The following is a 57,671-nucleotide window of genomic DNA, read 5'->3' as shown; positions in this document are numbered from 1 at the left end:
GGCGCAGAAGAAGTGCTTGCGGTGGAAACCGTGCTTTCGCTGTTCCGCCGGCTCTTTGCCGTCGGACACGTGCCCTTCAGTCTTGCGCCGGTCCATGAGGGAAAACCGCTTCGTTTCAAGCGGCATAGCGGGCTGGAAGCAGAAGGTTATCGCCTTACTTTTTCAAAAGAAGCGGTGGTCGTGGAATATTCGGCCGCTGCCGGTCTGCAATATGGCCTGACGGTTCTGGCGCAGCTGCTGCATGGCGCGCGCATCGATCCTCAATTCCGCTTCCCGGCCTCCGGCACCATCAGCGATGCGCCGCGGTATAGCTGGCGCGGCTGCCATCTCGATGTCTCCCGGCAATTCTATCCGACAGGCGACGTCCTGCGGCTTATCGATATTCTCGCATGGCTGCGCATGAACCGCTTCCATTGGCACCTGACGGATGACGAGGCATGGCGGCTCGAAATCAAGGCCTATCCGTTGCTGACCACTGTTGGCGCCACGCGCGGCCCGGATGCGCCGCTTCTGCCGCAGCTCGGTAACGGGGCTGAGCCGGTGTCGGGCTACTACACGCAGGATGAGGTGCGCATGGTCGTCGCGCATGCGGCGGCATTGAACGTCGAAATCGTGCCGGAAGTCGATATTCCCGGCCATAGCACGGCGGCTCTCGTGGCCTATCCGGAGCTGACGGACGGGCAGGAGGCGCCGGACAGCTACCGCTCTGTGCAGGGATATCCGAACAATGCGCTCAACCCGGCCATCGAGCCGACCTATGAATTCCTCGGCAAGATATTCGACGAGATGGTGGAGCTTTTCCCGTCGCGGCTGATCCATATTGGCGGCGATGAGGTTGCGGATGGGTCGTGGCTGGCCTCGCCGCTTGCCAAGGCGCTGATGGAAAAGGAAGGGCTCGACGGCACCTTTGGCATCCAGTCCTATTTCATGAAGCGCATTCAGGGGATGCTGCATGAGCGCGGCCGCCAGCTTGCCGGCTGGGACGAGGTTTCCCATGGCGGCGGCGTCGATCCCGCTGGAACGTTGCTGATGGCGTGGCAGAAGCCGGAAGTCGGGCTTGAGCTTGCAAAGCAGGGCTATGACGTGGTGATGACGCCGGGTCAGGCCTATTATCTCGACATGGTGCAGGATGAAGCATGGCAGGAGCCGGGCGCAAGCTGGGCCGGCACCGTTCCGCCTTCGCATACTTATGCCTATGAGGCTGTCGGCGAATTTCCCGATGAGTTGAAGGAGCGGATGAAGGGCGTTCAGGCCTGCATCTGGTCCGAACATTTCCTCAATCGCGCCTATTTCAACCATCTGGTTTTCCCCCGTCTGCCGGCGATTGCCGAGGCGGCGTGGACGCCAAAGGCGCAAAAGGACTGGCTGCGTTTTGCGGCCATCGTCCCCTTGAACCCGGTTTATTGAGGGGAAACCGACATGCGTATTGCCGTGGGTGGAATTCATACCGAATGCAGCACCTATTCGCCGGTGCTGATGGGCGAGCAGGACTTCCGCGTCTTTCGCGGCGCGGAACTGCTGGAGGCCGAGTATTTCAATTTCCTCGGCGAGGGCGGGGCGGACGTGTTGCCGCTTCTGCATGCGCGGGCGGTGCCGGGCGGCCCGGTGTCGCGCGTGGCCTATGAGGCGTTCAAGGCGGAGTTTCTCGAACGCCTTAAGGCCTGCCTGCCGCTGGACGGGCTTTATCTCGCCATGCACGGCGCGATGAATGTCGAAGGTATGGACGACGCGGAAGGTGACTGGATTTCAAGCGCCCGCGCCGTCGTCGGGCCGGATGTCGTGGTCTCTGCGAGCTATGATCTGCATGGCAATGTCAGCCAGACGATCATCGATCAGCTCGACATATTTGCCGGCTATCGAACTGCACCGCATATCGATGTGCGCGAGACGATGGTGCGGGCGTGGACGATGCTACTGAAGGCCCTGAAGACGGGCGAAAAGCCCGGCGTCGCTTGGGTGAAAATTCCGGTTCTGCTGCCGGGTGAGAAGACCTCCACGGAAGACGAACCCACCAAAAGCCTTTATGCCGTTCTGCCGGATCACGATGCGCGGCCCGGCATTTGGGATGCGAATTTCATGATCGGCTACGTCTGGGCGGACGAACCCCGGGCGACGGCCTGCGCCGTGGTGACGGGAACGGACAAAGCGGCCGCACAGGCGGTCGCGACCGAGATCGCGCAATCCTACTGGAATGCCCGGCAGGATTTTCGTTTCGGGCCCGTGACCGAGCCGCTCGAGGTCATTCTGGATATCGCCGAAAACACGGCAACGCGGCCGATCATCTTGGCCGACTCCGGCGATAACCCGACCGGCGGCGGGGTTGGCGATCGTGCCGATGTTCTGGCTGCGCTGATTGCCCGTAACTGGCAGGGTACGCTGCTGGGCGGCATCACCGACAGGCCGGCGGTCGAAGCCTGTTTTGCGGTCGGCGAAGGTGCCGCGCTTTCCCTGAAGATCGGCGGCAGCCTCGATCCGCAGAGCCCGTCCGTCACCGTCGAAGCCCGTGTTGTGAAACTGGACGATCCAGGTGCTGCTGACCAGCGGCAGGCGGTGGTCGCCATCGGCGGCATCACGGTCATTCTGGCGGCGCGGCGCAGGCCCTATCACATGATTTCCGATTTCACCCGTCTCGGCTTTAATCCAAAGGAGGTGCGGCTGCTGGTCGTCAAGTCCGGTTATCTTTCACCGGAGCTTGCGCCTATCGCCAATCCCAACCTCATGGCGCTGACGGAAGGGGTCATCAATCAGGATATCGAAAATCTTCCCAATCGCCGCCGGGACGGCGATTTTTACCCATGGAAGCCGCATTTCGATTATACCCCTCAGCCCATCCTTTCGGCCCGCTGGCGATGACAGCGGTTCGGTAGCTTTTACCCAGCGATCCGGCGGTGCCGGATCATCTCAGGCGAATATCCATGCCGTCGGCTCTTTCCATCGTCATCAACAATCCGTCGATCCGCATCGGGGCGCTCGCCATCCTGTTCTTCGGGTTTTCGAATGCGGCGACCGCCCCCTATCAGGCGGTCATCGGCATTCGCGAAATCGGGCTGAGCAACAGCGTCTATTCGCTGTTGATGCTATTTGCCGCCGTCATCAATGTGAGCGCCAGCGTGTTGATGGGCATTGTCGCAGACAGGCTGGGCGAATATCGCAAGCCAATGCTCTATATCGCGCTCTTTGGCGTCAGCGGTTATCTGCTGGTCTATCTGGCCGGCAACGCTACCGCCTTCGTTGCCGCGAAGCTTGTGCTTCTGCCGATTTTCGGAGCGATGAATTCATTGATCTTCGCCCATGTGCGCGCCGACGCGCGCAACCTTTCGACGGGTGAGATGATCGCGGTGAATTCGATCATGCGGGCAACCATCTCGCTTTCCTGGGTGCTGGTGCCGGGCATTGTCGGTGTTTTTCTGGTGAATTCCGGCAATATGCTGATGGCATTCCTGTTTTCGGGCATCTGCGCGCTTGTCTGCTTTCTGCTCGTCGCCTTCTGCCTGCCGCGGGCCGCCACGCCGGCATCGGCAAATACCGAAGCGCGGTTCGGCCTGCGCGCCTCGCTTGCGGAAATCGGATCGCGGCGGGTGCTGCTCCGGATCATCGCCATCGCGCTCATCTGCTCAATGCTGCATCTCAACGATTCCGTGCGCTCGCTCATCATAACCGGACAGGCGAGGGGCACGGTGGCGGATATCGGCATTGTCGCGGGTATCGTCGCTGCGCTGGAAATCGTCTTCATTCTCCTGTGGGGCTGGATCGAGAAGAAGGTTCCGCAGACGCTGACACTTGCGGCGGGAGCGGGGCTTTACGCCATCTATCTCATTTTGCAGGGGCTTGCTTCAGCGCCGTGGCATATCTACGCCCAAACGGTCATCAGTGCGCTGGGCGCCGCCGCGATCATCAGCATTCCAATTACCTACTTGCAGGAACTGATCGCGGACCGGCCGGGACTCGGAAGCTCGCTGATTGCGGTCAATATCTTCCTCGGCGCTGGTCTGGGTGCGTTGATTTTTGCCGTTGGAACCCTGGTCTCCAGCTATTCGGGAACCTCCATATTGGGGGCGATCGTAGGGCTCGGCGGCGTTTATATGCTTTACGCGCTTGATGGAAAGGGCCGCCGCAGGTAACGGCCACTCAAATGAAAGAGGTTACGATGATTCTCGAAATTTGCGTGGACGATGTCGCCGGTCTGGAAGCGGCGGTCAGCGGCGGGGCCGATCGGATCGAGCTCTGCGCGGCGCTGTCGGGCGGCGGTGTAACGCCATCGGCGGGTTTCATGCAGCGTGCTGCGTCCTGTGGGTTACCAGTGAGCGTCATGATCAGGCCGCGCGCCGGTGATTTCGTCTTCACACGCGACGAAGCGGACGTGATGAAACGCGATATCGACGCGGCGCGTGCCGCCGGCCTTTCCGGCGTGGTGCTCGGCGCATCGCGTGGCGACGGTTCGCTCGATATCGGCTTGCTTGAAGAACTGCGCAGTCATGCCGACGGGCTGGATGTCACGCTGCACCGGGCTTTCGATGTCGTGCCTGACATGGAAGAGGCGCTGGAAGCCGCCATCGCATTGGGGTTCCCAAGAATTCTCACCTCAGGCGGGGCGCGTTCGGCGCTTGAAGGGATTGAGGCTCTGGCCAACCTGTCCGAGATGGCCGCAGGCCGGATCGTCATCATGCCTGGCGCCGGGGTACGTCCTCAGAGCGTCCAGACCTTGCTGGATCGCTTTCCGATCACGGAAATCCACGCATCCTGTTCCGCGGTTCCATCCTATAATCCGGAAAGCAGGGTGGCGAAGCTCGGTTTCACCGGCGCAGGGCGCAAGGTTACCGATGAGGCGGCGGTTCGCGAGTTGAAGACGATCCTCACCGCTCATCGTAGAGACGGCGTAGCGCTCTAGCCGTTCCGGTCGCGCCATCGAGATCGAGTGTGATCGTGCCGGGCGCCGGCAGGGACAATGCGGCCTTGATGGCATCGGCCATCGCTTGCGCCGAAATATCCTTCTCCTCCAGCACATGCGCCAGCCCCAGCCGCGCCAGCCGTTCGGCGCGGGCGCTCTGTTCGGTTTCGCCTCCGGCTGCGAAGGGGATCAGAAGCGAGCGGCATTTTGCCTGAAGAATATCGCAGACGGTGTTGTAACCGGCCTGTGAAATCGAAAGCCGTGCGCCGGCGAGCAAACTTGCGAAATCCTTGCGGAAACGGAAGACGGACACATTGCCCGCCGCCCGCGCTGAGATCGCATCGAAATCCGCCTGCGGCATGTTGGGACCGGTCACGAGGCACCAACTCTTGATGCTACCCAAGAGGGGGGCAGCCTCGAGAGCAGCCCGTATGAGTGCGGCCCCAACGGCGCCGCCGCCTGCGGAAACCACGATATCGAATTTTTCCGCCGGTTCCGGCGGTGGAAGGGGGGCGACGAGGCCGGTATAGACGATGCGCTGGCTGATCTCGCCGGCAAGCGGAAAGGTGTCTTCCAGTCGGGCGAAATCCGGATCGCCATGGACGAGCACCGCATCGAAATGTTTCTTCACCAGTGAAACGGTCTCTTCGTCCCGGCCCGGTTTGGTCTTTTCCTGCAAGATGTCGCGCAGCGACGCCATGACGAGCGGGCGCGGTTCGCTGTCTTCTATCTCATCGAGAAGCGGCAACAATTCGAAACGCACCTGCCTGCGACCGAAGGGGAACGCCTCGATGATAACGATATCGGGTTTTGCGCCGTGATAGGCGCCGATCAGCATGTCGGTTCTCAGCCTCTTGAAGTCGTCATCCACCGGTTTGCCGGAGCTGTCGACCAGGCCGGCAAAGCTGCCGTCGCTGACGGCGATGGGCGGCAATTCGACATGGCGGATGCCCTCGCCCGGAAAGCCCGGAACCGGCGTGCCGCCCGTGACCAGCACGACATCGAAACGGTTCGCCTGAAGGGCGTTGGCAATGCGGCTGGCGCGGGCGATATGGCCGATGCCGAGAAGGTGCTGGACGTAGAAGAAGACGCAGGGGCGTTTTTCCGTATCGGTCATGGCGTTTTTTCCCACTCGGTCTCGAATAGCGCCTTCAGCTCGACAATGCTGGTGCGATGGTCGAACGCGGTGCGCACACGGTTTTCGGCGGCACTGCCAAGACGCTGGCGCAATTGCGGATCGGTGATGGCCGTGCGCAGGGCCTCTGCGAAGGCGGCCGGATTTTCCGGTTCCGTCAGCAGGCCGTTTTCACCGCTGACGAAGAACTCCGGAATGCCGGAAATATTGGTGGAGATGCAGGTCAGCGCCTGGCTCGCGGCCTCGACCAGCACATTTGGCAGGCCGTCGCGGTCGCCATCGCTGGTGATGCGGCAGGCAAGGGCGAAGAGGTCCGCTTCCCGGTAGTTCTCCAGCACCTGCTTCTGGTCCATGGCGCCAGTCCAGACGATCCTGTCGGCGACGCCGAGTTCGTCAGCGAGTTTCTTCAGGGAGGCCAGTTCATCGCCGCCGCCGATATGGGTGAAGCGCCAGTGGATATCCTGCGGCAGCGAGGCGAGCGCACGCAGGAGAATATCGATGCCCTTTTTCTTGACCGCCCGGCCGACGCTCAAAATCCTTACCGGATCATCGGCATCTGAACCGTCTCTTGCCGGTCGTGGCGTGTCGAAATGCGGGAAACGGGTGAGATCGAGGCCATGATAACTCAGATGCACATTCTGCCTGGCCCCGGAAAGGGTCTGCAGATGCTGGAAGCCGCCGGCAGTGCAGGTCACCGCCCAGCGGGCGCTTTGCAGCTTGGCGGCAAGGTCGCGGTCGTTCGAGGTCCAGATGTCCTTGGCGTGGGCCGAAATCGTCCAGGGCGTGCCGGTAATGAGGTGGGTATAGGCGGCGACCGAGGCGGGCGTGTGGATGAAATGGACATGCAGCCATTCGGCATCCGCTGGCCATTCATGCGAAAGGACGGCGGCCTGCCCGAAACGGCGGAAGCGGTTGCGGCTGAGATCATGCGGCAGATCGCTGAAAAAGCGGCGGAGTGCCTTGGTGAAGCCCGGCTTTTTTCGGCACGCCCACAATGCCTTTAGAACGCGCAGCGGTTCTTCATGCAGATATTCCGGCAGGTAGGTGACGGGTGCTCGAATTTCATCGTGAACAGGGTGGCGTTTTTTATCCGTCGGTCGGCGCATGGACATGAGTTCGAGTTGCAGTCCGGCTTTCTCCAGCCCCAGAAGTTCCTGGGCGATGAAAGTCTCCGACAGGCGCGGATAGCCCTTGAGGAGCACCACGATTTTTTTTGTATCGGTCACGTTGCGCGTGTCTCTTTTAAAGTGGTGGTTATCGGGGAGCAGGTCACGCGGTCAGCGGGATTGGCGCCTTTTCGCCCTCGGGCGGCAGCCATTCGGCTATCCGGCGCGATATGTTTTCCAGACCGTCCAGCTTCAGTCCGCGTGCATTGACGGAAGGCGGTGCGCGGTTCGGCAGCGCTTTGAGAGCCGCCGCCATCTTGGCGGGGTTCTCGGCATCTTCCGGCAGAAGCATGTCGAAAAGGCCAAGTTCCGAGGCGCGGCTGGCGCGGATAAGCTGCTCTTCCCTCGGCACCGTGCGCGGCACGACGAGGGCGGGCTTGTCGAAGGACAATATCTCGCAGACGGTATTATAGCCGCCCATCGACACGACGGCCTGTGCGCCGGCGACGAGGTCTTCCATGCGGTTGTCGAATTCGATGATCTCGATATGCGGAATATCGGCAACGCTGCTCATGAAGCGCTGGCGCTGATCTGCCGGCATATAGGGGCCGAGCACCACAAGCGCCTTGTGAGTCAATTCGCTGTCATGGCGATAGGCGTTGATGACGTCGTCGATCAATTCGCTGCCATCGCCGCCGCCGCCGGTGGTGATGAGAAGGTAATCGCCGTCCGGCCGATGCGATACGGTTTCGGCCTGCGTCTTGGACCGTTGCAGGAAACCGACGAAATCCATCTTGTCGCGAACGGTGTGCGGAACGTCGAGCCCCGTCAGCGGATCGTGGAAATCGGGTGGGCCATAAATCCAGACGTGGTCATAGAACTGGCCGATCTTGGTCATGACATTGTTGCGCTTCCACTCCGCTTCGAGCAGTTGCGGCGCATCCATGACATCGCGCAGGCCGATGACCAGCTTGGTTCCCTGACCCTTGAGATAGGCAAGCGTTTCCTCCACCTCACCGCGAAGGCCCATGGGCTCCTTGTCGACGATGAAGATATCCGGCTGGAAGCTTTCGGCGGTGTGGAAGATAATGGAGCGGCGCATCTTCAGCGTTTCCTGAAGATCGATATGCCTGTCCATGGACGTATATTCGCCGTTACGCAGCTTGATGACGCTCGGGATTTTCACGAAATCGACGCGGGCGCGGTAATCGAAGGCGCCGGCAATCGTCGCGCCTGAAATGATGAGGACGTTGAGGCCGCGATAATCCTCCACCAGAGCATGCGCGATGGTGCGACACCGCCGCAGATGCCCGAGCCCGAAGGAATCGTGGCTGTACATCAGGATACGCGCGTCGTTCAAACGAGAGGTCATGGGCCACACCTCTTTTTGCCTTTCACAAAAAAGGCGATGGCTGAAGGGCAGTTTATCAAAGGGTGTTCCATTTTATCTGAAGGGATCCGCAGCATCACGTAGTCCGTCGCCGAAGAAATTAAAGGCCAGAATGACGAGAACGACCGGGATCGTCGGGATGAGAAGCCATGGATATAGCGCAATGACGCTGACGCTGCGCGCTTCCGTGAGCAGAATTCCCCAACTTGTGATCGGTGGCCTGAGACCGAGGCCGAGGAAGCTCAGCGCGGTTTCGCCGAGAATCATGCCGGGGATCGTCAGCGTGGCCGATGCGATCAAGTGTGACATGAAGCCGGGAATAAGGTGTCTGCCGATGATGCGCGGCGTGCTGGCACCCATTAATTGTGCAGACAAAACATAGTCTTCTTCGCGAAGCGCCAGAAGTTTCGAGCGCACGGCGCGCGCAAGGCCCGTCCAGTCCAGCATGCCGAGAATGATGGTGATGCCAAGATAGACGAGGATGGGGCTCCAGGTCACCGGCATGATCGCCGCAAGCGCCAGCCACAGCGGAATGCTCGGGATGGATTGCAGGACCTCGATGATGCGCTGCACGATCAGATCGAATGTGCCGCCGCGATAACCCGCCAGACCGCCGATCACAATGCCGAGAACGAAGCTCATGGCGACGCCGAGAAGGCCGATGGTCAGCGAAATGCGTGCGCCATAGATGATGCGGGACAGCACGTCACGGCCGAGACGATCCGTGCCGAGCAGGAACAATTCACCACCCTCCGCCGGGCAGACGAGATGGGTTCTGCCCTCGAACATGCCCCAGAAGCGATAGGTATCGCCCTTGCAGAAGAAACGCAGCGGCTGGATATCCGTCGGCACATCCCGGTAGACCCGTCTCAGATTGTCCATGTCGAGCGTCATTTCCCGGCCATAAACGAAGGGGCCGACAAATTTTCCGTCATTGAACAGGTGAATGGCCTGCGGCGGGGCGTAGATATGTTCGATATTGCGGGTGTGGAGATTATAGGGTGCGAGGAACTCGCAGATCAGGATCGAAAGATAAAGCACCACCAGAAAGGCGCCGGACCACACCGCGATCTTGTGCTGACGGAACTGCCACCACATGAGGCGGAGCTGTGAGGCCTTGCTGAAGGCCGCCATTCCTGACGTGTTGGGTTCGATCAGCGACGGGTCGAAGGGCGCGGTCGAGACATAATGGGGCAGCGCTTCGCCGGGGTTCGGAATGGATGAAGTCATTTGACGTTACCACCTCCGAAGCGGATTCGCGGATCGAGTATGGCAAGGGCGATATCCGACACCAGAACGCCGATCACCGTCAGGAATGCGAGGAACATCAGGAACGAACCGGCGAGATACATATCCTGGCTCTGCAACGCCCTGATGAGCATGGGACCGGTGGTTTCGAGCGACAGCACGACGGCGGTGATTTCCGCGCCGGAGATGATGGCGGGCAGGATCGAGCCGATGTCCGAGATGAAGAAATTCAGCGCCATGCGCAGCGGATATTTGGTGAGCACCTTGAAGGGGTGCAGCCCCTTGGCGCGGGCGGTGACCACATATTGTTTCTGCAATTCATCAAGCAGGTTGGCGCGCAGGCGGCGGATCATGCCGGCCGTGCCCGCCGTTCCGATGATGAGGACGGGAATCCAGATATGTTCGAGGATCGACTTGAACTTCGCCCAGCTCATCGCCTGGTTCAGATATTCCCGATCCATCAAATGGCCGATGGAGATGCCGAACCAGATATTGGCGAAATACATCAGGATCAGCGCCAGCATGAAGTTGGGAATGGCGATGCCGAGCAGGCCGAGAAAGGTGAGCCCGTAATCGCCCCAGCTGTATTTATGCGTGGCGGAGTAGATGCCGATCGGGAAGGCGATAAGCCAGGTGACGATGATGGTGACGAAGGAGACCAGAACCGTCAGCCACAGGCGGTCTCCCACCACATCGCTGACCGGCAGCTGATATTCGAAGGAATAACCGAAATCGCCAACCAGCATACCGGTCGCCCAGCGGAAATAGCGGATCGGGGCTGGCTGGTCGAAACCGTAGCGGACACGCAGCTCCTCGATTTCGGCAAGGTTCGCCGTCTCGCCCATGGCGCGCAGCTCGGCGACATAGCTTTCGAAATAATCGCCCGGCGGCAATTCGATGATGGTGAAGACCAGCATCGAGATCAGGATCAGTGTCGGGATCATGACGAGGATGCGCTTTAGAATATACCGCAGCATATCAGGCGTCTCCGTCATACCAGAAGCTATCCGGCATATAGACGCCGAGATAGGATGTGGGCTCGTAACCGAAAAGCGCCTTGTCCGGCACGTTTCGCATGCGTTTGACATGGACGACGGGTTGCAGCGCGCCGTTGACGATGCCGATGGAAAACACCTGCTGGGTATAGATGCCCAGCATTTCCAGCCAGATGGCTTCGCGCTCCTGTTCGGTGACGCTTCTGCGCCATTTTTTCAGGAGATCGAGCAGATGCGCCGCCTCCGGCAGATCGGGCTCCTTGCCCTCGCGGCCGCCCGAAAGATAGTGCACGCCCCAGACCGGCCATTGCAGTTGGTCATCGCCGGTGGGCGCGAGGCCGGAAGGCAGCATGTCCGGCGTCGGCACACCGTTATCCATGCCCATCCATACCGACATCAGCACCTCGCCGCCCATGGCGCGCTTGCGGAAGACATCGCGCTGGGTGGGGCGGACGGAAACGGCAATGCCGATATGTCGCCAGTGATCCGTCACCAGCTCCATCACGTCGGTTTCGAGCGTGCTTTCGCCTGTCGTTTCGACGATGATATAGGCCGGGCGGCCATCCGGCAGGAGCCGAAGGCCGGCATTGTCGCGCTTGTCGAGACCGGCTTCGTCAAGCAGCCTGTTGGCCGCCGCCCGGTCGAAAGCGCTCCAGGCGTCCGCAAATTCCTGCCGGTAAAGCGGGCTTTCCGGCAGAACGGTATCGGCACTTTCCTTTGCCAGCCCGTAAAAGCAGACCATGTTGATTTCGTGCCGGTTTATCGCGAGTGACAGCGCCCGACGCACGCGCACATCCTGAAAAGCGCTGCGCCAGATCGGGTCGGCACAATTCAGATTGGGCAGCAGTGCGATGCGCGAGCCCTGAGAGCGCTTGTAGAGGTTCACCTTCAGGGGAAAGCGCTTTTCGGCATCCTTCAGAAAGGTGTAATCGGCGAAATCGAGGCCGAAATATTGCAGATCGCTGTCGCCGGACGCCGTCTTGGCCGAGATGATGTCGGACGAAGTGACGTTGAGCAGGAAACGATCGAGATAGGGCAGTTGCAGGCCGTTTTCGTCGACCCGGTGATAATAGGGGTTACGCTCGAAGACGAATTGTTCGGCCGGCGGCGCGGTGGTGTTGCGCCAGGCATCCAGCGTCGGCAGATCGGGATTTTCGGGCCGCACCTGCCGCGACATCTTGATATGCAGCCCGCTCCAGTCATCCGTCTTGTTTTTCTTGATCAGCTTGGCGAGCTTTTCCGCCGTCTGATATTTGACGTGGAACTGTTTCATATAGGCGGCGGGCAGGAACAGCCGGGCCGGTGAGGCCGCTGCGAGCTTCGCCAGAAAATCCGGGTTCGGACCGTCCCAGGTGTAGCGCACCGTCAGCCGGTCGATGACTTCGATAAGCGGCGGCTTGCTGTTGACCAGAAGTTCGATCGGCGGGCCGCCCTTGTGGATTTCCCTGTTGAGGGCAACGTCCTCCCAGAAATAACGGAAATCCTCGGAGGTGAAGTCGCTGCCGTCGGACCATTTGTGGCCTTCGCGCAGCTTGAAGGTGAAGATGCGTTCTTCCTGAACGTCGTAGCTTTCGAGAATATCCGGATGAAGCTCGAACTTTTCGTCATAACCGACAAGGCGGGCATAGCTGCTGATCGGCATCAGGCGAATGTCGCGCTGGCCGCCAATGAGCATACGCACCGAGCCGCCATGTTTTCCCGGCTCGCGGCCAAGCGCTTTCATGTCGATGACGCGCGGGTTTTTCGGCAGGCGTTCGGCCACGTCGGGCAATTCGCCCTTTTCCCGTTTTTCCTTGAAATAAGCGGGGTCGGTATAGCCGGCCCGCGCATAGGCCGGCAGGAAGACGGAGGCCAAGAGGGCAAGAGTGGTGCGACGCGTGATCAAGGGCGAAGCTCCCGGATATCGGCATTGCCGTTTGCAAGCACGAAATGGCCTTCGCCGAGATCGGCGGAAATCATGTCGCCATCACCCTCGTCGCGAAACTGTTTGCCCCAGTCGAATTTGCCCGTCGCGCTGATCTTGCCGATGGTGCGGAAATCGAGCGGACGGTCGAGATCGGGGAAAGGCACGGCCGCCAGCAGGGATTTCGTATAGGGATGGACCGGAGAGCGCATCAGGATTTCGCGCGGCGCCAGCTCCACTATGCGGCCTTCGCACATCACCGCCACGCGGTCGGCCATATAGTCCACCACCGCCAGATTATGCGAAATGAAGAGATAGGTCAGCCCGAGATCCTGCTGCAAATCCTTCAGCAGATTGAGGATTTGCGCCTGCACGGAGACATCGAGGGCGGAAACGGGTTCGTCGCAGATGAGAAGTTCGGGACCGAGCGCCAATGCCCTGGCGATGCCGATACGCTGCCTCTGTCCGCCCGAGAAACTGTGCGGGTAACGGTTGAGCGCGCTTTCTCCGAGCCCAATGGCCCTGACGAGATTGCGCACTTTCTCCGCGCGGTATTTCGCATCGCCCCGTCCGTGGATTTCCAGCGGCTCGCTCAGGATATTGCCCACGGTCATGCGTGGAGACAGCGACGATATCGGGTCCTGGAAGACCATCTGTATCTTCGACCGCAGCTCTTTCAGGTCTCCATCCCTGGCATTGAGGACGTCGATGTCGCCCTCAGGCCGGTGAAAGGTCACCGAGCCTTCATCCGGGCGAACGGCGCGCATGAGGATTTTGCTGACGGTGGTTTTGCCGCTGCCGCTTTCACCCACCAGCCCGAGGCATTCTCCGCGGCGAATTTCAAAACTGACGCTGTTGACCGCCTTGGTGGCGTTGGCGTCGCCTTTGCGGAACCAGCTGGACTTCCGGGTCGTGAAGGTCTTGCTGATATTGTCCACGGTCAGAAGCGGGCCGGGGGTCTTGTTCACCGCGGCGTTTTTTTTGCCGACGAGGCTTTCGTGGTCAATGTTGATTTCGCGAAGCGCCTTCAGTCTTTCGCCGGGCTTCATATCGAAATGCGGCACGGCGGCCATCAGGCCCTTAAGATAGGGGTGGCTCGGCGACTTGAAAATGTCGTCGACCGTACCGGCCTCCATGATCTCGCCCTGATAGATCACCGCGACCTCGTCGGCGATATTGGCCACCACGCCGAGATCGTGGGTGATGAGCAGCATGCTCATGTTCAGGCGGCTCTGCAGATCGCGCAGTAGCTTGAGGATTTGCGCCTGTATGGTCACATCCAGCGCCGTCGTCGGCTCGTCGGCGATCAGAAGTGCGGGACGACAGATCAGCGCCATGGCGATCATGGCGCGCTGGCGCATGCCGCCCGACAGCTCGAAGGGATACATGTTCACGACCTTCTTGGGTTTGGAAAACCCCACGAGGTCGAGTGTTTCATGCATTTTTTCCGCGCGTTCCGCCGGTGACAGGATGCTGTGAATCCTGAGCGCCTCGTCGATCTGGTTGCCGATGGTGTGCAGCGGCGAGAAAGACGTCATCGGCTCCTGAAAGATCAGGCCGATGCGATTTCCGCGTATTGAACGGATTTCCCGGCCGTCCTTCGGCAATTGCAGCAGATCGACAGGGCCGGCTGCGGCATTTTCCGGATCGGTGAACAGCACGCGGCCATTCACACGCGCCGTCTTGGGATGGATGCCCATGATGGTCTGGCCGATGACGGATTTTCCGGAGCCGGACTCGCCGACGAGAGCCGTGACTTTTCCCGGAAGAATGCGAAGGCTCGCGCCCCTGACGGCATCGATGGTGCCGCCCATGAGAGAAAACGAGACCCGCAGATTTTCAATACGGAGCAAATCTGCGCCTGCGCTCATGCCAAAGGGTTCCTTGCCGTCTCTTTATCGTTGCCTTGTGACAATTTGCTCAGGAGGGCTTAAATCCACGTTATCGCAGGGTTTGTTGTCTGTCTATGCCTCTGAAACATCGAATTGTTTAGCGAATTCAAAGCCGGCTTCCGAAACACGACGGCTTGCCTGACGCCTTTTGTTTGGCGATATGTTAACGAGCGTTTCTGGATGAGGATCCATGTCCGACAAGAAATATTACGATGCCCAGCTGGATAAGGCCCGGCAGTTGCAAAATGGCGGTCAGTATGCGGAAGCCAATGCGCTTCTCTTATCGCTGGTTGCAGCAAAGGACGGCCACCTGATGGGTGAGCAAACAGTGCTCGGCCTGCCGCGCCGACTGCATGCGGCACGGCTGCGTCTCGCCAAGGCCGAGGGCGATATGGTTGCCAAGATCGGTTATCAATATACGCTTGTTCCACCCCCGCAGGTGCTGGAGAAATATGCGCGGTTTTCCACGGAAGAACGTCGCACGATCAGCGTCAAAAGCCGTGAAGATGTGCCAAGGCTCATCCACCAGATATGGATCGGGGAAAAAGCCCCGCCGGTATCGGTTGAGGCATGGGCCGCCCACGCCTCGAACCATGGTTACGACTATCGGCTCTGGCGGGAGGCCGATCTTGAGCGGGAAGGCGTGTTTTCGAATGGCGTCTTCAAAACAATGCTGGACAAGGGCGATTATCCGGGCGCAGTGGATGTGGCCCGTTATATGCTGCTGGAGCGGTTTGGCGGCATCTATCTCGATTGCGACTGGTATCCGGCGCGGGACGATGTGAGTTTCGATACATTCCTGCCTCTGGCGGGGCTGACGGTGTTTGACGAAAAAACGCCGCGGGACACGGGGCAGGGCAGCATGCTGCTTGCCAATTCCTTCATCGCCGCGCCTGCCGGACATCCCGTTTTCAGCAGGATGCTGAATGCCTTTCCCGGGATCATCGAAGACATGCCGCGCGCACCCGCCTGGTGGTCGACCGGCCCCTTGATCTTCACCATCATCGCCCGGGCGGGGAGCATCAGCCTCGCGCCGGCGGGGTTCGTTGCCGCGTCCCTTCCCGACCGTGCGCCCTTTGAGACGGTGGAAGCGGTCAGGCGGAAACTTTCCACTGAGGCGAGCGGGTTGCTGATCGCCTGGAAATCATGGTGAGATGTCGTCGACGAGGTCTTTCGAAGAACGCCAGCGGGCGGCGGGATGTTCGGCGGTCACCTCGAAAAGCCGTCTCAGAAAGCGCCAGACATTGTCGTCATGGATGAGATGGTGGGTGAGGATGCCGGTCGTGCCGCCGTTTTCGGCGGTCGTCAGGATGCGGGCGGCGGTCTCCGCAAAGAGCACGTCGTCGTCGCGGCCACCGCGGCTGCCGTGCCAGTCGATCACATCGACATGGGTGTTCAGGCAGGGCGGCAGGGTGCTTTTCTCCGGGCCGAAAACGGATAGGGCGCGATATCCGAGGCCCGCCAGTGCCTTCACGATACCGGCATCTATGCGGTTCCACGGCGGCACGAGCATCGGCACCAAACGCCCGCCATGCAGGTCGTGGAGTTTATCCAGTCCGGATTGCAATTCATCGAGAACGATGGCCGCATCGCGATGCGATCCGAGTTCCTGTTTCTTTTCCTTCTCGCCAGCATAATTCGTATGGGACCAGCCATGCACGGCGACCTGGGCAATGTCCCACACATCCAAATGCCGTGCGAGCTTATCGGTCGTCATCTCGGGGATGACCGCGAGCGTGACCGGAGCGGAGAAGCCGCCGCAAAGATCGAGCAACGTGTCGAGCGCGGGCGTCGGCTCCACCGCATCGTCGTCCCGGAGCCAGAGATCGGCGGATATGCCGCGCCGCCCGCATTCGTCCAGTGCCGCAACGAGTTTTTCCAGACTCATGATGTTCGCGCCTTTGCTTGCAGCAGGATATAGTTCAGTTCTTTTGCGGCATTTTCCAGAGACCGTTCGTTCCTCACGAATTGCCGGGCCGCCCGTGCCAGTTCTTCGCGCTGTCTGTCGTCGCCGAGCAGGGTTTTAATCGCGTGGGCATAGGCGGCTCTATCATTTTCTGGTGTCAGTAATCCTGTGACGCCGGATTTTACCACCTCGGGGACGCCAGCCACTTCCTCGGCCACAACGGGCAGGCCGGCAGCCTGCGCTTCAAGATAGGCAAGACCATAGGCCTCGCCATGGCCCGGCCAGACATAGAGAGAGGCTTTTGAAAGGAGCATTGCGATCTCGGCTGCGGTTTTTTCCCCGTGCCAGACGAGACGGTGGTTGGGAAACGTGGTGAACATGGCTTCTACGGCCGTGCGTTCCGGTCCGTCGCCGACGATATCCAGCGTCCAGTCGAGATCCTGCGGCAACAGGGCGAGCGCTTCGGAAAGGGCGCGGTAGCTGTCGAGCTTGTCACCCGCCCGCATCATGGCGACGGTGATGAGCCTTGCGGGTGTCGGCTGGGGCGTGTTCTTGAGAAAGGCCTCGGCATCGATGAAAGGCGGCAGCATGGCCCAGCGAAGGGTGGGCGAGGCCCGCACAAGCCCTTCGCGATCCCGCGCGGTGAAGCAGATATTGATGGCGGCGGCGTTCAATGCGGTCAGCAACCCATCCTGAACCGCCTGCCATCCCATCCCATTCCGTTTCGGCGAATAGGACGCTTCGGCGCTGACATAGGGGATGTCGAAACGTTTGCTCAGTTCCGGTCCGAGCAAGTCCGGGGCCTTGTAATAGGGGTGGTAACAAAACCAGAGATCCGGCACGCCCTCCCGTCGCCAGCGCCGTGCGACGATCTCGATTTCGCGCTCGGCCTCATCGGCGAGCAAGGCCCTTGCCGGATCATCCGGCTGTTTCTGGAAGCTGCGCAGTTCCGAAGCGACGGAAACATCGTGACCGCCCATCGTGATCGCCGCCATTAGCAAACGGGCCATCAGCCGGTCGCCGGAGGGAACGGGATGGTTGGGAGATTTGAGCGGCGCATAAAAGGCGATCTTCATGGCGATGGTTGTGCGTTGGCGGTGGCTTGGGCGTCAACCGGAATTTGAAAGGGCCGAGCCTTGACAGGTCCGTCATTCTTGCCCAACTGAAAGGCATCTTTTGCACATGCGCGGAGCGTGACACGCTTTGACTTCCCCAGACACTTCCCGGAACCTGCTTTCCAGCATTGAAAACAAAAGCGCCAAAGCGGGGGTGATCGGCCTCGGCTATGTCGGTCTGCCGCTTGCCATGACGATCGCCAGGGGCGGTTTCAAGGTTGTCGGTTTCGATATCGATCCCGGTAAAATTACCGCGATCGAGGCCGGGCGCAGCTATATCGAGGCCGTTTCCGACGAGGTGCTGGCGAGTGTGAGGCAGGATGACGGCTTTGTCGCCACCTCGGATTTCTCCAGGCTGGCCGAATGCGATGTCATTGCCATCTGCGTGCCGACACCCCTGACGAAATATCGCGAGCCGGACCTTTCCTATGTCGAAAAGACCTGTCGCGATATTGCCGCATATCTGCGCAAGGGCCAGCTCGTGGTTCTGGAATCGACCACTTATCCCGGCACGACTGACGGGGTGGTGAAGACCATTCTGGAAAGCACGGGGCTTGTCTCCGGCGTTGATTTCTTCATCGGCTTTTCACCCGAACGGGAAGATCCCGGCAATCGCGATTTCGAGACCTCGACCATTCCGAAGGTTGTCGCTGGCGATGGCGAGGCGGCCGGAAAGCTGATGGCGGCATTTTACGGTTCGGTGGTCAAAAAGATCGTCCCCGTCTCGACAAATGCCACCGCCGAGGCGGTGAAAATCACCGAAAACGTCTTCCGTGCCGTCAATATTGCGCTCGTCAACGAACTCAAGGTCGTCTACGAGGCGATGGGGATCGACATCTGGGAAGTGATCGACGCGGCGAAGACCAAGCCGTTCGGTTTCATGCCGTTTTATCCCGGCCCGGGCCTTGGCGGCCATTGTATACCGATCGATCCTTTTTACCTCACCTGGAAATCGCGCGAATATGAATTGCCGACGCGGTTCATCGAACTGGCCGGCGAGATCAATACCGGCATGCCGCGTCACGTCATCGGACGGGTCGCAGAGGCACTCGATATTCATTCCGGCAAGGCGCTCAGCCGCTCGAAGGTGCTGGTCGTCGGCCTCGCCTATAAAAAGAATGTGCCGGATATTCGCGAAAGCCCCTCTCTGAAGCTCATCGAGCTTATTCAGGAGCGTGGCGGCGAAGCGGCCTATTTCGATCCTCACGTAGCCGAAATCCCGAAAACCCGGGAATATAGCCACCTGATGGGCATGAAATCCGTGCCGTGGGACAGGCAGGCGATCGGCGCTTTCGACGCCGTTCTCGTTGCGACCGATCATGACAATGTGGATTATGCCGCTCTAAGCGAATGGGCGCCGCTTATCATCGACACGCGCAATGTTTTCGCGCGTCGGGATATAGCCGCAAAACACATCATCAAGGCCTGATAACATGAGCAGACTCGATAGTTTCATTCGCCGGCTGACCGCGCAGCGCGATATCCTCAACCATGTCGCAGCCGATCTCGATCTGCCGGATGAAGGCGCGCTTATGGAAATCGGCCTTGGCAATGGGCGCACCTTCAATCACCTGCGGGAATTGTTCCCCAACCGCCGCATCATCGCTTTCGACAGGGCCATGGGTGCGCATGCCTCCTCCGTTCCGGCACAGGAAGATCTGGTGATCGGTGAAATATCGCAAACCGCTCCGGCTTTCGTCGGCACGGAAGCGGCGTTCGTGCATGCCGATATCGGCACGGGCTATCCGGAAAAGGATGCGGTTACCCTCACATGGTTGCCCGATCTTGCGGCGGGCATGCTGGCGAAAGGCGGTCTCGCGGTCAGCGGTCTGCCTCTGGATCATCCCATGTTGAAGCCGCTGCCGGTGCCGGCAAGCGTGCCGACGGACCGCTATTTTCTCTATCGCAAGATTTAAGATCGGGCGCCCCACAGGTGTGTCGGGGCTATCTCATAAATAGCGCTCGCTCTCTTCTTTCGAAAGCAGGAAGACCTTCATTTGCGAGTTGCGGCCACGGATGGCGATTTCTTCGCTTCTGAGATCGGCAATCACCTGTCCCGCCTGAATGATGGCCGGTTCAGAAACAACGATAGCTGCGCCGAATTCCTTGGCCTTGGATTCGAGCCTGCTTGCCACGTTGACGGTATCGCCGATTGCCGTCAGGGTTTTGGCCGCCCCATATCCCATGACCCCGACGATGCTCGGACCGGAATGAATGCCGACGACGACTTCCAGGCGGACGGCGAATTGTTTCTCCAGCCCCTCGTTCAGGATTGCGATATCCCGCAATATGGTCGCGGCCGCCTTCATGGCGTTGCGGCAGGCGTGTTCCGCGTCCTCGCCAAGTCCGAAAAGCGCCATGGCGCCATCGCCGATGAATTTGTCGAGATGGCCTCCCGCCTGCTCTACGGCCTGGCCGACGATGGTGAAATAGCGGTTCAGAAGGAAGACGACATCATAGGGCAGCTTCGCTTCGGAAAGCGTGGTGAAGTTGCGCAGATCGCAAAAGAGGATGGCGATTTCTTCTTCCCGGCCGGGGCGTGCCGGTTGCGCATCGGCCGGCAGGTCGCTTTGCTGGGGCGGTGAAACGAGAAGCGCGATATCAATATCGCTGGTGGGGCGTAGCTGGCAGCCGAGCCGAACATCGGAATCGGCATGGATGCGCCGCAATGTGGTTTGCTCGATGTCTCCCGGTGGCGGTAGCGGGCCTTTGCTGTTCAGGACCTTGACCCGACAGGTTGAGCAGCGCCCCTTGCCGCCGCAGACGGAGTAATGCGGAATTCCCGCAAGGCGGCTGGCTTCCAGAATGCTGAGCCCGGCCGGTACATGTGCCTGCGCGCCATGTTCATAGCGGATTTCGATCGCCGTCAATCGTTGCCGAAAGCTGCGTACGCCACGCATGGCGAAAACCAGCATTACCGCGCCGACGAACAACGTCTCCGCTGTGCCGGTGATGAAACGGATCTGCGTTTCCATTTCCCGCTGCAGTGGCAGCTCGTCCTTTTGAATCGTATTGTCGGCAAGTCCGGGTGGGAGCGCGTATTTTTCATCGATTTCCGCCAGCCAGCGGCCGGCATCGCTGAAGCCCAGCAGCGCAAGGAGCGGCAGCATCACGGCCACCGTCATGAACAGCCCGGCTATCCGCGGATACCAGTCCCGGTAACGCAGCCAGAAATAGAGGCCAATGCATCCGTGGACCCAGATCACGATCAAGGCGAGGCTTTGCCAGGCTCCCTGTATCGGGTTGTTGATCCACAGCCTGCGGATGACGGAATAATAGCCGACATCGATGCCATAAAGCATGTGCGATACGCGGATATTGACGGCGTGGCCGATGATCAGGAACGGGATCGACAGACCGAAGATGACCTGAAGCGCCTCGCGGAGCGGCATGCGCAGCGTTCTGCGCAGATAAAGCGAGCGCAGAACAAGACAGACATGCACCAGAACAGAACCGTAAAAAAGCAGGCTGCTGACTGGGTTGAGCCAGATCAGGCTGAACCATTTTCGCGCCCGTTCGGCGGTATCGATGGAGATGAGTGCGAGGGAGTGATTGAAAAGATGAGAAAATACGAAAGCAAATATGATGAGGCCGGATGAAATCCGGGCGCGTCTCAAATTGGTCTCCGAAAAGAAACGGATCATGCAAATCCCATCATGTGGTCATTCAGCGCAGAATCATCATGTAGTATGCGGTGGCACCCTTATTGCAGGCCGTCTCGTGGCAATATCGTGGAGCAATCGATCGGAAACGGTCAATTGTGCGTGTTCGAACGCCCGCATGGCAAGGGATGTCGAAATCAGGGTTTCGAAAACGCGGTCGGACAGGTCGACTTCGCCGGAGCCAGATTGCGTCAGAGCTCGATGATCTGGCCGTCCATGGCCGCGAAGGCGCCGCTGAACTGGGCTTTCGCCTGTTTTTCGATATTGTCCAGTTCTTCGTCGCTGCGGCTTGGGGCGTGGTGGATGAAGCCGACATTTTTTGCGCCGGCGCGTTTGGCGAGGCGGATCGCCTGTTGCCAGGATGAATGGCCATAGCCGCGATAAAGGCTCATTTCCTCATCGGTGAACATGGCGTCATAGAGGAAAAGGTCGACATCCCTGATCAGGTCGAGCACGGTTTCGTCCATATCGCCCGGCTCATGTTCGGTGTCGGTGATGATGGCGAGGGACTTTCCTTCCCAGTCCAGCCGATATCCGATGGCGTTGCCGGGATGGTTGAGCATTCCTGTTCTGATCGAAAGGCCGGGATGCACATCGAGCGCGTCGCCCGGCATGAAGTCCCGCGTGTCGATTTTTGCGCAGCAGATTTCCAGCGGCACGGGGAACCAGGGCGGGCTCATGAAGTCCTTGAGCATTTCCCGGGTGGTCATGGTGCCGGCGAGGTGTCCCGACCAGATGGCGACATCGTTGGAGCTGTTATAAAAGGGCTTGAAATAGGGGAAGCCGACAATGTGGTCGTAATGACAATGCGAGAAGAACAGGTTGACGTCGGTAATGCCTTCCGCCCGCAGGGCGAGGCCAGCGGGATGCAAGCCCGAACCCGCATCGAACAAAAGAACGTGATCGCCGCATCTTACCTCGATGCAGATGGTATTTCCGCCGTATTTTCGGAAGTTTTCACCTGAAACAGGAAGCGTTCCCCGCGCACCCCAGATCTTTACCCGAAAATTTCTATTACTTTCCCGACTTGCTGTGTCGGAATCGAACGCCATGACACACCCCAATAACAACGGAATCTTGCACGCTTTCCTCCCATGAAGCCCGTTGTCTCTATAGATTCTTATATCCGCTCGTTTCTGGCGGACGCCTTTACCCCTTATTCAGTCAGCATTTCATTTATATTGCAATAGTACGACATTTATTTTTCCAATATCGCCATTCAAGGTAGCAAGGAATTGTCGTTTATGTCCGGGCGCCTGCCCGCGCTTTGCTCAGTTCCGCCGTCGTCTGGGTAAGGCGTTCGGCCAGAACGCGCATGACCTTGATGGTGATGTCGGGGAAATCGGACATGAGCTTGAAGAACTGTTCCTTGCCGATGCGCAGGGCTTCCACATTGGTGGAGGCGCGAACGGTCGCGGTTCTGACACTATCGCAGAGGATTGCGATTTCGCCGACAATGGCATTGCCGGTCATTTCGGCCACTTTCAGCGTGCCCGAAGGGGAATCGACCAGAACATCGACTTTTCCGGTCAAGACGACATAGGCCGCATCGCCGACATCTCCCTGATGAAACAGCACGTCGCCAGCATGATAGGACACCCGGTCGGATGCGAATGCCAGTAGTTTGAGCTTTGACGGTTCCATTTCCGAAAAAAACGGCACCCTTTTCAGCATCTGAATTTCGTCTTTAAACAGCATTGACTTACCCTGTTCTTGTTCCACCTCGGTCACCTTCTTGGATTTATGTTGCGACCATGTCCTTGAATGTACCGTTTTCCTCGGCGAGAGTCTCGTAACTTCCGTCGGCGGTGATCAGGCCCTGATGAACAACGATCACCCGCTCGAACATGCGGGAGAGCGTCGCGTTCGACAGGACCCATATGATCGACGGGTTATTGTTGTTCTGTTTCAGGAGTGTGATGACCCGCTCGACAATTTCCTCCTGCTGTCGGGGATCGAGGCCGGGAAGAGGGCGGTTGAAGACGTAATAATCGGATTTGCGGATCAGTGCCCGTGCCAGATTGAGCTTCTGGCGCTGGAGCGGGCCAAGCCGCTTGCCGCCGGCGCCGAGGTTGAAGTCCAGGCCCACCGCCAGCACGCGCTCATAGACACCCTGCTTGCGCATGACATCGGCGACGATGCGGGTGATGCGTCGCGAGGCGTCGGTGTAGCGATGGCTGACCTTGCCGAACAGGATATTGTCCAGCAGGCTGGTGGCGCTCATATATTTGGTCGGATCGTAGATTTCGATCACGTTTTTCAGGCTGTCGGGCAGGTTCTCATGGAACATGTGCCGGACTTCGACGATCCGGTTCATGATTTCCGGCGACAGCAGGCCGAAACGCTGGCGAGGCTCGATGTAGAAGAAGCTGAGCCGCAGCATTGCGCGCTTTTCGCTTTCATTGGCCTCGTCGAAACTCCGGCTCTGAAGGCGTTGTAGCATCTGCTGATACACCGGAATGTCGTCAGGCGTCATGAAGGTAAGCTGCTGGAAGAAGGGGTGGTCTCCCGGCAGGTCGGCGAAGATTTCCACGATGTTTTCGGCAATCGTGTAACCCATCTCGAACAGGGTTTTCACGAGGCCGGTTTCGCGCATCAGGGAGCGGAAATAGTCGCTTTCGATGACGGTTCGGATCGTCTGGGAAGAATCCCGCATGGTGCCGAACAGCAGGTTTTCGCCGACCGTTGCCTCGCTGTTATAGCTTTCCAGTTCAAAGGGTGCGATGAGGCCGCTCAAATTTTCCTTTTCGAGCTCCGCACGCAGCACATGCCGCAGCTCAACGATGCGCGCGGCAAGATGCAGGTCGGTCAAAGGGTCGATCGAGGATCGCAGCGCAAACTCCAGAATATCCTGCGACAGTTCCACGCTGTCGAGGACGGCCAGAATGGCCTGGATGAGATTTTCCGGCCTGCCGTCGCCGGCCGGGCTCGAAGCGTAGTCAATCCATTCGCTGTTGATATCGATCAGCGGATTGCCCGCCATCTTTGCTTCGCGGATTTCCCACTTGCGATGTTCCAGCGCTGCCCCCTCATAGTTCCTGTCCGCGAGCGGGGCGTGTTTGAGGCCGTAAAGCAGGTTGTCCTTCAGGCTGGCGTGGAAGAAATAGCTGTCCGAGGACACATAGGAAATGCGCCGCCCGGTCAGCGATTCCGGCAGTTCCAATATGTCGACGTCGTTGATGCTGATCTTGCCCGAAGTTGGCCAGAGCGTGCGGCCGATTGCATCCGCCAGCGCCTCGGCGCCCGAGCCGCCGACGATGGCGACCACCTCGCCCGGCTCGACCTTTAGCGATGCCTGTTCCAGAAGCCGGCTGCCGCTATCGTCCTCCAGCGTCAGATTGGCGACGACGATCGGGGCGCTGATCGCCGCGACGGCGCCGGGAGACAGTTTCTGCACCTTCTCGTCGATCATGTTCGGGGCATCGAACTGCTCGAAGACCTGCTCGTATTTCACCTGCACGTCCTGACGCGCCTGATCCCAGTCGATCAGTTCCTTCAGCGGTCCGGGCAGTTCCTTATAGGCATTGATGACGGCGACCAGCTGCCCGACATCGAGGCTGCCCTTCAGTGTGAGATAACCGCCGAGCGCATAAAAGAAGAAGGGAGTGAGCTGTGCGAGGAAGTTATTGATGAACTTGACCAGAAACTTCCACTGGTAGAGATCGTAGCGGATCTTGAAGATGTCGCCGAGCCGGTGCGAGGCATCCGCCCGCTCGTAATTGGACGTGTCATAGGCATGGATGGTGCCGATACCGTCAACCATTTCGCCGATTCGTCCGGCAAGCTGGCGGGCGCTCAGCTGCCGCTGGCGGCCAAGCTCGATGAGGCGGCGGCGCATTTTGGGAATGATGCCCACCTGTATGGCGGCCATGAAAGCCGCGATCAGGCCCAGCCAGAAATTCTGAACGAGAATGAAGAAGAGCGCGGAGAGCGCCTGGCCGCCGAGAAGGGCCGGCTGCACGAAGGCGTCGCCGGTAAAGCCGCCGAGCGGTTCCACCTCGTCCTTCACCATGCTGGAGATTTCCGCACCTTTGACCCGCTTGAAATGGGAGGGCGGGAACCGCAGGATCTTGTCGATGAGCTCGAAGCGGATGCGCCGCAGAAGCCGCTCGCCAAGGCGGCCCTTATAGGTATTGATGTAATATTTGAAGAGCCCGTTGATGATGACAAGCGCAAGGAACGTCAGGCTGAGCGCCATCAGCATCGACATGCGGTTGAGCTCGAGCCCGGGGAATAATGTCACGGTGCCCCAGTAGGGAATATCGACCGTGAGATGCATGAAAAGCTGCGTCGCATTCGCCCCTTCGAAACCATCCCCCTGAATTGGGCCGTTGACGATCTGCTTGGGCAGATCGAAGGCGAGGAAATAGGGGATCATCGACAGGGCCACGATCAGCAGAATGAAAAGCTGCTGCCGCCTCGTGTGCGACCAGATATAACGCGTAAGGCTTTGTTCCATATAAAACTTCTATGACCTGTCGGGCGTGGCCCGGCGTGTTGGTTTGCGCGGTGTCTAGACGATCCGGTGGCCGGGTGGCGCAACCTCCTCCTGCAAATAGGTATGGGACTCGCTATTTATCAGTATATTCAAGCGGTTTCGAGCAAAATAGCGGCCCCGCCGGGACTTGCCCGCCATCCCGGTGTTCGTTTTTGCAACGTGCGGGCGGCAATGGATATAAATGCGACTATATTTTTAGACTTCTCTAATGTTGTTGTTTTTATTGTAGATCAGGCGGTAAGACGCTTCGATACAATGATCCCGTAATGGTTGAGCCAGACACTGGCGCAATGATGGCAAGGTCGATGGCGATAGATATTTCAGAGCGTACAGGCAGCGATCCGTCTCTTGATGCATTGTCGCTTTCCGGCATTGCCCCGAATGGGGCGGTTGCGCGTCCGGTCTCTTTTGATGGGCTCACCGGGATTTTCCATCCGGCGCGCAAGGACGTCAGACAGCGCCATGCCGTTCTTTTCGTCAGCCCATGGGGCATGGAGGAACTGTGCAGCCGCAAGTTTCAACGGGTACTGGCCGAGCGGCTGGCCGCTTGCGGTGTCGCCAGCCTGCGCTTCGACTATCTGGGCGCGGGTGACGCCTTCGACCCTGACGATGCGGGCCGTGCAGCGGACTGGATTTCCGACGCGCGCGCGGCGCTCAACTGTCTGACGCGTCTTTCCGGCTGCGCCGAAGTGGTCGTTGTCGCTCAGGGCCTCGGTTGCCTGATTGCTGCACAGGCTTTTGCCGATGTGGCTGAAGTGGGTTCCATGGCGCTTCTGGCGCCTGTCGTTTCCGGCCGCGCCTATCTGCGTGAGTTGGCGATGTGGTCCTCCATGATCGACGATGGCCTCGGTCTTCGGCCCGCGCAACGGATGACGGAGGCGGGATCGATTGCCGGCATGGCCATGCCGGCCGGTGTTGCCGATGCGATCAGGAAGGCCAATCTTTCAAATCTGACCGCTGCTCCGGCGCGCACCATTCTGGCGCTCTCCCGGCCGGGCCGCGTAACCGATGCCGATTTCGCCAAGCATCTCATCGCGATCGGCGGTGCGGTGGAGGAGGCGGAGTTTTCAGGTTACGACGATCTCGTCTCCAGCCCAACGCTTTCGAAAATATCCGACGATGTAGTCAACCGGCTGGTCGATTGGGTTCTCTCCCAGACCCATGCCGAGAGTCCGGCGATCCCCCAGGAGGATTTCATAGTCAATGCCCCGCAGCGTGGGCGCGGTTTTCTCGAGCAGCCGGTGCAATTTGGAGAAGGCGGGCGGCTTTTCGGTATTTTTTGCGGGCCGGACGACCGGGAGGTGGTTTCTTCGGTTCTTCTGCTTGGCGCGGCCTATGACCGGCATGCGGGCTGGGGCAGGCTTTCCGTGCAGATGGCCCGTACATTGGCGCGCGAGGGGGTGGCATCGCTTCGCTTCGATGCGGCCAATATTGCCGACAGCCCTCCGGTCAAAAACGTGCCCGAGCAGGTTCTTTACGATGCCGCGCAGAATGACGACGTGGCTGCCGCACTCGATTTTCTCGGCAAGCGTGGCAAGGGACCTTTCATTGCGGCGGGCCGGTGCAGCGGCGCCTATCTCGCCTTCAACGGCGCAATTGCTGATGAACGGATCGGCGCCGTGGTCGCGGTCAATCCGGTCGTCTTCCATTGGCGTAAAGGCCGCTCGGTGGATGAGGCCCTGCATAAACGGCCGCGTTCCTTCGGGGAATACAGCCAGCGCTTTCGACAGGGCGCGACATTCAAGCGTCTCATCAGCGGCGATGTCGATGTGGCAAGTGCGGGGCTGAACATCGTCAAGGCGACGATCAAGAGGCTTTCGACAAAAACGGCGAGGCTCTTCCGCAGGGGCAGCGAGGAAGGACGTGCCGTCTATGGCGCGTTCGACAAATTGAAGGCGAATGATACCGCCGTTCATCTGCTCTACAGCGACAACGACGATGGTCTGGAACATTTCCAATATTACTTCGACGCCAATGGCAAAGGACTGGCCGCCTATAAGAACGTGTCGCTGACCATTATTCCCGATGCCGATCACAATCTTTCAACGCCGGAAGCCAGACAAATCTATATCGACGCGGTGAAGCGGCTGGCTCTCGAGCATTTGCGGTAAAAATGCCTGGCCGTCATGTCCTAGAAGGAAAATCGCCGGCTGGAACCCAGTGACACGACCTCTCCGGAAGGAGGGGCTTCGGTCGCCGGGGTCTCCGGCAGGAGGCTGATTTTTCTCGTTTCGCCGGGGCCGAGATGGAACCAGTTTTCCGAGGCGTGATAACCCTGCACCTCGACATGGACGGACTGCGCCAGCCGGTCCGTGCCGATTTCAAGAGACCAGTTGCCGCTCGTTTCACCGATCGTGGCCTGAAGGTTTGCGGCGTGCAGCGCCTTTTTCCGGCCGAGAGGGAAATGGAATGCGTCGGCGATCACGTGTCCTGTTGCAACGTCGCGAAGCCGGGCGACCGTTACATCATGGGATGGAGGGCCGAAACGATAGGCATAGGTCGTATCGAAAAAGGCGCCGAACAAATCTGTTGCGGCAATGGTCTGGCTCTGTCGCGGCGAAAGCGTGAACGGTCGTTTGGCGTGGACGACGGGTTGCACACCCTCGCGCAGGCAGGTCAGTTCCAGCATGGCTTCGAGGCCGCCGCCGGTCTCGTTGACGAGGTGTATATCCAGCCCGTTCGTGCCCTCATCGGAAAAAGTAACCTGAATGGGGCGGAACGCCCTTTTCAGGGCATGCCAGACGGATTTGGGCCGGCCAGTGGCATCGATGATACCCCAACCGGCGCCGGGAACGAGATCCTGCAGGGTCCAGACCAGAGCGCCCTGACAGGAGGAGCCGCTGCGCCTCCATTCGGCGAAAGTGGCCTCCATGACCTCGGCCGTGGCGGCCCGGGACATGTCGAGATAAAGGCCGCCGTCTTCCCGCCGCAGCAGGTCCGGTTCGACGTCGTAGAGCAGCTTCAGATAATGGTCGCGAACATCCTCGAAATCCCAGGATGCCCCGCGATCCCGCGGTGCGCGTGCCTTCCATCGCGGATCGTGCACGGCCACGCCGGGTAGATATCTGTCCAGCGTTTCCTGTTCGGGAATATTGGCGAAGGCGAGGCATTCGGCGGCGAAGCGCAGATCGGCGCGGCGCGCATCTTCCAGCGGGCGGCAATAGGCGCCCACGCCGTAATAATGGCCGACCCCGACGTTGGGAAAAAAGGGCAATGCACCGCCGGAGGGGGAATTGGCGACATAGGCTGCGTCTGGCCGTTTCTCGGCAAGGAGTTCCGGCAGAACCTCCTCGGTGAGCGCTCCCTTCCATATCTGTTCCGGCAGACCGAGCATCGCGCCCTGCTGGTACATTTCACTGCCGCCGCAGAAGACGGTGAGCGACGGAGAAAGCGCGGTGGCTTCGAGGAACTGCGAGATTTCCGTGACGATATGCTGGCGCAGGCTCTCGTCCTTGGCCGGGTAATCGAAATTGGCGAGCATGGCGTCCTGCCAGACCATGATGCCGAGTTCGTCGCAAAGCGCGAAAAATTCCGGAGTCTCATAAGCCATGGTGCCGCCGATGCGGATCATGTTCATGCCGGCCTCCGCGGCTTTTCTAAGCCATGGCTCGTAGTCCGCCCCTGTTCCCGGCAGGCGCACAATATCGGCCGTCGTCCAGACCGCGCCGCGGCAGAAGATCGGCTGACCGTTCACCTTGAGGCCGAAACCAATACCGTCTTCGCCATGATCGATCTCGACCCGTCGGAAGCCGGTACGCCCCAGCCTATGTTGTTCGCCGTCCAGTTCCAAAAGCGTGTCGTGCAGCGTGGGCCTGCCATGGGTGTGCGGCCACCATGTTTCGACATCGGCTATGTGGAGCTCGCCGGAAAACTTGCCGTTCTCATCCCTGGAAAGATCGGCACTATAACCCGCGCAGCCAAGCCGTGCCGATTTTATGGGCCGCTTGGTTTCCAGCGAGATGGCGAGCGTCCCCGTTCCTGCCTCGTCCAGTGAAGATCGGAGCGTGCAAAGCACCGCTTCCTGTCTGATCAGACTGATGGGCCGCCATGGGCCGGCGGCGTGGATTTCCGGGCACCAGCCGGGCATGTAACCGAGTGCGGTGGTGCGGATCAGCCGCAGCCCCTGCGTATTCATCATCTGCGGCCGCCAGCGGGCGCGGGGACCGGTTTTTTCAAGTCTCGGCGCAAGCGCCCGGAAGCATATGCAAAGCTCGTCCGCGCCCGTGAGTTCAACAGGCACTTCCAGCCTTTCGAACATGCTCTGGCTCGCGGCGATCAGCTCGCCGTTGAAGAAGATTTCGCCAATGGTGGAGAGACCGTCGAAGCGCAGGGTGGCGCGTTCGCGCGTATCGGAAATCATCGTCAGCCGATACCAGGCATCCCTGTCATTGAGAGGCGCCGGGGCAAGGCGGTCGAATTTTCCAGCCGCTTCCAGAGCCTGCGCCACGGTGCCGGGAACGGAGACGTGAAGGCTTTCGAGCGATGCGGGAATATCGGACGGCGTCTCGCAGGCATCGGCCGCCGTCAGCGTCAGCGTCCAGCCTTCGCTCAGCAATTCCTCGCTTTCGCCGGGAAGATAAGTCCTCACGCGGCCTCGCTGGCATCAGTGAGTTTAGTCGAAAGCGCTTCCATCATGCCATCCCACGCATCCGCTGCCGGATCGAGCACGGTGGCCAGTGCATCAAATTTGCGGCGGGTGACGGCGCGGGCGAGCTGGAACTGCACGGTCTTGGCAACCTCGGAAATCTTGAGCGCGTGGTCTCTTGCTTCAGAAAAACCGTCTGCGTCCAGCCATTCGAAGTGACTTGCCGCCAGTTCGAAATTGGCGCCGAGCTGGCGCAGCGTGTTGAAGGCATATTTGTGGAAAAAGCCGAAGGGTCGGTCGGCGACCTTTTCCACCTGCGCCGGAAAAACGCCGGCAAAAGCGCGGACCGGGTTGGCGGAGGGCCGTCTGGAAAAATGAAACTTCAGGAGCCGTTCGGCCGTCTTGCGAATATGTGCGGGCGAGGGGTTGCTATCCGCGAATTTCGCAAATTCGGTATAGGGCAGGAAAGGCGGGTCGGTCTCGGCCAGATGATGCTGGAAAAGGCCGTCAAAATCTTCGCCTGAAAGGTGGAAGAAGCCGGCGTTATGGAAATAGTCGAGTTCGCGCTTCGCGAGGTCGAGCCGATTGATGGCGATGGTGGTCTTGCCATGTTCCTTCCGGTAGCCCACCCCATGGGTATCCGGCATATAGAAGCTGTCCATCTCGATCAGGCAGATGCGGCCGCGTTCCAGCTGCGCCTCGATGTGGCTTTCCACGCTGTCGAAGATCGCAAGTTCGGTGGCGCGAACGCCATAAAGCGCCTCGAGGTCTTCCAGCGGCACCTTGAAGAAGGTGAACTGGTCGCCTTCGAAATCCTGCGTGAGCGTGAAGCCGAACATGGCTTCCGGCGGCAGACCTTTCGAGGCCAGCACCTCGATCCACAAATCGATGTAGCAATTGGTCTCCGGCCACATTCTCTCGGAGGAATGGAGCGGATGCTGCACATAGTTTTTGGGATCGAGACCGGGAAAAATCTGCCGCATGAATGATCAGCCCCAGAGCGTTTCCACGACCTTCGCAGGCCATTTCTTCACATCGAGACCATGATGCGCAAACAGCGCCAGCGCGATGCGCTCAAGGCCGAAACCGACGCAGGCGGTATGGGCGACATCGCCATTGTCGAGGTTGAGACCCCATTTCTGGCCGAAGGCATCCTGATGGTAGTTGAAGCTCATGCAGGCCGTCGGGCTGGTTGTGGATGTGACCGGGATCAAGAGCTCGAATTTCAGGTTCTGGTCGCGCTGGTTGTTGGCGAGCATCTTGCCGGCGCGGCCGAAGAAGGGATCGTTGGCGACATCGATGGTGACGTCGAGCCCGACCGCTTTCATCATCTCGACGCCGCGATCCATCCAGGTCTGGCGGAATTCGGTGACGTCGGACTCGGTGCCCATGCAAACATATTCGCGCATGCGGAAAAGCTGCTGGCGCGCCGGGTCCTTGGAGGGTTCATGGCGGAAGCAGTAGGACTGGATGTCATAGAGACCGCCGCCGGCAGGTAGCGCGCCGCGCTTGGCGATCGTCGGATAAAGCGGGTAACAGGCCGCAGGCGTCAGCACGATGTCGGTGGCTTTCTGGTCTTTGGTCCAGTCGCCGCCCTCATCCATGGTTTTCAGCAGGCTGACATGGTCGAGCTCACAGCCGCAGAAGGAATGGACCGTGCCGGCGAGCTGTGGGAAGCTCTTCATATAACCGCTCTTTTCGAAATAGGCGCGGTTGATGCCGGGCGGAAAGCGGATCGCTTCGGCGCCGTCACTGCCACCCGTGCGGTCGATCAGCCGCTCGAAGGCGGCAATGACATCCTCGAACTGGCCGCTGCGGCCATAAAGACCGTCCACACCGGTTTCAATCAGCAGGCCTTCTTCGAACAGTCGATCGAGAAACGATGTTTGCATGTCCATGGTCTTATCCCAAGAGGCTGGTGTCCTGCTTGTGAACCAGCAGGAGATTGGCGGAATTGCCGAGAATGCGGTCGTTGGAAATCATCAGACGGGCGGAGTGCGCGTCGCGCAGGTGCCGGCCGAGGCTGTAGGGCGTGCCGTTCTTGTAGCCCATGATGCCGCAGACCAGCATGGCATGATCGATGATCTCGAGAATGGTTTCCGAAGAGCAGATCTTCACATTGTTCATGGCGACGGCAAAGGCCATGGACATCAGTTTTTCGGGGTCGCTCTTGGTGTCCTCGTAAGCCTTGATGCCGGCGATGATGTTGGATTTCACCACCTGCAGCTTGGTGGAAACCTCGGCAAGGCGGATCGCGCCGGGAGGAGCGGTGCCGGGCGATTTGCGCGCCGCGGCTCTGACGAAAGACTGGGCGCGCAGCACGGCATCCGAGGCGATGCCGTACCAGACGGCGCTCCACAGGAGATGCGAGCTTGCAAGCATGGATTGTGCGGCGATTTCCGCAAAGGGTTTCGGGAATATCTGCGCCGCCGGCGCTTCGCCACGAAACAGGAAGCCGTCCGAACAGGTGCCGCGCATGCCGAGCGTATCCCACACATGGGTCTTTTCGAGCGTGTACTGGTTTTTCAGAAAGACCGTCATCACCTGATCGGCGGGCGCGGCATCCTTGTGGGCGCGCGAGGTGATGAGGATCGCATCGGCATTGCTGCCATAGGAAATGACGGTGGCGTCCTTCTCCAGCCGGCAGAAATCGCCTTCGACCTCGATTGCACAGATGGAGTTGCGCAGATTGCCGCCAATGCCGCCTTCGGTGGTGGCGGAGCCGAGCAGAAGCTGTTCGCTAGCGATGCGGCTCATGAAGCCCGCATGCCATGCGCTCGTCTCGCCGTGTTCCACCAGGCTGGATGCCTTGATATGGTGCATGGCGAAAATCATCGCGGTTGCCGAACAGGCCTGGCCGAGCCGGGCGCAGATATCGGCGATTTCCTGTAAGGAAGCGCTTTCGCCGCCCAGCGAAGAGGGGACCTGGATGCCGAGCAGGCGTTCCTGTCGAAGCGCATCAACGGCTTCCTGCGGAAAGCGGCCGGTGACATCCACCTCATCCGCGTGTTTGGCGGCAATTGCCGCGACACGGCCTGCGCGCGCGGACAGCGTTTCATCCTGCGGCGCTACGGTGACGTTCATCAGGCTGCCTCTTTACCATCCAGAATGAGCTTAACGGTGTCTTCAATGGCCCTGATGCTCGCAAAGGACTTGCGGTTCAGCAGATTGTCGGGGAATTCGATATCGAATGCTTCTTCGATGCCTAGCATCAATTGCACCGATGCAAAGGAAGAAAGGCCCGCCGCATAAAGATCGGCTTCATCTGCAATCGTATCGACAGGGGTTGGAAGCTGGCCGAATTTGGCCAGTATTTCACGAATAGTCGCGTTCATTCCGACGTATCTCCCATGAATTTCACATCAGGATGGTTTGTGCTTATCGTTACGTTGCAAACGATAATATTCGCCTAAACCGTTAGGTTAATTACAACTAACGGCAGCATGCGCCATTCCCGCACCTTTGCCAAGCATGGATCGTCGGCCTTGACAAATGCCGGTCGGTGTTTTTTGCTGTGGTCATTCACCAGGGGTGTCCCGTCAAGGGGCTGAGATTCTGCTTTCATGCGCAGTGACCCGTTGAACCTGATCCAGTTCATACTGGCGTAGGGACGGTGCAAAGACCGAAGGTCGGGCGGGCGTATGACGTCACGTTCCGGCAATTCGGTATTTTCCATCATTCCGGCTCGAACTGGGTCTCCACTGTCAAACTTTGGAGCCTCAAGATGAATATCGCTGCCAAGAATATCCCGCTTGTCGTCACCACCGGGCCGCATGCCGCCTCTACCAAAATCCACAAAGCCGGCATTTTACATCCCCATATCCGCGTCCCGATGCGCGAGATCGCCGTTCATCCGACGGCGGGCGAACCGCCGGTGACGGTTTACGATTCCTCCGGTCCCTATACCGATCCTTCGCATACCGTTCTGATTGAAAAGGGTCTGCCGCGTCTGCGTCGTGACTGGATCGTGGCCCGCGGCGATGTCGAGGCCTATGACGGCCGGCACGTCAAGCCGGAGGATAACGGCTTTGCCACCGGCGAACGCCTGACGCCAGAATTTTCCGTGCGCCACCAGCCGCTCAGAGCCACGGCCGGTAAAGCCGTGACCCAGCTTGCCTATGCGCGGGCCGGTATCATCACACCGGAAATGGAATTCATCGCCATCCGTGAAAATCTCGGGCGCGAGGCGGCCAGGGAAAAGCTGGCGCGTGACGGCGAAAGTTTCGGCGCGCATATCCCGGACTACGTCACGGCGGAATTCGTGCGTCAGGAAGTGGCGGCCGGCCGCGCCATCATCCCTGCCAATATCAATCATTCGGAACTTGAGCCGATGATCATCGGCCGCAATTTTCTCGTCAAGATCAATGCCAATATCGGCAATTCCGCCGTCACCTCCTCCATGGCGGAAGAGGTGGAGAAGATGGTCTGGGCGATCCGCTGGGGTGCGGATACCGTCATGGACCTGTCTACCGGCCGCAACATCCACAATATCCGCGAATGGATCATCCGCAATTCGCCGGTGCCGATCGGCACGGTGCCGCTTTATCAGGCGCTTGAGAAGGTCAACGGCATTGCCGAAGACCTGAACTGGGAAGTGTTCCGCGATACGCTGATCGAACAGGCGGAGCAGGGTGTGGATTATTTCACCATCCATGCCGGCGTGCGGCTGCATTACATCCCGCTCACCGTCAACCGCGTCACCGGCATCGTCTCGCGCGGCGGGTCGATCATGGCCAAGTGGTGTCTGCATCACCACAGGGAAAGCTTCCTCTATGAGCATTTCGACGAGATTTGCGACATTTGCCGCGCTTATGACGTCTCCTTCTCGCTGGGCGATGGCTTGCGGCCCGGCTCGATTGCCGACGCCAATGACGCCGCACAATTCGCGGAGCTGGAGACGCTCGGCGAGTTGACGCAGATCGCCTGGGCGAAGGATTGCCAGGTGATGATCGAAGGCCCCGGCCATGTGCCGATGCACAAGATCAAGGAGAATATGGACAAGCAGTTGAAGACCTGCGGCGAGGCGCCTTTCTATACGCTCGGACCGCTGACCACCGATATTGCGCCGGGTTACGACCATATCACCTCCGGCATCGGTGCGGCGATGATCGGCTGGTTCGGCACCGCGATGCTCTGCTACGTGACGCCGAAGGAACATCTCGGCCTGCCGGATCGCAACGACGTGAAGGTCGGCGTCATCACCTACAAGATCGCTGCCCATGCTGCCGATCTCGCCAAGGGTCATCCGGCGGCACAGGTGCGGGACGATGCGCTGTCGCGCGCGCGGTTCGAGTTCCGTTGGGAGGATCAGTTCAACCTGTCGCTGGACCCGGATACGGCGCGCTCCTTCCATGACGAGACCTTGCCGAAGGAAGCGCACAAGGTCGCGCATTTCTGCTCCATGTGCGGGCCGAAATTCTGCTCGATGCGGATTTCCCACGATATCCGCGCCGAGGCGCAGAAGGAGGGACTGGAGGCGATGGCCGCACGCTTCAAGGAAGGCGGTGAGCTTTACATGCCGCTCGCGACACCTGCGGATGCCGAATAGCATGCGCGTTCTGGTCAAGGGAACGGGGGTCGCCGGTCTGACGGTGGCCTTCGAACTGGCGCGGACCGGCGTTACCGTCGAGGTTTGCGAGCGCAATGCCGAACCCTCGCGCGGCGCATCCTGGTATGCGGGCGGCATGCTGGCGCCCTGGTGCGAGCGTGAAAGCGCTGAAGCGGTGGTTCTGACGCTCGGTCAGGCAGCGCTCAACTGGTGGGATGAAGCGACACCCGGCCTTGTCGTGCGGCACGGCACGCTGATTGTCGCGCCGGCCCGCGATAAGGCGGAGCTTTCGCGTTTCGCATCGCGGACCGCTGGCTATCGCTGGGTGGATGAGGGCGAAATCGCCGCGCTGGAGCCAGATCTTGCCGGGCGGTTTCGTTCCGGGCTTTATTTTCCGGGCGAGGGGCATCTCGATCCGCGCCTTGCACTGGAATCGCTGTATCGAAGGCTTTGCACCATGGGTGTGCAGTTCCATATGGGTATCCCGTTGGATGAAGAGCGGTTCGACCGGGTGGTGGATTGCACTGGCTCTGCGACAATCGGCGGGATTTCCGGACTTCGCGGTGTGCGGGGAGAGATGCTCTATCTCGCCACGCGGGAGGTTTCCCTGTCTCGTCCCGTCCGGCTGCTGCATCCGCGCATTCCGCTTTACATCGTGCCGCGCGAGCCCGGTCGTTTCATGGTGGGCGCGACGATGATCGAGACGGAAGATGCGGGCGCCATTTCCGCCCGCTCGATGATGGAGTTCCTGAATGCCGCCTATGCCGTGCATCCAGCTTTCGCGGAAGCGGAAATCATAGAGACAGGCACCGGCGTGCGCCCCGCCTATCCCGACAATCTGCCGAAGGTCACGCAGGATGGCCGGACAATTTTCATCAACGGCGCGCACCGGCACGGCTTTCTGCTGTCGCCGGCGATGGCGGGGCAGGCGGCTGAAATCGTCTGCCAAACTCTCTCTCAAAAGGAACGGGATCATGAAATTTCTGGTGAATGGCGACGAGCTTGATCTCGCCGCCGAGACGCTGGCCGGCCTGCTCGCCAGCCTTGAATACGAGGGTGAGTGGCTGGCGACGGCGGTAAACGGCGATCTGGTGCATTCGGAAGAGCGCGCCGATTATAAGCTGAAGGCTTTCGACCGTATCGAAATCCTCTCGCCGATGCAGGGAGGCTGAAACCATGCTGACGCTTTATGGCCGCGAGGTCTCGTCCCGTCTCCTGCTCGGCACGGCGCGCTATCCGTCCCCTGCCGTGCTTGCCGATGCCGTGCGGGCGAGCAACACGGATATTCTGACGATTTCACTGCGCCGGGAAACGGCGGCTGGCAAGAAGGGCGGTCAGTTTTTTGAGCTTATCCGCGAGCTGGATCGCCAGATTCTGCCCAACACCGCCGGTTGCCACACGGTCAAGGAAGCTGTGCTGACGGCAAAGATGGCCCGCGAGGTTTTTCACACCGACTGGATCAAGCTGGAGGTCATCGGCCATCACGACACGCTGCAGCCCGATGTCTTCGCACTCGTCGAGGCGGCGAAAATCCTCTGCGATGATGGTTTCGAGGTCTTTCCCTATACGACGGACGATCTGGTCGTTGCCGAGAAGCTGCTGGAGGCAGGCTGCAAGGTGCTGATGCCCTGGTGCGCGCCAATCGGCAGCGCCATGGGACCGCTCAATCTGACGGCGCTGAAATCCATGCGGGCGCGTTTCCCGGATGTGCCGCTGATTGTCGATGCCGGTATCGGCCGCCCGTCGCATGCGGTCACGGTGATGGAGCTCGGTTACGATGCCGTTCTGCTCAACACGGCGGTGGCGGGTGCGGGAGACCCGGTCGGCATGGCGGAGGCTTTCGCCCTGGCGATAGAAGCCGGCCATCAGGCATATTTCTGCGGGCCGCTGGAGCCGAGGGACATGGCCGTTCCCTCGACGCCGGTGATCGGAACGGCTGTTTTTTCCTGATTGCGGCTTGTCGTCGACATCAGGCACGTCACGTTTTGCGTTGACAGTGCCTGATGGTGGCGGGATACCGGGAGAAAAGGGAAACAGCATGGCGGCACTCACCAATCTTCTGACGGATATCGGCGGCGTTTCGATCGGCAATGTCACCGATATCGCTCTCGGCTCCGGTGTTACGGCGATTGTTTTCGAAAAGCCCGCCATTGCCTCCGGTTCCGTTTTGGGGGGTGCGCCGGGCGGGCGCGATACCGGCCTGCTCGACCCCGCGATGACGGTGGAAACGGTGGATGCCTTCGTGCTGTCAGGCGGTTCTGCCTTCGGACTGGATGCGGCGGGCGGCGTTCAGGCCGGGCTGCGCGAAATCGGACGCGGCCTGCAGGTGGGTTCCACCCGCGTTCCCATCGTGCCGCAGGCGATCCTGATGGATCTGCTGAATGGCGGCGACAAGAATTGGGGACTGCATTCGCCCTATCGCGAGATGGGATATGCGGCCTTCAAGGCGGCGCGTGCGGAGCCCTTCGCGCTTGGAACGGTCGGAGCTGGAACGGGTGCGACGACCGCCACCTTCAAGGGCGGGCTCGGTTCGGCAAGTGCTGTCAGTTCCGGCGGCTACAAGGTGGCGGCCATCGTTGCGGTCAATGCGCTCGGCTCGGCAACCGTAGGAACGAGCCGCCATTTCTGGTCCGCGCCGTTTGAAGTGCAGGGTGAATACGGCGATTGCGGTTTTCCCGATCGTTTCGAGCCGGATCATACCGCGCTGTGCCTCAAGGGGGTCAATCTCACGGCAACGACCATCGGTGCGGTGGTGACGGATGCCGCGCTGACCAAGGCGCAGGCGCATCGCCTTTCCATCATGGCGCATGACGGGCTGGCGCGCGCCGTTCTGCCCGCCCATCTGCCAAGCGACGGCGACACCATGTTTGCGGCCGCGACCGGTGAAAAGCCGCTTGAGGGCGGCGTTCATTTCGCCGAGCTTTGCCATCTGGCGACCATGGTGATGGCGCGCGCGGTCGCGCGTGGCGTCTATGAGGCGACAGCCTTGCCGGTGGATGGAGCGCAAAAAGCCTATCGCGATCTTCATGGACGGAGCCTTTGAACGATGAGTGAGGCCCTTTCTCCACTGAAGCCTGTTCTTCGTATCGACTTTCCGCCCGAAGAACGTCTCGGCCATGGCAAGATCGAATTGATGGAGCTGATTGCCGAGACCGGCTCCATCTCTGCCGCAGGGCGGGCGATGGACATGTCCTATCGTCGCGCATGGCTGCTGGTGGATGCGCTGAACCATATGTTCAGGCAACCGGTCATTGAATCGCAGCGTGGCGGCAAACAGGGCGGCGGTGCGGCGCTGACCGCTTTCGGCACTGAGGTGTTGGAGCGTTACCGCGGCATGGAAAAGCGGATGAACGAGGCCTTGCGCGCGGATATCGACTGGCTGGAGGCCAACCGCAATCCCGACGCGGCTCTCAATAGGGATCGAGAGCCGCCGACTTTATGATCGCGTGCACCGGTTTTCCGGGCTCCAGTTGCAGCCTCTCGCGTGATAGATCGGTGATGCGCGACTGGATGATGTCGTCGCCGCAATCCACCTGAACCATGACCATGCCGTCTTCGCTGGCCGAAACAGTCGCGATATGGCCCGCGAGAATGTTGAGCGCGCTCAAGCCTTCGGGTTTTGCGGTTGCCAGCATCACGTCGCGCGCCGGTATGAGCACCCTCGCCGGGCTGCCGGCCGTTCCCCTCTTTGCCGGAACATGGAGCATCATGGTCTTCAGCCTCACGGCGGCAAGGCCATGCCGCTCATCAAAGCTTTCAATGTGCCCGGAAAGAATGCTGCCCGCCTCGCGTCGTTCCAGATGCGTGCTGAAATCCGGTCTGGAAAGCACGTCGGCCGCTTTTCCCTGCGCCTCCACCTTGCCGTCCTTCATCACCACGATGCGGTCGGCGAGGCGGGCGACCTCCTGAATAGAATGGCTGACATAGACGATCGGGATTTTTGTCTCGTCGCGCAGCCGTTCGAGATAGGGAATGATTTCGGCTTTTCGCTCCTCGTCGAGCGAGGCGAGCGGCTCGTCCATCAGCAGCAGCCTGGGTGATGAGAGGAGCGCGCGGCCAATCGCGACACGCTGTTTTTCGCCGCCGGAAAGCTTGTCCGGCCGGCGCTGCAGGAGATGGCCGATGCCGAGCATGTCGACGATGCGGTCTTCATTTGCGCTCCCGGTTTTGTTCCCGGCGAACCATCTGCCGTAATGCAGGTTCTGCGCCACGCTGAGATGCGGGAAGAGCCGCGCTTCCTGAAAAACATAACCGAAGCGGCGTTTATGAGCCGGCAGGAAGAGCCGTGTTCCGCTATCTGCCAGCACTTCACCATTAAGCAAAACCTGTCCCTCATCCGGCCGCAACAGGCCTGCTATGATGCGGATCATCGAGGTTTTGCCGGAGCCGGAGCGTCCGAATAGCGCGGTAACACCGCCTTCGGAGGTGAATGACGCATCGAGTTCGAAAGAACCGAAGCGATGGCGGGTAGCGACGGAAAGCGTCATTCCATGCTCACCCGTTTGCCGACTATGCGGGCCAGAAACTCCGAGACGAGCAAAGCGAGCATGGAAATCACGACAGAGACAATGGTTAGCCGCAAGGCGCCGGCATCGCCGCCCGGAACCTGAGTGAAGGTATAGATGGCGGCGGACAAAGTCTGGGTCTCGCCGGGAATATTGGACACGAAGGTAATGGTTGCGCCGAATTCGCCCATTGCCTTGGCGAAAGACAGGATCATGCCGGCAATGATGCCGGGCAGGGTCAAGGGCAGTGTGACGGTGAGGAACACCCAGAACGGGCTTGCCCCCAATGTTCCCGCCGCCTCTTCAAGCTTGCGGTCCACCGCTTCTATGGAGAGGCGGATGGAGCGCACCATCAGCGGAAAGGCCATGACGGCGCAGGCGAGCGCCGCCCCTGTCCAGCGGAAGGAAAAGACGATGCCGAACCAGCTATCGAGAAATTGCCCGATCGCGCCCTTGCGGCCGAACAGGACGAGCAGCAGAAAGCCGGTGACGACGGGCGGCAGGATGAGCGGCAGGTGGACGATGCCATTGAGGAGAGACTTGCCCCAGAAGCGACCGCGCGCCAGCGCCACGGCGACCAGAATGCCGAAAGGCAGGCTGGCAAGCATGGCGATGGACGACACCCACAGGCTGAGCCTGATCGCCGTCCATTCTTCAGGGCTGAGTGTCCACCAATGCAATGCCATATCCTGCAATCGTCATCTCTCGCGGCCCATAGGTTGGGGCCACGAAAGGCAGTTTATTTCAAAACGGTAAAGCCTTGCTTTTCGAAGAAGGGCGTTGCCTTGGCCGACTTCAGGAAATCCAGATAGGCTTTTGCTGCCGGGGACTTGGCTTCCGAAAGAATGGCGACCGGGTAGATGATCGGCGGATGGCTGTCTTCCGGGAAGGTGCCGACGATCTTCACACCCGGATCGGCGGCGGCGTCGGTCTGGTAGACGATGCCATAGGGTGCTTCGCCGCGCGAGACGAGCAGCAGGGCGGCCCGCACGCTTTCCGCGCCGGCGACCTTCTGTTCGACCGAGGACCAGACGCCGAGTTTTTCCAGAGCGGCCTTGCCGTATTTGCCCGCCGGCACGGAATCAACCGCACCCATGGCCAGACGGCCATCGCCCACCAGAGCGGCAAGATCGAAGCCCTGCTTGATCTCGACCGGCTTTGCCTTGTCTGCGGGAGCGACGAGAACGATGCGGTTGCCGAGAAGATTGGAGCGGCTGTCAGCGTTGATCAGCTTCTTTTCGGCGACATAGTCCATCCATGCAAGGTCGGCGGAAACGAAGATATCCGCCGGTGCGCCCTGCTCGATCTGCTTGGCCAGCGCCGAGCTTGCTGCATACGAAACGGTTGCTTCGTTGCCGCTTTCCTTTGCCCATTCGGCGTTGAGAGCATCGAGCGCGTTTTTCATGCTTGCGGCGGCAAACACCGTGACTTTTTCGGCGGCATGGGCCGGAACGGCCGCGAGTGAGGCCGCCACCCAGAAGGATGTGGCTGCGGCTATGGTTTTGAAGAAGCTGCGACGCAAAAGTCTCATGGTCTGTTACCCCCGGTTCGAGATATTCTGATGAATATATCGATAGGCCTATAGGGCAATCATTATATTTTCAAGGATATATCGATGGGATGGGAAAAAGAGGCTGCGGGATGTCTGTTTAGAGGGGTGGTTAAGCTCGAAAAGCTCTCCTCGTCATGCTCGGGCTTGTGTGGAGGATTTGTGGTTTACTGGATGCATCAGCCGGGCATCGCAAACCCGGCTGATGCAGGCAGGCGGCCGTTTTTTCGGGCTGGTTTAGACAGCCGAGGACAAGCAAGGCCCTGCCTGCTCCCTTTGACCCCGAACGGTTGATCGGGCTTTTGCCCGCACCACAAGCCTGGGAGCAAGGCCATGATACACGATATCGCCGTCGTCGGCATTGACGTTTCCAAGCAGTATTTCGACATCCATATCCACCCCGCCGGTAAAAGCTTTCGTTGCGGTTCGTCACCGCACGAGATCACGCAGCTTGCCCGGCGTCTTTGGGAGCTGGGGCCGGTCGCCGTCGGCCTCGAAGCCTCGGGCGGCTATGAAAGTAGGCTGGCCGATGGTCTTCATGCCGCCGGCCTTGAGGTTTATATCGTCGCCCCCGCCCGCGTGCGCAGCTTTGCCCGCGCCATCGGCCAGCTGGCCAAGACCGACCGCATCGATGCGGCCATGATTGCGCGTTATCTGGCGGCGGTGCGGCGTGACCTCACACCCTACGCGCCTGATCCGGCTTGCCGCAGGATGCATGCGATCAGCGCCCACCGCCGGCGCCTGCTGGCCGAAAGGAGTGGGCTCGTCAGCCAGCTCGACACCATCGACGAACCGCTGGTGCGCGACCTGATCGAGGAGCGTCTGCGGACCATCGCACAGGATATTGCCACATTGGATGCGGCAATCGACGATGTGCTGACGCAGACGCCGAGGCTGCGCAAAAGCCATGCCCGCCTTCGCCAGGTCACCGGCGTCGGGCCGGTCCTGGCAACGGCGTTGCTTGCCGACATGCCGGAGCTGGGAAAAGTCTCTGCAAAAGTCGCCGCCGCCCTTGTCGGGGTGGCGCCTTATGCTCGCCAGTCGGGCGCAACCGAACGAAACGGGCGATGTGCAGGGGCAGAAAACATCTGCGCGACATCGCCTATATGGCCGTACTCAGCGCCATCAAGGTCAGAGACCCTGTTCTTGGCGGCTTCTATCAACGGCTCAGAATGCGCGGCAAGCCTTTCAAACTCGCCATCATCGCAACCGTGCGAAAGCTCATCACAATCCTCAACGCAATCGCTCGATCAGACCCGGCATTCGCACAGTAGATCCACGGTTGCTTGTCCCGCGCATCTGCAACGTCTCAATTTTATTGAATGTGATTAGATCCTTGGGACAAGTCCAAGGATGACGTCGTTCCCTTGAAGCGGCTCCGTGTCCGATCAAAAACGCTCGCCGGCGAAATGGGCGATCTGTGCGCCTGCCTCGTAATAGGCTTCCTTCACCGTTCGGAAAGCCTGTGCTTTCGGCTCCGTCAAAGGCAGCGGCAATTCGGCTTCAGCAATTTCACCGAGAATATGCTGCGCAATGACCTTGCCGAAGGCCGTGCCCGGCGCGATGCCGCGGCCGTTATAACCTGAAAAGCCGACGACATTTTCAGCGAATTTGTGAAACCGTGGAACGGCATTGTCCGTCATGCCGATCTGGCCGTACCACTCACATTCGAATTCCGTATCCCCGAGCTGCGGAAAAAGCCGCTTCAGCGAGCGCTTCGCCCAGGCACGATGAATGGCGGTGCCGCTGCCGCGCAGGGCGCCGACGCTGCCGAAGACCAGCCGGCCGGCTTTGTCCATGCGGAAGGATGAGAGAATCTCCTTCGTATCCCAGCAGCCCTCACGGCCAGGCAGGATGCTCTTTTGCAGGTTATCGCCGAGCGGTCTCGTCGCGAAATTGAAATATGGCAGGTAGACCTGTTCGTCGCGAACGATCTGCCATGGGCCGGTGCTATAGGCTTCAGTGGCCACAACGATCCAGTTGGCGGTTACAGACCCTTGCGGCGTCTTCACCACCCATTTTCCGTTGCTGCGTTCGGTCGCTACCACGGGGCTTTCGGTGTGCAGGCGCACGCCCGCTTTCTGGGCGGCTGCGGCAAGGCCTCGAACATAGGCGAGCGGCTGTATCGTACCGGCGCGTGTATCCAGAAGCGCACCGGAATAGCCCGTACTGCCGGTGCGTCTCGCTGTCTCCTCGGCATCGAGGATGCGGACGGGTGCGCCTCTCTCCGCCCATTGTTCGCAGCGCTCACGGATTTCGGCGAGCCCTTTTTCTCCGACGGCGCAATGGAGCGTGCCGTTTGTTTCGATCTCGCAGTGAATTGCGTGTTTTTCCACCAGTTCACGCACGAGAAGAGGGGCATTGCCCAGAAGGTCGAGAAGCCGCTCGCCGTAAACCTCGCCCAGCACGCCGGGTAGCTCTTTCGGCATGACCCACATGCCGCCATTGATGAGGCCGACATTGCGGCCTGCGCCGCCGAAGCCGATTTCCCTTGCTTCGAGAAGAACGACTTCCACACCGCGTTCGGCAAGATGAAGGGCAGCGGACTGGCCGGTGAAGCCACCTCCGACGACGACGACATCGGCAATTGCTGCGCCCTGCAAGGCGGGCGTTACGGGCGGCTGCGGCGCGGTCTTTTCCCAGAGGCCGTGCGAGCGGGGGTCATTATACATCGTTCCACCGTGTTCCGGGCCAGTTCATTTGTTCTTCGTATGAGTGACAAGCCCTTGTTTATAAGACTTTACAAGCGGTATTGCCTGTTGAATATCGACATATCGTCAAGAGTTCATTCCGTGAGGGAATATGGTCCTGCCGCCACGCCGTTTTCTGCCGTCGCTTTCGCTGCTGGCGGCTTTCGAAGCCGCTTCTCGGACGGGCAGCGTCACCGCCGCTGCGAGGGAACTGGGGCTGACGCAGGGTGCGGTCAGCCGCCAAATCCTGGCGCTCGAAGAGCAGCTCGGCGTGGCGCTGTTCCTGCGTGAGCGGCAGACGATCCGGCTGACAAGGGCGGGGGAGGGGTATGCGCGGGAAATCCGCGAGGCCTTGCGGCGCATATCGACGGCCTCGCTCAACCTGCGCGCCAATCCGGATGGCGGCACGCTCAACCTCGGCGTTCTGCCGAGCTTCGGCACGCGCTGGCTCGTGCCGCGCCTTCCCGATTTCATCGCCAGGCACCCCGGCGTTTCGGTCAATCTTCTGACGCGGTCATCGTTGTTCGATTTCCGCACCGATACAGTCGATGCGGCGATCCATTTCGGATTGCCGCATTGGCCGGGCACCGAGCTGGTTTTCCTGATGCATGAAAAGGTCATTCCGGTATGCAGCCCCGCCTTCAAGGCGCGACACGGACTTTCAAGGCCGGACGATCTGCTGCATGTCCCGTTGCTGCACATGACGACCCGACCGGATGCCTGGGAACAATGGTTTCGCAGCCACGACGTTGGTTTCGACAATGTGCATGGCATGCTTTTCGATCAGTTCACGACGATTGCCGAGGCCGCGAGCGCCGGGGTTGGGGCGTCGCTCATTCCTTCTTTCATGATCGAGGAGGAGTTGCGAAGCGGTCGTCTGGTCGCGGCTGTTGCGGGGGAAGTGGAGAGCGAGGAAGCCTATTATCTCGCCTGCATGCCGGATCGCGCCGGTTATGCGCCGCTTGAGAGTTTTCGGCGGTGGATCGTTTCCGAGGCCGCAAGCGGGGCGAACGGCGGGGCCGGCGAGTTTTCGGCGTAAACCGGTGAGCGGTCTTGCAAGACGGACGCTGCTCAGCCAATAGTGCGCCATGACGCGTGGCGCGAGCAGCCATGCACCGAAAGTTCAAATACGGGAGATGTCCGTGAAGCCCATTTTTGTTCAGCTTCAATGTGAGCCCGGCAAGACCTATGATGTCGCCGACGCCATCTATAAGACGGAACTGGTTTCCGAGCTTTACTCCACCAGCGGTGAATATGATCTGCTGCTGAAAATCTATCTGCCGCAGGAAGAAGATATCGGCAAGTTCATCAACCAGAACATCGTCAATATTCCGGGAATCGTGCGCTCGCTGACGACGCTGACCTTCACCGCGTTTTGATGCAGCCTATCTGACGATACATGCATGGCGGCAGGGTAAAGCCCGACGAGTGCCATTTTGCAGGGCGTCATGCGCCACTTTGATTCTGCCGGAATGTTTTCTGTCTGACGATGGGAAGCAGGTGGGGCGCTTCCGTGCTCTATTCTTCAGAGCGATTTGGCCATCTACGGCCGGCGCGATGCAGGCAGCCGGATTATCGTGCAAGACATGCAAGAGAAGAGCGCGCCATCGGGCCGCTGTTCGGGGTCCGATATTTGGCGCGCTCTGATTTTGACGGTTCTGTGAGCGGGCGAAAATTTTCCCGCATCAGGCGACCGCGGCCAGATTCCGGTTGCGCACGAGATCGCGGATCGCAATCCGCACGTCGTCGGCGCTGTCGAACTTCTGTTCGTCCAGGTCGTGAACGTGGAACTTCACCGCGATGAACTTCAACCGGTCATTATCCGGGATGACGATGCCGACGGGCTCGCCAGCGAATTCAATAACTTGCTTCTGCATAGATATACTCCCGCTGTGGCTACTTCACACAGCATGTTGTCGAACTGATTTTCAGGAAATTGAGACCGTTAAGTCACATTCGACAGCAGCGGGAACACGTGGATTTAAATCCAGCGTTCCAGGACTCAAAACCAAGGATTGCGTTGATGTTGATATGTTTTGACATGACACACTCCCTGTATTGGTGTTGGCCCGGAATCAGGAGACTCGTTCTCCAGTTCCACACTGATAATCCAGACCAGCACTAAAATCAATGCTGATTGTTATAGGTAGAATATTTTTCTTTATGATGACAGGAGAGGGGCGGAAATGTGAAATTTTTGTTTTCGTTGGCCGCCGTCGCGAAAAGCCCGGTGTAGCAGGCTTTTTATGTATTTTTTAATCGTCGCCGGTGGCCGGCGGTGGGTAAATATGATCGTTTCCGTTGAAGTCGGAAACGGAATAACAGCCATCGCGGGTCTTTTCGGCCGCATTTCTGCCAATCGCCGCTTTGCCGTGGCCGCCGGGAATGTCGAGAACATAGGTCGGCTGGCAAAGGCCGGAGACATGCCCCCGCAAAGCGGAAACGATTCGCTGTCCCTCTTCTATCGTCAGCCGGAAATGGCTGGTGCCGGGTGCAAGATCGGGATGATGCAGGTAATAAGGCTTGATACGGGTCTCGACAAAGGCGCGCATCAACTCGGCAAGAACTGCCGGGTCGTCATTGACGCCTTTCAAAAGGACCGTCTGGCTGACCATGGCGATGCCGGCATCGATCAGGCGTGCCGAAGCCTGTCTTGCGGCTTCGCTGAGTTCCCGGGAATGATTCGCGTGCAGGGCCACATAGGTGGTTTTGCCGCTGGCTTTCAGCGCATCGATCAGCGCCGCGTCGATACGGTCGGGATCGACCACCGGCACGCGGGTATGGAAGCGGACGATCTTGACATGCGGTATGTCTTTCAGGCGCGTCATCAGGTCGGACAAGCGCCGCGGGGAAAGCACCAGCGGATCGCCACCGGTCAGGATGACCTCCCAGATGGCGGGATTGGCCTTTATATAGCCGAATGCGGCGTCAAGTTCCGCCGGGCTCATCATGCCGTTGCCCTGCGGTCCGACCATCTCCCGGCGGAAACAGAAGCGGCAATAGACGGGGCAGACATGCACTGCCTTTAAAAGCACCCGGTCGGGATAACGGTGGACGATGCCGTGGACGGGGCTGTGCGCGTCGTCGCCAATCGGATCGTCCCGTTCTTCAGGAAGATGAACGAGTTCGGCCGGATCAGGAACGAATTGCCGGGCGATGGGATCCTGCGGGTCGCGGCTGTCGATCAGCCCGGCAATCGATGGCGTGATGGCGAGCGCGTAACGTTGCGTCACCGTGCGCAGCGTCTCGAGCGCTTCGGCTTCGATAAGCCCCGCTTCGAGAAGCGCCTCGGCTGTCTTGATGGTCTCAAGCCCTGTCATCGTCCATATTCCGCGACTGGGGCCCACATGACGAGATCGATACGGGGCGCGCCGGTCGCCAGCATCACCAGCCGGTCGAAACCAAGCGCTATGCCGCTTGCCGGCGGCATGATTGCCAGCGCGGCCAGAAAATCCTCGTCCAGCGGATAGGTTTCGCCGTAAACTCGCTGTTTCTCGGTCATTTCCATTTCGAAACGTCGCCGCTGCTCGGTGGCGTCGGTCAATTCGCCGAAGGCGTTGGCGAGTTCAACGCCGCAGGCATATAGCTCGAAACGCTCCGCCACGCGCGCATCCTTGCGTGACTTGCGGGCAAGGGCCGCCTCACAGGTCGGATATTCGTCGAGAATTGTCGCCCTGCCGAAACCCAGCTCCGGCTCCACCCGCTCCACGATGACGCGGCTGAACATATCCGCCCAGGTATCGTCATCGGCCACGCGGATGCCGGCCTCGGTGAGGTTCGCCGCAAGATGGCGAGCGTCGGTTTCGCCGTTTCGGCTGATGGTGGCCAGCAGGTCGACGCCCGCATATCGCTCGAAGGCTTCGGCGACGCTTACCCGCTCCGGCTCGAGGAAGGGATCAACGCTGCGGCCGCGATAGGTGAAATTCTTCGTCTTTGTGGTTTCGGCTGCCAGCGCCAGAAGATTGGCGCTGTCCTTCATCAGACTCTCATAGGTTTCGTCGACCCGGTACCATTCCAGCATGGTGAATTCCGGATGATGCAGGGGGCCTCGTTCCCGGTTTCTGTAAACATGGGCAAAACAGGTGATGCGTTTTTCACCGGCGGCGAGCAGCTTTTTGCAGGCGAATTCAGGCGAGGTGTGCAGATAAAGCGGCACGGCGTCGCCGGCCGGCGTCAGGCCCTGCGTGACGAAAGCATGCAGATGCGCCTCATTGCCAGGGGAAATCTGCAATGTCGCGGTGTCGATCTCAAGAAAATCGGCGCTGGCGAAATAGCCGCGAAAAGCCGACTGGATCGCATTGCGCCCAATAAGAAATGCGCGGCGGTCGGCGTGGACGTCCGGCGTCCACCATGGCGACATTGTCTCGTTGCTTGCGCGCATTCTCTGTTCTTTTCCGTCTTCTCTGCGGCGCCCAATTGCGGATAAACGGCCCGCAAAACGCCTGATCGCGTCATTTAAAGCTATTCCGGGCGGAAAACCGCTAGGCACTCTTCCGCGAATTGCTGTAGAAGGCTGGCAATTCGTGCGGATTTAAGGTAGTTGCGCCCCAGAAAAAAGACAAAACGTCTGCCGGGGCCGGTGCTGCCGCGCAGTCCTTTACGACGCATTTCATCGAGTTACAAGGAAGTCATATGGTCAAGGTTATCGCCTCATCCGTCCGCAAGGGCAATGTTCTCGACGTGGACGGCAAGCTTTACGTCGTTCTTACCGCGCAGAACTTTCACCCCGGCAAGGGCACGCCGGTCACGCAGGTGGACATGCGCCGCATCGTTGACGGCGTGAAGGTCTCCGAGCGCTGGCGCACCACCGAGCAGGTCGAGCGCGCTTTCGTTGAAGACCTGAACTTCCAGTTCCTTTATGAAGATGGCGAAGGCTTCCACTTCATGAACCCGGAGAACTACGATCAGGTTGTGGTCGACGCCGAAACGATGGGCGATCAGAAGGCCTATCTGCAGGAAGGCATGACCTGCATTCTTTCCATTCATGAAGGCAATCCGCTGGCCGTCGAACTGCCGCGCCACGTCACGCTGGAAATCACGGAAACCGAACCGGTCGTTAAGGGCCAGACGGCGTCTTCTTCCTACAAGCCGGCTATTCTTTCCAACGGCATCCGCACCATGGTGCCGCCGCATATCGATGCTGGTATCCGCGTGGTCATCGCGACGGAAGACAATTCCTACGTCGAGCGCGCCAAGAACTGAGCCTGACGGCCGGTTAGACAAAAGCACCGGGAGACCGGTGCTTTTTTGTGTCATGAATAACAAAAAAAGCCCGCGTCGAGACGCGGGCTTTTTCTTTGCCTTGCGGCGTGTCTTACATGGCCTTTGCCGCAGTCCGGGTCGGGCCTGGCGCCTTCTTCGGAGCCGTGGTCTGGCCAACGGCGTAACCGCCACCGAGCGCTACGTTGAGCGAGACGTAGTCCTGCGCGGTCTGCTGAACAGCCTGTGCAAGGCTTGCCTGTGCGGTGGAAACCTGGCGCTGCGCATCGAGAACGTCGAGCAGCGAGGAGGCGCCGTCGCGGTAGCTGGCCGTCGAAAGCTGCAACGCTTCCTGATAGGATGCCACGGTCTTGCGCAATGCATCGGCCGTGCGCTGATCGCGGGTGACAGCGGCCAGAGCGTTTTCGACTTCTTCCACAGCGGTCAGCACCGTCTGCTTCCAGACGAGATATTCTTCACGGGCCTGGGAATTGGCCAGATCGATATTGGCGCGGATGCTGCCGCCATCGAGAATCGGCAGAACGAGGCTCGGACCGAAGGACCAGCTATTGGCCGTTCCCCTGCCGCCACCGCTCAGGAAATTGTAGCTTGGCGTGATCGAGCCGCCGAGCTCGATGCTGGGATAGAGCTGCGCTTCCGCGACACCGATTGAGGCAACTGCGGCGGCGAGATTGCGTTCGGCGACACGAATGTCCGGACGGTTGCGGATGAGATCGGCCGGAATGCCGGTGCGCGGAATGCTGCGGGCAACCGGCTGGCGTGCGCCCTTCTGCAATTCGGAAATCAGAGATGAGGCCGGCAGGCCGAGAAGCGTGGCGATGCGATGCGCCGCCTTGCGGAAGTTGGTTTCGAGACCCGGAATGTCGGACAGCGTGGAGTTGACCAGACCTTCGGACTGGACGACATCGAGGCGGGAGGCCGCACCCGCTTCAAGCTGCAGCTTGGTCAGGTCCAGCGTTTCGCGGCGGGAAGCCAGGTTCTGACGGGCAATCGCCAGGCGCTCCTGATAATAACGCACATCGATATAAGCTGCTGCGACCGAGGAAATCAGCGTCAGGCGCTGAACATCGACGGTGGAGTAGGCGGCATCGAGCGATGCATTGGCGCTTTCCGTGGCGCGGCGATAGCGGCCGAAGAGGTCAAGCAGCCAGGAGACGCTGAGACCGCCCGACGATACGTTGGTGACGGGAACATCACGGTAGCTGCCCTTGGTCTCGCTGGTCGTGTGGCTGCCGTTAGCCGTCAGGCTCGGCAGACCGCCCGCGCCGGCCGAGATAACCTGGGCTTCCGCCTGATTGATGCGCTCGATCGCCTGCATCACGGTCAGGTTCTGGCTGAGGCCAGTGGAAACGTAACCATTGAGGCGGCTATCGTTAAAGGCTGTCCACCACGCAACGCTGCTGATGTCGCCATTACTGGTTTTTCCGGCTTCCGCAAACTTTCCCGGCAATTGAATTTCCGGCGTCTTGTGGTCGGGCCCGACAACACAGCCTGAGAGCAGCAGCATTGTCAGGGGAAGAGTAGCGCGAATAGACAGCATGTAATTTTCCCAATTCTCTGGTTGGCTTACCGAGCGCGGCTTGCTGACAAATGGGCTGCGCGGTCGATATGCCGTAGAAACGTGCATTTGCCAAATCGGCAACATTTCTAGCAGCGTATTAACGGTTGGCACAGCCCATTTTTGTTTTGTTAACGCCTTGAAAGGCGACGAATGATGACGAAAAAGGACGGAACGAAGAAAATTCCGAGCAGTGTTGCAGAAAGCATACCACCCAGCACCCCGATACCAATTGCATTTTGTGCGGCAGAACCCGCTCCGGTTGCGATTGCGAGAGGCACGACACCCAGGATGAAGGCTAGCGACGTCATGATGATCGGACGCAGGCGCAGCTTCGCCGCCTCCAGTGTCGCTTCCATCAGGCTTAGTCCATGCTCCTGTCTTTCCTTGGCGAATTCGACGATCAGAATCGCGTTTTTCGCTGCAAGGCCGATGGTCGTCAGCAGGCCCACCTTGAAGTAGACGTCGTTCGACTGGCCGAAGAAATGCGCCGCGGTCAATGCGCCGAGGACGCCCACCGGCACGGCCATGATGACCGAGAAGGGGATCGACCAGCTTTCATAGAGGGCGGCAAGGCAAAGGAACACGATCAGAACCGACAGCGCATAGAGCATCGGCGCCTGCGAACCGGAAAGGCGTTCCTGATAGGAAATGCCCTGCCACGCCACGGTGTAACCGCCCGGCAGGCTTGCCGTCAGGCGTTCCATCTCGTCCATGGCGTCACCGGATGCAACGCCCGCACCGGCGGTGCCTTCGAGCGAGATGGCGCCCGTGCCGTTGAAGCGGGCGAGAGACGGCGGAGCATTGATCCATTTCACCTCGCTGAAGGAGGAGAAGGGCACCATTTCGCCGCTGGTATTGCGGGCATACCAGAACTTCAGGTCGTCCGGCTGCATGCGATAAGGCGCATCACCCTGAACATAAACGGGCTTGAGCTCGCCGTTCAGCGTGAAGTCGTTGACATCCCGTCCGGCAAAGATCGTCGACAGCATGAGGTTCACGGAGGATAGATCGACGCCCATGGCTCCCATCTTTTCCTGATCGAGAATGATCTTCATCTGCGTTTCATTGTCCTGGCTGTCGCTTCTGAGCGAGCTGACCTTCGGATTGCTGGTCGCCAGTGCGATCAGCTCCTTGGACGTGGCGGTCAGTGCCTCGGTGCCGTTGCGGCCGCTATCCACGAGATACATCGAGAAACCGCTCGATGTGCCCATGCCCTGAATTGCCGGCGGCAGAAGCGGGAACACCTGAGCATCGCGGAAACCGAAGAAGGTGCCCATCGCACGCTGCACGATGGCGCCGGCGTGTTGGTCGGGTGCCGTTCTCTCGGCGAAATCCTTGAGCTTGGTGAAGACGATAGCGTTGTTCTGGCCCGAACCGCTGAAGCTGAAGCCGAGAACGCCGAAAACCGATTCGACATTGGCGGCTTCCTTTTCACGGAAGTAGCTTTCGACCTGCTTCACCACCTCGTTGGTCCGTTCGATATTCGAACCGGTCGGCGTCTGGATGATCGTCAGCAGCACGCCCTGGTCTTCCTGCGGCAGGAATGAGCTGGGCAGCTTGCTGAAGAACCAGGCGCAGCCGCCGATCACGATCGCGAAAATAATCATCACGCGCAGGGGCCGCTTCAGCAGATAACCGATAGATGAGACGTAACCATCCGTCGTCTTGCCGAAGCCGCGGTTGAACCACGCGCCCGGTCCGCGCTGCTTCTTGTGATGGTCGATCGGCTTCAGCATCGTGGCGCAGAGCGCCGGCGTCAGAACGATGGCGACCACCGCCGAAAGCAGCATGGCCGAAACGATGGTGACCGAGAACTGACGGTAGATGATGCCCGTCGATCCACCGAAGAAGGCCATCGGAATGAACACGGCGGTGAGCACGAGCGCGATGCCGATGATCGCACCGGTGATCTCGCCCATCGATTTTTCGGTCGCCTCTACCGGCGACAGGCCTTCTTCCGACATGATTCGTTCGACGTTTTCGACGACGACGATGGCGTCGTCAACGAGAAGGCCGATGGCCAGAACCATGGCGAACATGGTGAGCGTGTTGATGGAATATCCTGTCAGCGCAAGGACGCCGAACGTGCCGAGAAGCACGACGGGAACCGCGATCATCGGAATGAAGGTGGCTCTGAGGTTTTGCAGGAACACCAGCAGCACGACGAAAACGAGGATGATCGCCTCGATCAGCGTGTGTACCACTTTCTCGATCGACAGCTTCACGAAGGGTGTCGTGTCATAGGGATATTCGATCGAAACACCCTCGGGCAGCGAGCCTTCGACAGCGGAAAGCGCCGACTTTACGCGCGCTGCCGTATCGAGCGCATTGGCACCCGTGGCAAGGTTGACTGCGAAACCGGCCGAAGGACGGCCGTTTGAACGGGAATCGCCACCATAGGTTTCCTGGCCGATTTCAATGCGGGCCACGTCGCTCAGGCGAACGGTTGCGCCGTCCTTCTCGACTTTCAGGATGACCGATTCGAAATCGGCGACGGTGGTGAGCTGGCTCTGCGCCGTCACGGTCACGTTGAGCTGCTGACCCTTGACTGCGGGCACCGCGCCAAGCGAACCGACCGAAACCTGGGTGTTCTGGCTCTCGATGGCGCTGGTCACGTCGGCCGTGGTCAGCTGGTATTTATTGAGCTTGAACGGATCCAGCCAGATGCGCATCGCATATTCGGAACCGAAGACGTTGATGCTGCCCACGCCCTCGAGGCGCTTGATCTGGTCTTCGACACGCGAGGAGAACACATCGCCGAGATCGGCCGAGTTGCGCTTGCCGTCGGTCGAGATCAGCGCTCCCACCATCAGGATGCTCGATGTGGAGCGGCTGACCTGGATACCCTGCTGTTGCACGGTATCGGGCAATTGCGACTGGACGAGCTGCAGCTTGTTCTGCACCTGAACCTGCGCAATGTCAGGCATGATACTGTTGCCGAAGGTCAGCGTCACTTCAGCGCTGCCGGTGGAGGATGACGAGGTCATATAGGTGAGGTCGTCGAGGCCGGTCATGCCGTCCTCGATGATGGTCGTCACCGATTTTTCGACTGTCTCGGCGCTCGCGCCATTATAGGTCGCGCTGACGCGTACCGTCGTCGGTGCGATATCGGGATATTGCGAAATGGAAAGCGTCCAGATCGCAAGGGCGCCGCCCAGCATGATGACGATGGCGATAACCCATGCAAACACGGGGCGCCGGATGAAGAAATGGGCCATGGCAGTCCTGCCTTACCTTTTACGAGCTTCGACCGAGGGTTTCGTGCTCATGCTTATTTCGAGGGGGCGGCGGCAGGCTGAGCTTGCTGCGGCAGAACGACGATACCGCGATCGTCGATGGTCACTTCAACCGGTGCGACTGTCGCACCGTCGGCAATCCACTGGAAGCCGTCGACGATGAGCTTGTCGCCATCCTTGACGTTTTCCGTCACCAGCCAGGCATTGCCCGACTGCTGGCTGGACGGGAAGGTGCGGGTTTCCACCTTGTTTTCCGCCGTCACGAATTTCGCTGTCAGTTCGCCATTGGCGTTGCGGCTCGCGGCACGCTGCGGAATGCGGAAGCCTTTTTCCTTGCCGATGGTCAGCGTGGCGCGGACATAGGTGCCGGGAAGCAGAAGATCGTCCGGGTTTTCGAAGAGGGCGCGGATGGAGAAGGTGCCCGTGGTTTCGCTCACGGCCATGTCCGACATGTCGATCTTGCCGTCATGCTTGTACTCCGTGCCGTCTTCCAGCGTCAGGTGAATGCCGGTTTCCCTCGTGTCGCCGCCGAGCTGGCCCGACGAGATCGCCTTTTTCAGACGCAGAAGATTGATGCTGGATTCCATCAGGTCGATATAGATCGGATCGATGCGGCGCAGCGTCGTCAAAGCCGTCGTCTGGTTGGCCGTCACCACGTTGCCGATGCTGAAAGCGGTTGCGCTGGTGATGCCGTCGAAGGGGGCGCGGACCTTGGTGAGATCGAGGTTGATTTCCGCCGTCTCCAGCGCCGCCTTGGTCTGGGCCACATCGGCTTGCGCCTGCAGCAGCGTCACCTTGGCGTTTTCATATTCGATCTGCGTCGCGCCGCTGTTGACCAGCCGCTCGTAGCGGGCAAGGTTCGCCTGGGCGCTCGGAATGCTTGCTTCCGCCTTCGCCACGTTTGCCTTGGCCTGCGCTACTTCCGCCAGATAGGTATTGTCCTCGATCTGGTAGAGAATATCACCCTGCTTGACCTCGCTGCCTTCCTTGAAGGGAATTTCGCGGATGATGCCGGTGACACGCGGGCGGATTTCCGCTGTCTGGAACGCGCTGGCGCGGCCGGGCAGAACGGTGGTCAAGGGATATTCGCTGGTCTTCATCAGGATGATGCTGACCGGGGACGGCGGACGCTCGGCGCTCTGGGCGGCGTTCTGGCTGCTCTCGCCGCCATCGCTGCAACCTGCCAGAAGCGCGGTCACGCACAGAGAAGCAAATAGGGGTAAAATACGTCGGCTCATTGTTCTTCCCTGCGTATCGATCGCATTCAACTATAAGCGCAATGTCGCTCGGTGGATGCGCGTCCGGAAACAGACACGACAGGCGAAGGCCTTGGAAGGACCCGATTCGCTCATTCTGTCCGGACCGCCAAGCGCATAGAAGCGCAGGCTTTTGCGCTTCGCAAGCAATTGCGAGAAGGTGACGTAAATTGGGAATCGTCACTTAGCAAGCGGATTGCGCAATCCCGCGTCGATTAAATCGACGAGTTGATCGCAACGTGTTGCTAAATTGCCGATATCTTCCCGGGCAATGAGGACGGGATGAATCACGCTTGTCAGCGCGTGGAGCACGGTCTCCGCCAGGGGAGAAATCTCGGCCGGCGCGTAGATTCGCGCGTCGATACCGTCGCGGATAATGTCAGCGAGCAGGTTGGCGATGACGGCTTTATAATAGTCGCCGCACTTCATGTCCTGCTTTGCCGTCATCAGGATCATTTCGAATATGTAGGGATTGTCATTTAGATCCTGATGGTGCTGTTCCATCAGGGTGCGGGCGAGATGGCGCAGTCTCGAAAGTGGCGCGTGGCTTTTATCAAGCGGCTGGATGCCCCGTTCGAATGCGCCGATCTGCTCGAAGGCGATCGCATCGACGAGCGCGTTCTTCGAGCTGAAATTCTTGAAGACGTTGGCGGGAGACATGCCGAGTGCCGCGGCGATATCGGCAATCGCCACAGCATTGAAACCACGTTCGCGGAAAAGCTCTTCTGCTTTGGCGAGAATGTCCCGCCGCGTTTCCTCGGCGGAACGGCGAGGCCGGCGCCTGACAGGACGGTCACTCTTCCTGTCGTCCTTTCTCGCCTGTTCGATCGTTTTGCTCAAGGTCAGACTCCGGGGAAGAACGGCTCCAGGTTCCGGCGTATTCTTGCAAGCGGCGTCTCGCCGCTATCGTCGGGAACGAAATTCTGTCCGGTGATGCGCTCGTAAGCATCAATATAGACCTTCGAAGTCTGCAAGACGAGGTCCTGCGGAATTTCGGGAACGTCGTCCTTATAAGGGTCGCAGCGTTCGGCGACCCAGGCCCTCACGAAATCCTTGTCGAAGCTAGCCGGCCGTGTTCCGTTGCGGAAGCTTTCGTCATAACTGTCGGCCATCCAGTAGCGGCTGCTATCGGGCGTGTGGATCTCGTCGGCCAGGATGATGGTGCCGTTTTCATCCGTGCCGAATTCATATTTCGTGTCGACGAGAATGAGGCCCTGCTTCGCGGCAATTTCCTGCCCGCGCTTGAACAGCGCCAGCGCGTAACGGGAAAGCGTGTCCCATTGCTCCTGCGTCAGCAGTTTCTTTTCCACGATCTCGGCCGGTGTCAGCGGCTCGTCATGCCCCCCATCGAAGGCCTTGCTCGTCGGCGTGATCACCGGTTCGGGCAGAATCTGGTTGTCCTTCATCCCGTCGGGAAGGCTCATGCCGTACATCTGCCGCTCGCCCTTCTTATAAAGGGTCAGGATCGACGTGCCGGTGGCGCCGGCAAGATAACCGCGAACCACCACCTCGACCGGCAATATGTCCAGCCGCTTGCCGATGACGACATTGGGGTCGGGATAGCTCACAACGTGGTTCGGACAAATATCCTTCGTTTGTTCGAACCAGTAGCGTGCCGTCTGGGTCAATACCTGCCCCTTATAAGGTATGCAGGTGAGGATACGATCAAAGGCGCTAAGGCGATCGGTCGATATGATGATGCGGTTGCCGTCGGGCAGATCGTAGTTTTCCCGCACCTTGCCACGGTAATAATTCGGCAGCTCGGAAATGACGGCTTCATCGA

49 protein-coding genes and 1 riboswitch (2 of these 50 cut by a window edge) are annotated in these 57,671 nt (G+C 59.7%); of the genes, 19 read left to right on the top strand and 30 right to left on the bottom strand.

Going from position 1 to position 57,671, the window contains the following annotated elements:
- The 4 genes from FGF54_RS12155 to FGF54_RS12140 all read left to right on the top strand — a co-directional run.
- Positions 1-1,407, top strand: the 3' portion of a protein-coding gene (locus tag FGF54_RS12155; RefSeq protein WP_142779801.1) for a beta-N-acetylhexosaminidase. 513 nt of this gene lie to the left of the window's left edge; only the last 1,407 of its 1,920 coding nucleotides appear in the window; the start codon falls outside the window, past its left edge; it ends in the stop codon at positions 1,405-1,407.
- Between the two features lie 12 nt (positions 1,408-1,419).
- The gene (locus tag FGF54_RS12150) at positions 1,420-2,853 is read left to right on the top strand and encodes a M81 family metallopeptidase (RefSeq protein ID WP_142779800.1); all 1,434 of its coding nucleotides are present in this window, start codon (positions 1,420-1,422) and stop codon (positions 2,851-2,853) included.
- Positions 2,854-2,915: 62 nt separating this feature from the next.
- On the top strand, positions 2,916-4,121 hold the full coding sequence (locus FGF54_RS12145) for an MFS transporter (protein WP_080856809.1): 1,206 nt from the start codon (positions 2,916-2,918) through the stop codon (positions 4,119-4,121).
- Positions 4,122-4,147: 26 nt separating this feature from the next.
- Positions 4,148-4,888 (top strand): copper homeostasis protein CutC, encoded by a 741-nt coding sequence (locus tag FGF54_RS12140; RefSeq protein WP_142779799.1) that lies wholly within the window; start codon positions 4,148-4,150, stop codon positions 4,886-4,888.
- On the opposite strand, the gene FGF54_RS12135 is transcribed toward FGF54_RS12140, so the two are convergent.
- The 7 genes from FGF54_RS12135 to FGF54_RS12105 all read right to left on the bottom strand — a co-directional run bounded on the left by FGF54_RS12135 (position 4,854) and on the right by FGF54_RS12105 (position 14,536).
- A complete protein-coding gene (locus FGF54_RS12135) occupies positions 4,854-6,005 on the bottom strand; it encodes a glycosyltransferase family protein (RefSeq protein WP_142779798.1) in 1,152 nt (383 codons plus the stop codon). The genes FGF54_RS12140 and FGF54_RS12135 overlap by 35 nt on opposite strands.
- Entirely contained in the window at positions 6,002-7,249 is a 1,248-nt protein-coding gene (locus tag FGF54_RS12130; protein WP_168208079.1) for a glycosyltransferase family 4 protein, read from the bottom strand. Before FGF54_RS12130 ends, FGF54_RS12135 begins: the two co-directional genes overlap by 4 nt.
- Before the next feature lie 43 nt (positions 7,250-7,292).
- Complete coding sequence (locus tag FGF54_RS12125) at positions 7,293-8,501, bottom strand: glycosyltransferase family protein (protein ID WP_142779797.1); 1,209 nt, start codon at positions 8,499-8,501, stop codon at positions 7,293-7,295.
- 72 nt (positions 8,502-8,573) lie between these two features.
- Complete coding sequence (locus tag FGF54_RS12120) at positions 8,574-9,749, bottom strand: ABC transporter permease (protein WP_142779796.1); 1,176 nt, start codon at positions 9,747-9,749, stop codon at positions 8,574-8,576.
- Complete coding sequence (locus FGF54_RS12115) at positions 9,746-10,744, bottom strand: ABC transporter permease (protein ID WP_003521288.1); 999 nt, start codon at positions 10,742-10,744, stop codon at positions 9,746-9,748. The genes FGF54_RS12120 and FGF54_RS12115 overlap by 4 nt, the downstream gene beginning before the upstream one ends.
- A 1-nt stretch (position 10,745) precedes the next feature.
- Positions 10,746-12,647: an ABC transporter substrate-binding protein gene (locus tag FGF54_RS12110; RefSeq protein WP_142779795.1), complete on the bottom strand. Its 1,902-nt coding sequence runs from the start codon at positions 12,645-12,647 to the stop codon at positions 10,746-10,748.
- Entirely contained in the window at positions 12,644-14,536 is a 1,893-nt protein-coding gene (locus FGF54_RS12105) for an ABC transporter ATP-binding protein (protein WP_078052409.1), read from the bottom strand. Before FGF54_RS12105 ends, FGF54_RS12110 begins: the two co-directional genes overlap by 4 nt.
- A 211-nt stretch (positions 14,537-14,747) precedes the next feature.
- Here FGF54_RS12105 and FGF54_RS12100 point away from each other — a divergent pair, with 211 nt between their 5' ends.
- Positions 14,748-15,710, top strand: coding sequence for a glycosyltransferase family 32 protein (locus FGF54_RS12100; RefSeq protein ID WP_168208078.1), 963 nt, complete (start codon positions 14,748-14,750; stop codon positions 15,708-15,710).
- Here the strand turns inward: FGF54_RS12100 and FGF54_RS12095 are convergent.
- Positions 15,702-16,445 carry a polysaccharide deacetylase family protein gene (locus FGF54_RS12095; RefSeq protein WP_142779794.1) on the bottom strand — a complete coding sequence of 248 codons (744 nt, stop codon included), beginning with the start codon at positions 16,443-16,445 and terminating at the stop codon, positions 15,702-15,704. The genes FGF54_RS12100 and FGF54_RS12095 overlap by 9 nt on opposite strands.
- Positions 16,442-17,539: a glycosyltransferase family 4 protein gene (locus tag FGF54_RS12090; protein ID WP_142779793.1), complete on the bottom strand. Its 1,098-nt coding sequence runs from the start codon at positions 17,537-17,539 to the stop codon at positions 16,442-16,444. Before FGF54_RS12090 ends, FGF54_RS12095 begins: the two co-directional genes overlap by 4 nt.
- Before the next feature lie 127 nt (positions 17,540-17,666).
- Between FGF54_RS12090 and FGF54_RS12085 the strand changes: the two genes are divergently transcribed.
- Both FGF54_RS12085 and FGF54_RS12080 read left to right on the top strand, forming a co-directional pair.
- Entirely contained in the window at positions 17,667-19,007 is a 1,341-nt protein-coding gene (locus tag FGF54_RS12085; protein ID WP_168208077.1) for a nucleotide sugar dehydrogenase, read from the top strand.
- Between the two features lie 4 nt (positions 19,008-19,011).
- Complete coding sequence (locus FGF54_RS12080; RefSeq protein ID WP_078052412.1) at positions 19,012-19,494, top strand: class I SAM-dependent methyltransferase; 483 nt, start codon at positions 19,012-19,014, stop codon at positions 19,492-19,494.
- Between the two features lie 33 nt (positions 19,495-19,527).
- Here FGF54_RS12080 and FGF54_RS12075 read toward each other — a convergent pair whose 3' ends face one another.
- From FGF54_RS12075 to FGF54_RS12060, 4 genes are all read right to left on the bottom strand, one after another.
- Positions 19,528-21,222: an adenylate/guanylate cyclase domain-containing protein gene (locus tag FGF54_RS12075; protein WP_142779792.1), complete on the bottom strand. Its 1,695-nt coding sequence runs from the start codon at positions 21,220-21,222 to the stop codon at positions 19,528-19,530.
- Between the two features lie 209 nt (positions 21,223-21,431).
- Positions 21,432-22,133 carry an MBL fold metallo-hydrolase gene (locus FGF54_RS12070; RefSeq protein WP_035264442.1) on the bottom strand — a complete coding sequence of 234 codons (702 nt, stop codon included), beginning with the start codon at positions 22,131-22,133 and terminating at the stop codon, positions 21,432-21,434.
- Positions 22,134-22,482: 349 nt separating this feature from the next.
- The gene (locus FGF54_RS12065) at positions 22,483-22,938 is read right to left on the bottom strand and encodes a cyclic nucleotide-binding domain-containing protein (RefSeq protein WP_003521299.1); all 456 of its coding nucleotides are present in this window, start codon (positions 22,936-22,938) and stop codon (positions 22,483-22,485) included.
- 43 nt (positions 22,939-22,981) lie between these two features.
- The gene (locus FGF54_RS12060) at positions 22,982-25,699 is read right to left on the bottom strand and encodes an ABC transporter ATP-binding protein (RefSeq protein ID WP_142779791.1); all 2,718 of its coding nucleotides are present in this window, start codon (positions 25,697-25,699) and stop codon (positions 22,982-22,984) included.
- 102 nt (positions 25,700-25,801) lie between these two features.
- Between FGF54_RS12060 and FGF54_RS12055 the strand changes: the two genes are divergently transcribed.
- Both FGF54_RS12055 and FGF54_RS12050 read left to right on the top strand, forming a co-directional pair.
- Positions 25,802-26,005: a hypothetical protein gene (locus tag FGF54_RS12055; protein WP_080853059.1), complete on the top strand. Its 204-nt coding sequence runs from the start codon at positions 25,802-25,804 to the stop codon at positions 26,003-26,005.
- Positions 26,006-26,043: 38 nt separating this feature from the next.
- Positions 26,044-27,849 (top strand): serine aminopeptidase domain-containing protein, encoded by a 1,806-nt coding sequence (locus tag FGF54_RS12050; protein ID WP_210247416.1) that lies wholly within the window; start codon positions 26,044-26,046, stop codon positions 27,847-27,849.
- Positions 27,850-27,869: 20 nt separating this feature from the next.
- Here FGF54_RS12050 and FGF54_RS12045 read toward each other — a convergent pair whose 3' ends face one another.
- Genes FGF54_RS12045 through FGF54_RS12025 form a run of 5 tightly spaced genes read right to left on the bottom strand, consistent with a single transcriptional unit; the run spans position 27,870 to position 33,658 of the window.
- On the bottom strand, positions 27,870-30,326 hold the full coding sequence (locus FGF54_RS12045; protein WP_142779789.1) for a glycoside hydrolase family 2 protein: 2,457 nt from the start codon (positions 30,324-30,326) through the stop codon (positions 27,870-27,872).
- The gene (locus FGF54_RS12040; protein ID WP_142779788.1) at positions 30,323-31,306 is read right to left on the bottom strand and encodes a DUF1839 family protein; all 984 of its coding nucleotides are present in this window, start codon (positions 31,304-31,306) and stop codon (positions 30,323-30,325) included. The genes FGF54_RS12045 and FGF54_RS12040 overlap by 4 nt, the downstream gene beginning before the upstream one ends.
- Positions 31,307-31,312: 6 nt before the next feature.
- Positions 31,313-32,221 carry an amino acid--[acyl-carrier-protein] ligase gene (locus FGF54_RS12035; protein ID WP_142779787.1) on the bottom strand — a complete coding sequence of 303 codons (909 nt, stop codon included), beginning with the start codon at positions 32,219-32,221 and terminating at the stop codon, positions 31,313-31,315.
- Between the two features lie 4 nt (positions 32,222-32,225).
- On the bottom strand, positions 32,226-33,407 hold the full coding sequence (locus FGF54_RS12030; protein ID WP_059759982.1) for an acyl-CoA dehydrogenase family protein: 1,182 nt from the start codon (positions 33,405-33,407) through the stop codon (positions 32,226-32,228).
- Positions 33,407-33,658 (bottom strand): acyl carrier protein, encoded by a 252-nt coding sequence (locus FGF54_RS12025; RefSeq protein ID WP_003521307.1) that lies wholly within the window; start codon positions 33,656-33,658, stop codon positions 33,407-33,409. Before FGF54_RS12025 ends, FGF54_RS12030 begins: the two co-directional genes overlap by 1 nt.
- 182 nt (positions 33,659-33,840) lie before the next feature.
- A riboswitch (TPP riboswitch) is annotated at positions 33,841-33,952 on the top strand.
- Between the two features lie 95 nt (positions 33,953-34,047).
- Between FGF54_RS12025 and thiC the strand changes: the two genes are divergently transcribed.
- The 6 genes from thiC (at position 34,048) to FGF54_RS27430 (ending at position 39,313) form a co-directional block, all read left to right on the top strand.
- The gene (gene thiC, locus FGF54_RS12020; RefSeq protein ID WP_142779786.1) at positions 34,048-35,871 is read left to right on the top strand and encodes a phosphomethylpyrimidine synthase ThiC; all 1,824 of its coding nucleotides are present in this window, start codon (positions 34,048-34,050) and stop codon (positions 35,869-35,871) included.
- A 1-nt stretch (position 35,872) separates the two neighbouring features.
- Entirely contained in the window at positions 35,873-36,877 is a 1,005-nt protein-coding gene (thiO, locus tag FGF54_RS12015; protein ID WP_142779785.1) for a glycine oxidase ThiO, read from the top strand.
- Positions 36,846-37,043, top strand: coding sequence for a sulfur carrier protein ThiS (thiS, locus tag FGF54_RS12010; RefSeq protein ID WP_080853065.1), 198 nt, complete (start codon positions 36,846-36,848; stop codon positions 37,041-37,043). Before thiO ends, thiS begins: the two co-directional genes overlap by 32 nt.
- A gap of 4 nt (positions 37,044-37,047) precedes the next feature.
- Positions 37,048-37,821 (top strand): thiazole synthase, encoded by a 774-nt coding sequence (locus tag FGF54_RS12005; protein ID WP_142779784.1) that lies wholly within the window; start codon positions 37,048-37,050, stop codon positions 37,819-37,821.
- Between the two features lie 88 nt (positions 37,822-37,909).
- Positions 37,910-38,914: a P1 family peptidase gene (locus FGF54_RS12000; RefSeq protein WP_142779783.1), complete on the top strand. Its 1,005-nt coding sequence runs from the start codon at positions 37,910-37,912 to the stop codon at positions 38,912-38,914.
- A 3-nt stretch (positions 38,915-38,917) separates the two neighbouring features.
- On the top strand, positions 38,918-39,313 hold the full coding sequence (locus tag FGF54_RS27430; protein WP_142779782.1) for a winged helix-turn-helix domain-containing protein: 396 nt from the start codon (positions 38,918-38,920) through the stop codon (positions 39,311-39,313).
- Here FGF54_RS27430 and modC read toward each other — a convergent pair.
- Genes modC through modA form a run of 3 tightly spaced genes read right to left on the bottom strand, consistent with a single transcriptional unit; the run spans position 39,282 to position 41,907 of the window.
- Entirely contained in the window at positions 39,282-40,358 is a 1,077-nt protein-coding gene (gene modC / locus FGF54_RS11990; protein ID WP_142779781.1) for a molybdenum ABC transporter ATP-binding protein, read from the bottom strand. The genes FGF54_RS27430 and modC overlap by 32 nt on opposite strands.
- Complete coding sequence (modB, locus tag FGF54_RS11985; protein WP_142779780.1) at positions 40,355-41,062, bottom strand: molybdate ABC transporter permease subunit; 708 nt, start codon at positions 41,060-41,062, stop codon at positions 40,355-40,357. The genes modC and modB overlap by 4 nt, the downstream gene beginning before the upstream one ends.
- Before the next feature lie 53 nt (positions 41,063-41,115).
- On the bottom strand, positions 41,116-41,907 hold the full coding sequence (gene modA, locus FGF54_RS11980; protein WP_142779779.1) for a molybdate ABC transporter substrate-binding protein: 792 nt from the start codon (positions 41,905-41,907) through the stop codon (positions 41,116-41,118).
- 351 nt (positions 41,908-42,258) lie between these two features.
- Between modA and FGF54_RS11975 the strand changes: the two genes are divergently transcribed.
- A complete protein-coding gene (locus FGF54_RS11975; RefSeq protein ID WP_142779778.1) occupies positions 42,259-43,257 on the top strand; it encodes an IS110 family transposase in 999 nt (332 codons plus the stop codon).
- A gap of 56 nt (positions 43,258-43,313) precedes the next feature.
- Here FGF54_RS11975 and FGF54_RS11970 read toward each other — a convergent pair whose 3' ends face one another.
- Positions 43,314-44,597, bottom strand: a complete 1,284-nt coding sequence (locus tag FGF54_RS11970; RefSeq protein WP_142779777.1) for an FAD-binding oxidoreductase — start codon at positions 44,595-44,597, stop codon at positions 43,314-43,316.
- Between the two features lie 130 nt (positions 44,598-44,727).
- Here FGF54_RS11970 and FGF54_RS11965 point away from each other — a divergent pair, with 130 nt between their 5' ends.
- On the top strand, positions 44,728-45,654 hold the full coding sequence (locus FGF54_RS11965) for a LysR family transcriptional regulator (protein WP_142779776.1): 927 nt from the start codon (positions 44,728-44,730) through the stop codon (positions 45,652-45,654).
- A gap of 103 nt (positions 45,655-45,757) precedes the next feature.
- Entirely contained in the window at positions 45,758-45,994 is a 237-nt protein-coding gene (locus tag FGF54_RS11960) for an Lrp/AsnC ligand binding domain-containing protein (protein WP_003521320.1), read from the top strand.
- Positions 45,995-46,300: 306 nt separating this feature from the next.
- Here FGF54_RS11960 and FGF54_RS11955 read toward each other — a convergent pair whose 3' ends face one another.
- From FGF54_RS11955 to epmA, 3 genes are all read right to left on the bottom strand, one after another.
- On the bottom strand, positions 46,301-46,492 hold the full coding sequence (locus tag FGF54_RS11955) for a hypothetical protein (protein WP_003492264.1): 192 nt from the start codon (positions 46,490-46,492) through the stop codon (positions 46,301-46,303).
- A gap of 378 nt (positions 46,493-46,870) precedes the next feature.
- Entirely contained in the window at positions 46,871-47,935 is a 1,065-nt protein-coding gene (locus FGF54_RS11950) for a lysine-2,3-aminomutase-like protein (protein ID WP_142779775.1), read from the bottom strand.
- On the bottom strand, positions 47,932-48,996 hold the full coding sequence (gene epmA / locus FGF54_RS11945; RefSeq protein WP_142779774.1) for an EF-P lysine aminoacylase EpmA: 1,065 nt from the start codon (positions 48,994-48,996) through the stop codon (positions 47,932-47,934). Before epmA ends, FGF54_RS11950 begins: the two co-directional genes overlap by 4 nt.
- A gap of 251 nt (positions 48,997-49,247) precedes the next feature.
- Between epmA and efp the strand changes: the two genes are divergently transcribed.
- Positions 49,248-49,817: an elongation factor P gene (efp, locus tag FGF54_RS11940; RefSeq protein ID WP_003504809.1), complete on the top strand. Its 570-nt coding sequence runs from the start codon at positions 49,248-49,250 to the stop codon at positions 49,815-49,817.
- Positions 49,818-49,929: 112 nt separating this feature from the next.
- On the opposite strand, the gene FGF54_RS11935 is transcribed toward efp, so the two are convergent.
- The 5 genes from FGF54_RS11935 to FGF54_RS11915 all read right to left on the bottom strand — a co-directional run.
- The gene (locus tag FGF54_RS11935) at positions 49,930-51,375 is read right to left on the bottom strand and encodes an efflux transporter outer membrane subunit (RefSeq protein WP_003521325.1); all 1,446 of its coding nucleotides are present in this window, start codon (positions 51,373-51,375) and stop codon (positions 49,930-49,932) included.
- A gap of 149 nt (positions 51,376-51,524) precedes the next feature.
- Positions 51,525-54,614 (bottom strand): efflux RND transporter permease subunit, encoded by a 3,090-nt coding sequence (locus FGF54_RS11930; protein WP_080853076.1) that lies wholly within the window; start codon positions 54,612-54,614, stop codon positions 51,525-51,527.
- A gap of 53 nt (positions 54,615-54,667) precedes the next feature.
- Positions 54,668-55,870, bottom strand: a complete 1,203-nt coding sequence (locus FGF54_RS11925; RefSeq protein WP_142779773.1) for an efflux RND transporter periplasmic adaptor subunit — start codon at positions 55,868-55,870, stop codon at positions 54,668-54,670.
- A gap of 198 nt (positions 55,871-56,068) precedes the next feature.
- On the bottom strand, positions 56,069-56,728 hold the full coding sequence (locus FGF54_RS11920) for a TetR/AcrR family transcriptional regulator (RefSeq protein ID WP_142779772.1): 660 nt from the start codon (positions 56,726-56,728) through the stop codon (positions 56,069-56,071).
- A gap of 2 nt (positions 56,729-56,730) precedes the next feature.
- Positions 56,731-57,671, bottom strand: the 3' portion of a protein-coding gene (locus FGF54_RS11915; protein ID WP_142779771.1) for a phosphoribosylaminoimidazolesuccinocarboxamide synthase. 10 nt of this gene lie beyond the right edge of the window; the window shows 941 of its 951 coding nt (coding positions 11-951); its start codon lies off the right edge, out of view; the stop codon is at positions 56,731-56,733.

Origin of the sequence: Agrobacterium sp. T29 (assembly GCF_006970545.1) — a bacterium.
Taxonomy (GTDB): domain Bacteria; phylum Pseudomonadota; class Alphaproteobacteria; order Rhizobiales; family Rhizobiaceae; genus Agrobacterium; species Agrobacterium leguminum.
This window is presented reverse-complemented; position numbering and strand designations above follow the sequence as displayed.

Coding starts and splice junctions, on each gene's coding strand:
- FGF54_RS12150 (WP_142779800.1), top strand. CDS start 1,420: ATGCGTATTGCCGTGGGTGGAATTCATACCGAATGCAGCACCTATTCG.
- FGF54_RS12145 (WP_080856809.1), top strand. CDS start 2,916: ATGCCGTCGGCTCTTTCCATCGTCATCAACAATCCGTCGATCCGCATC.
- FGF54_RS12140 (WP_142779799.1), top strand. CDS start 4,148: ATGATTCTCGAAATTTGCGTGGACGATGTCGCCGGTCTGGAAGCGGCG.
- FGF54_RS12135 (WP_142779798.1), bottom strand. CDS start 6,005: ATGACCGATACGGAAAAACGCCCCTGCGTCTTCTTCTACGTCCAGCAC.
- FGF54_RS12125 (WP_142779797.1), bottom strand. CDS start 8,501: ATGACCTCTCGTTTGAACGACGCGCGTATCCTGATGTACAGCCACGAT.
- FGF54_RS12120 (WP_142779796.1), bottom strand. CDS start 9,749: ATGACTTCATCCATTCCGAACCCCGGCGAAGCGCTGCCCCATTATGTC.
- FGF54_RS12115 (WP_003521288.1), bottom strand. CDS start 10,744: ATGCTGCGGTATATTCTAAAGCGCATCCTCGTCATGATCCCGACACTG.
- FGF54_RS12105 (WP_078052409.1), bottom strand. CDS start 14,536: ATGAGCGCAGGCGCAGATTTGCTCCGTATTGAAAATCTGCGGGTCTCG.
- FGF54_RS12100 (WP_168208078.1), top strand. CDS start 14,748: ATGTCCGACAAGAAATATTACGATGCCCAGCTGGATAAGGCCCGGCAG.
- FGF54_RS12095 (WP_142779794.1), bottom strand. CDS start 16,445: ATGAGTCTGGAAAAACTCGTTGCGGCACTGGACGAATGCGGGCGGCGC.
- FGF54_RS12090 (WP_142779793.1), bottom strand. CDS start 17,539: ATGAAGATCGCCTTTTATGCGCCGCTCAAATCTCCCAACCATCCCGTT.
- FGF54_RS12080 (WP_078052412.1), top strand. CDS start 19,012: ATGAGCAGACTCGATAGTTTCATTCGCCGGCTGACCGCGCAGCGCGAT.
- FGF54_RS12075 (WP_142779792.1), bottom strand. CDS start 21,222: ATGATCCGTTTCTTTTCGGAGACCAATTTGAGACGCGCCCGGATTTCA.
- FGF54_RS12065 (WP_003521299.1), bottom strand. CDS start 22,938: ATGCTGTTTAAAGACGAAATTCAGATGCTGAAAAGGGTGCCGTTTTTT.
- FGF54_RS12060 (WP_142779791.1), bottom strand. CDS start 25,699: ATGGAACAAAGCCTTACGCGTTATATCTGGTCGCACACGAGGCGGCAG.
- FGF54_RS12055 (WP_080853059.1), top strand. CDS start 25,802: ATGGGACTCGCTATTTATCAGTATATTCAAGCGGTTTCGAGCAAAATA.
- FGF54_RS12050 (WP_210247416.1), top strand. CDS start 26,044: ATGGCGATAGATATTTCAGAGCGTACAGGCAGCGATCCGTCTCTTGAT.
- FGF54_RS12040 (WP_142779788.1), bottom strand. CDS start 31,306: ATGCGGCAGATTTTTCCCGGTCTCGATCCCAAAAACTATGTGCAGCAT.
- FGF54_RS12035 (WP_142779787.1), bottom strand. CDS start 32,221: ATGGACATGCAAACATCGTTTCTCGATCGACTGTTCGAAGAAGGCCTG.
- FGF54_RS12030 (WP_059759982.1), bottom strand. CDS start 33,407: ATGAACGTCACCGTAGCGCCGCAGGATGAAACGCTGTCCGCGCGCGCA.
- FGF54_RS12025 (WP_003521307.1), bottom strand. CDS start 33,658: ATGAACGCGACTATTCGTGAAATACTGGCCAAATTCGGCCAGCTTCCA.
- thiC (WP_142779786.1), top strand. CDS start 34,048: ATGAATATCGCTGCCAAGAATATCCCGCTTGTCGTCACCACCGGGCCG.
- thiO (WP_142779785.1), top strand. CDS start 35,873: ATGCGCGTTCTGGTCAAGGGAACGGGGGTCGCCGGTCTGACGGTGGCC.
- thiS (WP_080853065.1), top strand. CDS start 36,846: ATGAAATTTCTGGTGAATGGCGACGAGCTTGATCTCGCCGCCGAGACG.
- FGF54_RS12005 (WP_142779784.1), top strand. CDS start 37,048: ATGCTGACGCTTTATGGCCGCGAGGTCTCGTCCCGTCTCCTGCTCGGC.
- FGF54_RS12000 (WP_142779783.1), top strand. CDS start 37,910: ATGGCGGCACTCACCAATCTTCTGACGGATATCGGCGGCGTTTCGATC.
- FGF54_RS27430 (WP_142779782.1), top strand. CDS start 38,918: ATGAGTGAGGCCCTTTCTCCACTGAAGCCTGTTCTTCGTATCGACTTT.
- modC (WP_142779781.1), bottom strand. CDS start 40,358: ATGACGCTTTCCGTCGCTACCCGCCATCGCTTCGGTTCTTTCGAACTC.
- modB (WP_142779780.1), bottom strand. CDS start 41,062: ATGGCATTGCATTGGTGGACACTCAGCCCTGAAGAATGGACGGCGATC.
- modA (WP_142779779.1), bottom strand. CDS start 41,907: ATGAGACTTTTGCGTCGCAGCTTCTTCAAAACCATAGCCGCAGCCACA.
- FGF54_RS11975 (WP_142779778.1), top strand. CDS start 42,259: ATGATACACGATATCGCCGTCGTCGGCATTGACGTTTCCAAGCAGTAT.
- FGF54_RS11970 (WP_142779777.1), bottom strand. CDS start 44,597: ATGTATAATGACCCCCGCTCGCACGGCCTCTGGGAAAAGACCGCGCCG.
- FGF54_RS11965 (WP_142779776.1), top strand. CDS start 44,728: ATGGTCCTGCCGCCACGCCGTTTTCTGCCGTCGCTTTCGCTGCTGGCG.
- FGF54_RS11955 (WP_003492264.1), bottom strand. CDS start 46,492: ATGCAGAAGCAAGTTATTGAATTCGCTGGCGAGCCCGTCGGCATCGTC.
- FGF54_RS11950 (WP_142779775.1), bottom strand. CDS start 47,935: ATGACAGGGCTTGAGACCATCAAGACAGCCGAGGCGCTTCTCGAAGCG.
- epmA (WP_142779774.1), bottom strand. CDS start 48,996: ATGCGCGCAAGCAACGAGACAATGTCGCCATGGTGGACGCCGGACGTC.
- efp (WP_003504809.1), top strand. CDS start 49,248: ATGGTCAAGGTTATCGCCTCATCCGTCCGCAAGGGCAATGTTCTCGAC.
- FGF54_RS11935 (WP_003521325.1), bottom strand. CDS start 51,375: ATGCTGTCTATTCGCGCTACTCTTCCCCTGACAATGCTGCTGCTCTCA.
- FGF54_RS11930 (WP_080853076.1), bottom strand. CDS start 54,614: ATGGCCCATTTCTTCATCCGGCGCCCCGTGTTTGCATGGGTTATCGCC.
- FGF54_RS11925 (WP_142779773.1), bottom strand. CDS start 55,870: ATGAGCCGACGTATTTTACCCCTATTTGCTTCTCTGTGCGTGACCGCG.